Genomic DNA, 42,041 nt, shown 5'->3' with positions numbered 1-42,041 from the left:
AACGCGCCGTGTTCCAGGACGATCGTCGGCCTGGTGTGCCGGTCGGCGGTGTCCGTGTGCTGGGGTGTGCTGCTCGCGTTCACGGCGAACGCGGTACCCGCGATGCCCGCCGTGAGCGTGGCCGCGACCGCCGTCACGAACCGCCGGCCCCGCAGATTCTTGATACCGACCATGAGAAATCACCCTCCGGAAAAATCTTGAACTGTGCTGAACAGCGAACTGTGCTGAATCACGAACCGTGCTGAATCGCGAACTGTGCCGAGGAACCGCACGAGAAGCTCGATGTGTCCACTGTGGGCCACACATGTTGCTCCCGCATCCGTCACATGACGGTCATACCTGGGTACGTACATCTACTTGGCCGCGCCCCGCCGCGCCGGACACCTAAGCCATTCGACGCTCGGGCACACGCCGCCGCCCGCCCGGACGCCCGTCCTCCGCCCCGGCCGGTGGCACAGCGGCCGATTCGTTACCTGGGCCACCGGCACCTTTCGGGCCTCCGCAACGTGTCAACTAGTGATCGTCGATCACGAAAGGACAGATCTTGAGGAGACTCCTTACCGCTCCCACCGCGCGGCGCTCGCTCACGGCGGGTGCCGCGCTGCTCGCCGGTGTGTCGGCCCTGGCCCTGGCCGGGACCCCGTCGGCGAGTGCCGCCGACGCCCGGCACGACGGGCGCCACCGGGTGGATTACGTCGCCCTCGGCGACTCGTACGCCTCCGCACCGCTCGTCCCCACCCAGGTCGACAGCACCTGTCTGCGCTCCGACCAGAACTACGCCTCCCTGGTGGCACGGTCCTCGCGGGCGGCGCTGACGGACGTCACGTGTTCGGGCGCGACCACCGCGAACATGGCGGCCCCGCAGGGCTCGGTTCCGGCCCAGTTCGACGCGCTGAACCGGGGCACCGACCTGGTCACCGTCACCATCGGCGGCAACGACATCGGCTTCTCGACCGTGCTGGGCACGTGCGCGAAGCTGTCGGCCTCCGATCCCGCGGGTGCGCCGTGCCGGTCGTACCTGACCGGCCAGGGCAGTGACCAGGTCTCCGACGCGGTCGCCCGGACCGCGCCGAAGATCGCGGACGTGCTGCGCGGCATCCACCGCCGCGCCCCGCACGCCCGGGTCGTGGTCGTCGGCTACCCCGACCTGTTCCCGGACGACGGTGTCGGCTGCACCAGCGCCAAGGTGCCGCTGGCCGCCGGTGACTTCTCCTATCTGCGGGACAAGGAGAAGGAACTGAACGGGATGCTGGCCCGGCAGGCGCGGCGCGGCGGCGCGGAGTACGTGAACACGTACGCCCCCACCGTCGGCCACGATCTGTGCCAGCCGGTCGAGCGGCGCTGGATCGAGACGTTCGCCCCGGAGACGCCGGCCGCTCCGGTGCATCCGAACGCTTCGGGTGAGCGGGCCATGGCCGGTGCCGTCCAGCGGGTGCTGACGCGCCACTGGTGGCACTGGTGATGACCGGGGGGCTTCCGGGCGACGCGCTGTGCGGGTCGCTGTGAACGGAACACCTTGAAAGCAGGGGGCCCGGCTCACACCGGGCCCCCGTTCCCGTTCACCCGCCCCCACGGCTCAGAGCGAACGGGAGCCTTGCGGGCCGTCTCCCGGTCGGGGAACCGTGGAGACCTTCCGCGCCCTGTCCCCCGCGAGCGGGGGTCAGGAGCCTTCATCTGATGAACGCATGCCGGCCCGCCGAGGGTTCACAGAAATGCCACGGTCTTTTCCGTGTCAGGCGGTGGTGGCGTCGAGGGTGACGGGGATGTTGCCGCGGGTGGCCTTGGAGTAGGGGCAGATCTGGTGGGCGGCTTCGGCAAGTTCCTGTGCGGTGGCCTGGTCGACTCCGCCGAGGACGGGGCTGAGCGTGGCGGAGAGGGAGAACTCGCCGTCGTCGCCGTGGGTGAGGGTGATCTCGGCGGTGATGGCGGTGCTGGTGAGGCGGATGTGGCGGGTGGCGGCGGCGCGGCGCAGGGCGCCGAGGAAGCAGGCGGCCCAGCCGGCGGCGAGGAGCTGTTCGGGGTTGGTGGCGCCGCCCGCGCCGCCGAGTTCCTTGGGGATGGCCAGGGTGTGCTCCAGCAGGCCGTCCTCGGAGCGGGCGGTGCCGCCGTTGCGGCCCTCGCCGGTGACGGCGACACGGGCGGTGTAGGTGACGGCCATGACGGATCTCCCTGTACGTGTTCGTGGATACGTGGGTGTCGGGTGCCTCCTTCCCTGGTGACCCGGACTTCCGTGTCACCTGTTCAGGCGGTGACGTCATCATGGCAGGCATGTGCGCCACCGGTCAAGCCGGTGACGACGCCGGGAGAGCATGGTCCGCGACACGTCAGGAAAGCGAAACGCGGCATGCCCGTGCCGGAAGCACGGGCATGCCGCGTGGGTGACGGCGGGATCACCGGCGTACCGGTGTCCCGGGGGCGATCACTGCCAGCGCACCACGCGGGGGGCCTTGGTGGTGCCCTCTGCGCTGTACTTGCGGCCGGGCGAGGTGGCCTGCCAGCCGCCGCGGGGCGCGCTCACCTTCGCGATGCCGAAGTGCGCCCGGCCGCCGTCGCGGAAGCCGCCGATGGTGTAACCGCCGGTTCCCCAGACGTTGAACGTCTCGCACTTCCCGCGGTGGACAGCCGTGCTGCGCAGACCGTCGGACCAGGTGATGTCGGCGTCGTAGCTGCCCTTGGCGCACAGCTGCACGCGGTGGACGCTGACGGCCGCGGAAGCCGGGGCACCCGCCGCGACGACCGCGGTCCCGGTGGCGAGGACGACGGCGCCCGCCGCCATGAGGGAACGCAGCCGTGGGCTCTGCTTGTCACGCATGAATTCTCCTGCATTCAGGGGGTGGTGGCCTTACACCCCCACAACGGGCGCTGTTGTCACAGGAGTTCACACCTCACAGAGCCAGCACCGTCTTGCCGGTGTTCTCCCCCGCGAACAGCCCACGCAGCGCCTCCGGGAAGCGCTCGACCCCGCCGCTGATCACATGGGTGCGCTCCTTGAGCCGCCCCTCGCGCAGCCAGTCGGCCAGCCGGGCCCTGGCCTCGTCGAAGCGAGGGGCGTAGTCGAAGATGACGAAGCCCGTCATGGAGGCCCGGTTGACGAGCAGTTGCATGTAGTTCGAGGGGCCCTGCACGCCGTCCTCGGAGTTGTACTGGGACACCGCTCCGCTGATGACCACCCGCGCCCCGCGGGCCAGCCTGGTCAGCACGTCGTCGAGCACATCGCCGCCGACGTTGTCGAAGAACACGTCCACCCCCTGCGGCGCGAGCTCCTTCACCTGGGCCCGCACCGACCCGGACTTGTAGTCCACGGCTCCGTCGAAGCCCAGCTCCTCCACCAGGTGGCGGCACTTGTCGGGACCGCCCGCGATGCCGATGACCCGGCACCCCTCGATCTTGGCGATCTGGCCGACCAGCGCGCCCACGGAGCCCGCCGCGGCGGAGACGACCACCGTCTGGCCGGGCCGGGGTCGGCCGATGTCGAGCAGCCCGAAGTACGCCGTGAGTCCGCTGAACCCGAGCACGCCGAGGTGCAGCGGCGCCTCGCCCAGGAACAGGTCGACCGTGCCGACGTCCTTGCCGTCGCTGAGCGCGTACCGCTGGACGCCGAAGGTGCCGCTCACCACCTCGCCGACCGGGTGGTCCGGGTGCCGGGACTCGACGACGTGCCCGATCCCGGCGGCGCGCATCACCTCGCCCAGGGCGACCGGCGGCACATAGGAGCGGCCCGCGTTCATCCAGGAGCGCATGGCGGGGTCGATGGACAGGAAGTCGACCTCGACGAGGAACTCCCCCTCGCCCGGCTGCGGGGCCTCATCCTCCGCGTAGCGGAAGTCGGAGGCGGCGGGCAGGCCGACGGGGCGCGCCGCGAGGCGGTACTGCGGGTTGGTGCGGGACACGTGTGCTTCCTCCGGGGTGCGGTGACTCGGTGGGACGGGACGGGACGGTATTCAGAGCCGGGCGGTGTCGATCGGCAGGCCCAGCAGATGGCGGCCCGTCACCTCGTAGGTGGCGGCGTTCACCTGTATGTGGGCCGTGACGGTGTGCGCGTCACGGAATCTGCGCTGGAGGGGCGAGTCCTCGTGGATGGCCGCGCCGCCGCCCAGCTCGTACATGGCCGCTGTCACCTCGGCCGCCGTGCGGGCAGCGTGGGTGGCGGCAAGGCGCAGGTCGACCCGTAGGTCCATGGTGAGCGGGGCCGCGTCCCGCGCGGCCCGCCAGGCTCGGGCCACGGCGTCGTCGTAGAGCAGGCGCGCGGCGCGCAGGGCGGCCTCGGCCCGTGCCACCGCCGCCTGGGTGGCGGTGCGTTCGGCCAGGGTGCGCTCCGAGCCGGACGGGCGGCGGGCCGACGCCAGCGCCAGCAGGTCGTCCACGGCACCGCGGGCGTTGCCGAGGGCCGCCGCGGCGACCGACAGGGCGAAGAACCCGAGGAGCGGGAAGCGGTAGGGCGCGGTGGCGCCCGCGGGCGGCCCGTCGACGAGCGACGCCAGCCGGTGCGCGGGGACGAACACGTCGTCGGCCACCACGTCATGGCTGCCCGTGCCGCGCAGGCCGCTGGTGCGCCAGGTGTCGAGGATCTCCAGCTCCGCCGTGGGCATGGCCACGACGCGCAGGACGGGCGCGGCGCCCTCGACCTCGCCGGGATCCGCCAGCACACACCCGGCCATCAGCCAGTCGGCATGGGTCACACCGGAGCAGTACGCCCAGCGTCCGGTGACCCGTACCCCGCCGTCCACCGGCAGGGCGCGGGCGGTGGGCGCCCACACACCGGCGGCGACCGAGCGGGGGTCGCCGAAGACCTCGGCGGCGCCCTCGGCGGGCAGATACGCGCTCAGCAGGCTCGTGGACGCCGCGATGGCCACGCACCAGCCGGCGGACGCGTCCGCGCGGGCCACCGTCTCGGCCGCCCGCAGGATCCCGGGCGGCGGGATCTCCGGGCCGCCCAGGGATTCCGGGACGCCGGCGCGGAACAGCCCGCCGGCGGTCAGCGCGTCGGCCAGTTCCCCGGGGAGCGATCTGCGCTCCTCGGTGGCGGGGGCCAGGGCACGGGCGAGGTCCGCGCAGTGCCGCGCCGCCGCGTGGAACTCCGTCCGTCCGGCCCGCTCGTCGTCGGTGGTGGTGTCGCTCAGGTGAGGCATCGTCAGCAGTATCCCGGTGGATCGTGTCGAATGTGAGGTCCGGGGCGGGATCCTGGGAGGATCCCGGGACCGGTCGTCCTCGGTGGGGGCGTCACCATGATCCCCGGGACACGTGTGGGATATGCCGTCAGTGGCGGCGTGTACCGGCCAAAGTCAGCCCGTGGCGGCCGCCTCGGCGGCGCGGACCGTCCGCGCGTAGGTGAGGTAGCGCCGGGCTCCGACCAGCCGCCACAGCACCCGGGCCGGTGCGGGCATCTCGCCGAGGAACCAGGCGCGCTGCCGGGGCGTGGCGTCCTCCAGCACCATCCCGGCGAGGTTCAGCTTGCCGGCGAGTGTCTTCGGGCCGTTCTTCATCGCGTGCTTCTGCGGGACCAGCCACTCGGGCACCGTCAGGTGCTCGTGCATGAGCGGCAGCACCCTGCTCTCCTCCAGGTCGAGGTGCACGGTCAGCGCCTCGTCCAGGCCGCGCAGCGCGTCCGCGATGCGGTCGCGTGCCGTGGCGTCCGCCTGTGCGGTCCAGGCCGGGAGGCCGGACCCGATGGCCGCGACGGCGTCGGCGATCGCCTGATGCTGGGTCTCCATCAGGCCGATCAGGTCCTTCTCCAGCGGGACCCGTTCCATGAGGACCGGCCAGAGAAACATGTCTTCCGCCTCATGGTGCTCGTGGAGCATGGCGAGGACCAGCGCGAGGTGGTCGCCGACCACCCGCGCACGGGCGGTGTCGGCCGGCCGGACGGCCGCGACCAGGAACGGGAGGTTTCGGAACTCACGGCGCAGAGTGCGGTGGATCACCACCATCTGCTCCGTTTCCGGCTTGTCGGTGGGAGCGTCGGGATTGATCGGCATACTTTGAGAGTAACAGGGTTCCTCTGAAACTATGTTTCTCCGGCTCGGCCTGCGATACTGCCGGTCATGGCCAAACGTGTGTATCGATCAGTGGTCCGGGCCGCCTCGGCGCGGGAGACCCGCGCCGAGGTCCTGCGTGCCGCGGAGGAGCTGTTCGCCGGGCAGGGATACACACGCACCACCGTCGCCCAGATCGCCGAGCGCGCGGGTGTCGCCGTGAACACCGTGTACACCAGTGTCGGCGGCAAACCGGCCCTGATCGGAGCCCTGGCGCGGGAGAGCACCGACGACGAGGGGATCACCGAGTCGATGGCCGCCGTGCTCGCCGAGACCGACCCGCGGCGCATCCTGCGTCTGACGGCCGAGGGGACCGGCGAGGTCACCCGGCGCCGCTCGGCCTTCCTGCACGTCATGGTGGACAACGCCGCCTCCGACCCCGCCGTGGCGGCGGCGGCCGAGTACGCGGTCGGCCGGTACCGGCAGCGGCTGGCGGCCGTCTCCGGCCGCCTGGTCACGCTCGGGGCGGTCGGCTCCGACGCGGCGCGGACCGAGCAGATCCTCTGGTTCTACTTCGGCACCGCGAGCTGGTCGACCGCCCGCGAACTGGGCTGGGACTGGGACGAGACGGCGGCCTGGCTCGCCGAGCAGGCCGCCTCGGCGCTGCTCGGCTGAACCGGGCACACCTCCTCTATGGACTTTGAAGTCCAGAAAATTCGGTCTACCGTTCCTGCCATGACCGCGGCGATGGCACACGTGGAAACACGTGTCATGGAGCTCGCCCGATGCATGTGACCCGTGGTCCCGGATCGGCCGGTCTCGGATCGGTCCTTCGCGGCATCGACGGTCACATGACTGAAGGCGGGTCCCGGCAGGCCGCGGACAATCGCTGTGAGACACATCCGGAGCCGCGGGACGGCCCCCGTCCCTGGGAGGGAAACATGAAGGCAGTAGGCGTCATCCGGTTCGGGGGCCCCGAGGTCCTGGACGTCTTCGAGCTGCCCGCACCGCACGCGGGCCCCGGGCAGGTACGAGTGCGGGTGCATGCCGCGACCGTCAACCCGGGCGACCGGTTCCTGCGCGGCGGGTTCGCCGATGTCAGCGCGGTCCGGCCGCCGTACGTGCTCGGTGCCGAGGCCGCCGGGGTGGTGGACGAGATCGGCCCGGGGACGGACACCGGACTGCGCCTCGGCGACCGGGTGATGGCGGTGGTGGTGCCCAACACCGCGACGGGCGGCGCCTACGCCGAGTACGTCGTGCTGCCGGCCCGGCAGGTCGCCCTCGCGCCCGCCGGCACCAGCCATGCCGAGGCGGCGACCCTGCCGATGAACGGGCTCACCGCCCGGCTCGCCCTGGACCTGGCCGACCTCGCGCCGGGCCGGACGGTCGCGGTCACCGGCGGCGCCGGGGCGGTCGGCGGCTACGTGGTCCAGCTGGCCGCGGCCGACGGGCTCACGGTCGTGGCCGTCGCCTCGCCGCACGACGAGGACCTGGTGCGCGAGCTGGGCGCGGATCTGGTGGTGCCCCGGTCGGGCGACATCGGCCGGAACATCCTGCGGGCGGTGCCGAGCGGTGTGGACGGGCTGGTGGACACCGTCGGCGCCGGTGCCTCCGCCTCGCTGGCCGTGCGCGAGGGCGGAACGATGTCCAGCAGTGTGGGGATCGGATCCTCCGAGGAACTGCGGCTGCGCGCCGTCCGCAACCGTACGGCGGTGTTCACCTCGTACCTCGGCGACACGGCACGCCTCGACCGGTTGCGCACCCAGGTCGAGAAGGGCCTGCTCACCCTGCGGGTGGCCCGGACCCTTCCCGCCGAGGACGCCGTCACCGCGCACCGGCTCCTGGAACAGGGCGGGATCCGCGGCCGGCTGGTGCTGGAGTTCTGAGCGCGGGACACGCCCGCCGTCCCTCCTGTGCTGCTCGCACGGGTCTGGACCTCACGCTGTTCATGGCGGACTGGGAACGGCTGCGTGCCCTCCCCGCCGGGCGCCGGGCCGACGCGCTGGAGGACGCGGTGCGGCCCCCGGACCTCCCGGACGACCAGGCGTGGTCGCGGCGCGGAGCCCCTGGCCGGCTGTGGCCTCCGGGGGGTCCGGGAGGAGGACGCCTGGTGCGCCGAGTACGTCTTCGCCCACACCACCGGCTCCTACCGGCCGCACCGTCGCGCGGGCGACGGGTGGGACGACATGCGCATGCGCGCGGACGCGTCCGTGCGCGCGGCGATGGACGCCTTCCTCGACGGCCTGATCTGGTACGCGGATCCGGCGACCGGCCCCGGGGGGGCGGACCTGCGGAGGGCTCTTCCCGCCCGCCGCCGGCCCCCGGCTCCCCCGCGTGCTGCTCGTCTGCCCGCCAAGTGCCGTGCCCGGCAAGGTCCGTGCCGGGGAGCGGGTGGAGCCGCGGCTGGAGGAGCTGCGCGGACCGTTCGCCGCCGAGTGCGCGGGCTGGGCCGGACGTCCGGACACCTTCGGGGAGTTCACCGCGCTCCTGCGTGAAGGGGCCGATGCGGCCGGGGCGGCCGCGCGTCGCGGCTGGGGGCTCGTCGGGCTCTCCTGACGGGCCGACGAGGACGGCCCGACGAGAACGGCCCGACGAGGACGGGCGGTTCAGGTGGAGGGCGGCTGGTAGACGCGTACCGTGGCGGCGATCTTGCGCGCGGTGGCGTCCGGGACCTCGCCGTCGACCCCCTTGGCGGCGAAGAAGGACCAGGACTGCAAGTCGCCCTGGGCGTTCTTGAAGGCGAACGTCCACGCCTTGCCGTTCGTGACGCATTTCCTGCCGGTGCCGACGCCGGTCGACCAGGCGCTGCCGAGGCTGCCCTTGAGGCCGGAGGCCGAGGTGAACGGTTCCACCGGACCCGAGGTGATCTTGGCCTTGTCGGGCTGGGTGTACTGACCGTAGACCCAGGTCCTGGGGTCGTCGTGGGCGATGCCCTCGGTGGTCCTGGCACCGTTGTTGCCCCGGGACCCGGCCCCCGCGAGAGGGGTGTAGCCCACACGGCCGTCGCGGTCCTCGTCCGAGGCGCACCACTGCTCCTTGAGGAACGCGGGGGCGCGCATGCCGATCAGCGGCTTGTCGTCGGGGTCCTTGTTGTCGGCGACGAAGGTGACCCACCCGGTGGACTTGAGCCCCCACTCCGGCGGGACGTCGAACTTGATGCCCGCCTCGGGGTTCACGACGACCTTCCAGCCCTTGACCGTGGCCGTGTCGCTGCCCGCGTCACGGGGGTTGGCCGAATTCTGCTGCGCAGAGGGCGAGATGGTGGGATTCGGCGTGGGACCGGGGCCGGCCTCGTCGTCCTTGCCGCCGAGCACGGCGTAGCCGGTCACCCCCGCGGCGACCACGACGGCCGCCGCCGCGACGACGGCGACGAGTGCCGTACGGTTGCGGCCGCCGCCCGGAGGGCGCGGAGGTCCGGGCGGACCGGAGGGGCCCTGCGGTCCCTGAGGCGGCCCGCCCATCGGCCGCGTCGGGACGTCCCACGGCTGGGGCCCTTGCTGGTACGGGTTCGGCTGCTGGTAGGCGTTCGGTTGGTGGTATCCGGGCTGCTGGTACGGGTTGGGCTGCTGCCCCGGTACCGGTTGCTGTCCCGGTCCCGGCTGCTGCCCCGGTACCGGTTGCTGCGGATGCTGCCCGCCCCCTGGCGGCTGTTCTCCTGGCCACATGGGCGGTAACCCTATGCGAGCGGCGGAGCGGGCCCGCAGGAGGGGCGGTGGCACCGGCCGCCCGCCGCGCCGGGGGTGCGCGGAGGGCGGCCGGGGTCCGGGGGACGCGGTGCGTCAGGTGGCGATGGTGGCCACGTCCTCGAATCCGTAGGTGCGCGCGTATCCGTTCTCGGTGCCGACGAGAAGGTCGACGATCTCGAAGTAGCGGTCCCAGAAGGGGGTTTCGCGCAGGGCGTCGATGAGGAGCTGGTAGGCCCGGTGGTCGTCGGCCTCCCAGACCCAGACGTCGGTGACGCGCGCGGAGTAGAACTCCGTGTCGTAGAAGCGGGACCGTACGCCGCTGGTCTTCGCCTCTATCGCGGGGACGACCTGGGTGGTGAAGGCTTCCAGGCGCTCGCGGGGGGTCAGGGCCAGCCACTCGGGCGTGGTCTTGACGAGCAGGAACGCGGTGACCGGCGGGTCGGTGTTCTCGGTGGTGGTCATGGCGGGACGCCTTTCGGAAGAGGGGCGTTCAGGAAGGAATCGCGGGACGGCTTCAGGAGAGGACGGCCGGCTTGAGCGTCCGGGCGCACCACTCCTCGAAGGTGGTGGGGGTCGCGGTGGCCGGGGTGCGGGTGACACCGGCGTCGAGGCCGTCGTCCTTGGCCCGCTTCATGTCGACGATGCCCTGGACGAACGACGCGTCGAGGCCGTAGCCGACCAGGGTGGCGTGGACCTCGTCGAGGGGCTGGCGCACGTAGCGGACGGGGCGGCCGAACTGCTCGGTCATGATGCGGGCCAGGTCGTCGGGCGACAGGTCGCGCGGGCCGAGGACCGGGACGTCGGCGTTGCCGGTCCAGGAGCGGTGCAGCAGCAGACCGGCGGCGACGGCGGCGATGTCGGCGACGGCCACCATGGGCGCCCTGCGGCCGGGGTCGACGCAGTCGGTGAAGAAGCCCTGGTCGCGGATCGAGCCGGCCTCTTCGAGGAGGTTCTCGAAGAAGGACGGGTTGGCCAGGGCGCGGTAGGCGGCGCCGGTGCCCGCGAGGAGGTCGTCCATGGCGAAGGAGGCCGTGACGAGTCCGGCGCGCCCGGCGACCGGGGTGCCGCGGCCGAGCGCGGAGACGCCGACGACATGGCCGACGCCGTGGACGGCGAGCGCCTTCGCGGCGGGGCGGGTGAAGCCCCGGTAGCCGTCCTCCGGGGGCAGCGAGGAGTCCGGCGGGACGAGCCAGAAGACGGCGTCCGCGCCGTCGAAGGCGCGGTCGACGACCTCGGGGTCGCCGTGCGAGCCGGTGATCACCTCGACGCGCTCGCGGACGTCCTCGGGCAGGCGGGCGGGGTCGCGCACGATCACGCGCAGTTCCTCGCCGAGGGTGGGGGCGGACTCCAGGAGCAGCGGCAGCAGGTGGCGGCCGATGTTCCCGGTGGGGGCAGTGATGACGATCATGCAAACCTCGTGGATCGTGCCGGATTCGGTACGTCCCTCATCCTGCGGAGGCAGCAGGTGTTGCCACAATGGGAACTTCAGCACGGAATCCTTGCCTGAAATGGAATGACACCGGTGAACAGCGCGCACAGCACAGAACCCGTGATCGACGCCCAGCTCGCCGTCGCCCTGGACGCGCTGCTGGCCGAGCAGAGCGTGACCCGGGCCGCCGCCCGTCTGCACACGTCGCCCGCCGCCATGAGCCGCACCCTCGCCCGGCTGCGCCGCGTCCTCCAGGACCCGCTGCTGGTGCGGGCCGGGCAGACGATGGTCCCCACGCCCCGCGCCCAGGCCCTGCGCGACGAGGCCGCCACCGTCGTACGGCGGCTCGGGGCGCTGCTCACCCCAGGCGCCGGTGCCGACCCCGCCACCCTGCACACCACCTTCACCCTCCAGACCGCCGATGTGATCGGCGCGGCGCTGGCTCCCGGGCTGCTGCGGCTGACCCGGCGGGAGGCGCCGGGGATCTCCTTGCGGTTCCGGGCCGAGGAGCTGGAGGCCGGACCGGCGCTCCGCGACGGCCGGATCGACCTGGAGGTCGGGTCCATCGACCACGTCGACCCCGAGACCCAGGTCGAGGAGCTGGTCACCCTGGAGATGGCGGCGGCCGTGCGGCCGGGGCACCCCCTCACCGAGGGGACGCTGACCCCGGCCCGGCTCGCGGCGGCCGAGCATGTGGCGGTCAGCCGCCGGGGCCGGTTCAGCGGCCCCCTCGACACCGCGCTGGCCGAGCAGGGGCTCAGGCGGCGGGTGTCAGTCGTCCTGCCCGGCCATCTCGCCGCGATGACGCTCGCCGCGCGCAGCGACGTCGTCTGTCTCCTTCCGGCCGCGCTCCCCGGCACGGCCCCCTCACCGCTCACCGAGGCCGCCGCCGTGCTCGGTCTGCGGCTCCTCCACATCCCCCTCCCGCTCCCGCCCCTGACCATCGGCATGGCCTGGCACCCCCGCCACGCCGCCGACGGCGCCCACCACTGGCTGCGCGGCGCGGTACGCCGCACGCTCACCGCACCGGAGGAACCGGACCGCGGACCGGACTCTTCGTCACCGTGCTCGCCGGGGTCCTGGAGTTCCAGCGCGACCTGATCTCGGAGAACACCGGAGAAGGCGTCGCCGCCCCCTCGACGCCGCAGGCGCCCGCGACCTGCCCGCCGCCCCCGAGCCGGGACGCGCCGCCGAGCAGCACCATCCCGAGCCGAACACCACGGTCACGAGACCTCGGCGCGGCTGGTCTCACGACCAGGCGATCTCGCCATGGCGGTCGATGAAGCGTCCGCTGCCGGCGCCGGGCCCCTCGGTGGCGAGGGCGACGATCGCGTCCGTGCCCTCGGTGACGGTCTGGGGGCCACTGTGCCCGTTGATGTCGGTCGCGGTGTAGCCGGGGTCGGCGGCGTTGACGCGGATGCCCTGGAGCCCCTTGGCGTACTGCGTGGTCAACATCGTCAGCGCTGCCTTCGAGGAGGTGTACAGCGGTGCGACGACATGCGACTCGGGCCGGGCGGGGTCGTGGGTGAGGGCGAGGGAGCCCATGCCGCTGCTGACGTTGATGATCACGGGGTCGTCCGAGCGGCGCAGCAGCGGCAGGAACGCGGTGGTGGTGCGGACGACGCCGATGACGTTGACGTCGAGGACGGCGTGGGCGTCGGCGGCGGTGAGGCCGCCGGGATCGCCGAGGGGACCCTGGACCCCCGCGTTGTTGATCAGGACGTCGATCCTGCCCTCGTGCTCGGCGACGTCCGCGGCGGCGGCGGCCACGGACGCGTCGTCGGTCACGTCGATGGGGACGAAGCGTGCGCCCAGCGCGGCGGCTGCCTCCTCACCCCGCTCACGGTCGCGGGCTCCCAGGAGAACGGTGTGACCGCACGCGATGAGGCGGCGGGCGGTCTCGCGGCCGATGCCCTTGTTGGCTCCGGTGATGAAAGTGATCGTCATGCCTTCGATGGTCGCCTGGACGAGGGAGCCGGACCAGGGACGCTTCGACGGTGGGAAGACCAGTACCACCCTCGCGTCCCCGCGTGTGATCGGGGACGCGGGAGGATGGCGGGAGGATGGAGAGCATGACGACGACACCCCCCGGAGCTGGACTGGGCGCGATGATCCGCGCGTGGCGGAACCGGCTGCCCCCGTCGGCCGCCGGGCTGCCGGTCGTCCGCAAGCGCCGGGCTGTCGGGCTGCGGCGTGAGGAACTGGCCGACCTGGCCGGAGTGTCGGTCGACTACGTCGTGCGTCTGGAGCAGGGGCGGGCCACGACGCCCTCGGCGTCGGTGGTGGCGTCCCTGGCGCGCGCCCTCCAGCTGTCCACCGCCGAGCGGGACCACCTCTACCGGCTGGCCCGGCTCGTGCCGCCGGCGGACGGCACGATCTGCGACCATCTCCCGCCCGGTATGCAGCGGGTCCTCGTGCGCCTCGGAGACGTACCGGTGGCCGTGTTCGCGGCGGACTGGCAACTGGTGTGGTGGAACCACGGGTGGGCCGCCCTGCTGGGAGACCCCCTGGCCTCGCCGCCGCGGATGCGCAACTTCGCCCGCGCCAGGTTCCCGGTGGACGCCGGTCACACCCCCCTCGTGCTGTGGCCCATCACCGACACGGACCCCGGCACCACCGACGCCGCCCTCGTCTCCGATCTACGCCGCGCCACCGGCCGCTTCCCCCGGGACGGTCGCCTGGCCGCGCTGGTCCGCGACCTGGACGCAGGCAACGAGAGGTTCGCCGAGCTGTGGGCGAAGGGAGAGGTGACCGCGAACCGCGAGGTCCGCAAGACGGTCGACCACCCGTCGGTGGGTCCGGTCACGGTGGACTGCGACGTCCTGAGCGACGGCGACTCCGAGCTCAAGATCGTCGTCATGACCGCCGAGCCCGGCAGCGAGGACGAGACCAAACTCCGGCTCACCGCCATCGCCGGCCCACTGGCCGCCACGCGCGATTGATCCGGCCTACGCGTCGATCGACCGGCTGCGTATGTGTGGCGAGCACGGAACCACCCGATGCCGGGTTCAGCCCGCGGCCGGTCTCAGTACGGCGTCCACCAGGGCGTCCACCAGGTCGCCCGGCACCTCCGCCCCCGTCAGGGCTCGGTAGACGAGCGGGCCGGTCAGGGCGTCGAGCGCGGCCTCGGGGTCGAGCCGGGGCGCGAGGGCGCCGGTGGTGATGCCGCGGGCGAGCATGGCGCGTTCGCGCGCCCGGCGCGGTTCCAGGTAGCGCTCCTGGAAGCCCTTGGCCGTGGCGGGGTCGTGCTGCGCCTGGGCGAGCAGGGCGAGCAGGACCGCGCCCGCGGTGTCATCGGTGAGGAAGTGCGCGTAGCCGCGCAGGTAGTCGCGGACCGTCCCGGCCGTGATCTCCTCCGCCGGGACGGGCAGGCGCTTCTCGCTGTCCTCGATGAGGGTGTCGAGGAGGATGTCCGTCTTCGAGGACCACCAGCGGTAGATCGTCTGCTTGGCGACGCCGGCCCGCCGCGCGATGGCCTCCACGGTGAGCGCGCCGAAGCCGTGCTCGACGAGCAGATCGTCCGCGGCGTGCAGTACGGCGAGGCGCGCGGCCTCGTCGCGCCGGTTGCCGGAGCGCGGCCGACGGGGTGGGGAACTGGCGGCGGACATGCGGCACACATTACCGGCCCTTCGTCCCGGCCCCGCGGAACACGATTGATTAGACGCGACGTCGCGTCTAATCTGAGTCGAGCCCCACCGCCGACCGAGCCCGCCTCGCGTCCCGCCACCAGAAGGAGCACCCATGTCCCCCTCACCTCCCTCACCCCCCTCGTCCGCCGAGTCCGCCGAGTCCGCCGCCCCCCGCCGCCTGGCCCTCGTCATCGGCGCCTCGCGCGGCCTCGGACTCGTCCTCGTCGACGAACTCGCCCGGCGCGGCTGGCAGGTCGTCGCCACCACCCGCGGCGGCGACGGCGAGCTGCGCGGCCGGGCCGCCGCGCACGACGGCCGGCTGGAGATCGAGTCCCTGGAGATGACCAGCCCGGAGCAACTGGCCGCGCTGCGCGAGCGCCTGGCCGGCCGACGGCTCGACCTGCTCTTCGTCAACGCCGCCATCGACCGGGGCGACCTCGCCATCGACGAGGTCCCCACCGAGATGTTCACCGAGGTGATGATCACCAACGCGCTCGGTCCGCTGCGCGCCCTGGAGGCCCTGCGCGGGCTCGTCGCCCCCGGCGGCACCGTCGCCGTGATGTCCTCCGAGCAGGGCAGCGTCTCGCTCAACACCGAGGGCGGTTACGAGCTGTACAAAGCGAGCAAGGCCGCGCTCAACCAGCTGATGCGCAGTCACGCCACCCGGTACGCCGACGACGGCCTGACCAAGCTGCTCATCGATCCCGGCCACAACCGGACGCGCCTCGGCGGCCCCGACGCGCCGCTCGATCCCGGCGAGAGCGTGCCCGCCGTCGTCGACGTCCTGGAGGCCCAGGCCGGCGTCCCCGGCCTGCGGTTCCTGGACCGGCACGGCGAGACCGTCCCCTGGTGAGTCACAACAACTCTTTCAAAAGAGTTGTTGTGAGCCTACGCTCGGCCCCATGACCGATCCCTCGACCACTCCGCCCGCCCAACCATCCGCGCCCGAGATCGAGTTGGACACCGCCGCGCTGCGCGTGCTGGCCCATCCCGTACGCATCGACGTGCTCGGGCTGCTGCGTCGGCGCGGTCCGTCGACCGCCACCAGGCTCGCCGCGGAACTGCGCATCAACCCGGGCGCCGCCAGCTACCATCTGCGGCGCCTGGCGGCCGGCGGCCTGATCGAGGAGGAACCGGGGCGCGGCAAGGGGCGGGAGCGGTGGTGGCGGGCCTGCCACCACCGCTCGGTCCACGATCCGGCGGCGGGCTCCCCCGAACAGCGGGAGGCCGGGCGCGCGTACACCCACGCGGTGGCCCTCGCCGCCGCCGAACGCCTGCGGGCCGCCGCCGCCGAGGTGCCGCTGCTGCCCGAGCCCTGGACCGGGGTCAGTGCCTACGGCGACTTCGTGCTGCGGCTGCGCCCGGCCGAACTCGCGGCGCTGCGCGACGAGTTGTTCGCGGTGATAGCCCGCCACGGACAGCCGCGCACCCCGCTCCCGGCGGCGGCCCAGGCACCGGCAAAGGCGCAGCCACCGACACCCGCCGTCGTGGACCCCGCCCCGGTCATGGTGCAGGTGCAGGCGTTCCCCGTGCCCGGTGCGGTCGCGCTGCGGGACGCCGGCTCATGACGGTCCGGGAGGCGGAGACGGCCGTCGCGCGACCGGCGTACCGGGACGGCAACGTGTTGCGCTGGCTCGCGGCGCACACCGCCTCCGTCACCGGTGACGTCGTCTGCTTCCTCGCCCTGTCGTGGTCGGCCGCCCGTGCCGCGGGCCCGTCCCAGGCGGGCCTGGCCGTCGCGGCGGGCGCGCTGCCCCGCGCGGTGTTCATGCTCGCCGGAGGCGTGGTCGCGGACCGGTTCGGCCCGCGCCGGGTCGCCGCGGTCAGCGACGCGACCCGCTGTCTGGTGATCCTGCTGACGGCCGCCGTGCTGGTGTCGGCGGCGCCGGACATGCGGCTGCTGATACCGCTCGCCCTCCTCTTCGGTGTGGTGGACGCGGTGTTCATGCCGGCGGTGGGCGCGTTCCCGCCCCGGATCACCACCCGGGAGCAGCTCGCGCGGGTCCAGGGCATGCGGGGCCTGTCGCTGCGGCTGAGCAACGCCGCGGGACCCGCCGTGGGCGGCGTCGTGCTGGCGGCCGGCGGGACGGCCGGGGCGTTCACCGCGGCAGGGGCGCTGTTCGCCGTGTCGCTCGCCCTGCTCCTCACCGTCCGTGTCACCCCCGCTCCCGCCCCGGTCCCCGTCCGCGCCCCCGCCCCCGCTTCCCACTCCGGCGCCCCGGCCGTCCCCGTACGCCGTGGCTCCCTGGGGGAGTTGGCCGACGGGCTGCGGTACGTCCGGCGGCACCGGCTCCTCGGACCGCTCACCGCTGTGATCGGGCTGAGCGAGATGTGCTTCAGCGGCCCGGTCGCCCTGGGCCTGGTGCTGCTGGCGGACGAACGGGGCTGGGGCGCGGCGGGCACGGGCTGGCTGGCCAGCGCCTTCAGCGTCGGCGCGGCGGGCGCCGCCCTGTGGATCACCGTGTCCCCCCGGATCCCGTACGCCGGTCCGGGCGTCGCCGCCGCGCTGCTGGTCACCGCGGCGGCCACCGCCGCCCTCGGACACGTGCCGTCCCTGGGTGCCGCCGTCGCCCTCACGGCCCTGGCCGGCCTCGCCAGCGGTACGACGGTGACGCTCACCGGCGCGCTGGTGCAGGCGACGGCCGACCCGCGCTACCTCGGCCGGGTCACCTCCGTCAGCACACTGTGCACCCTGGGTCCGGCGCCCCTTCTCTTCCCCCTGGCGGGCCTGACCGCGCAGCACTGGGGAACCGCCGCCTTCTTCACCGGCTGCGGCACCGTCAGCCTGCTGGCGGCGGTACCGGCGCTCGCGGTTCCGGCGCTGCGCCGGGCCCGGTTGCGGGGTGCGGGCGCCCCGGGCTGACGCCGCACCGCCGGGCCCGGTGCAACACCCCTGTCGTATCGGGCGATTGTGCCCCGGTCCGCCGGGTGAACCCCGCCCCGGTGCCGGGAACATGATCTCCGTTGATAGCGTCACTCCGAAGTGTGCAATGCAACGATGTCATGTTGCGTATCCAGCACTGATCAGGGGTGGAATGTGAGCGCGGACCATCGTAGAGGCCGCAACAAGAAGAGACTTCTCGCCTGCACCGTGGCCTCGGCCATCGCCGTCGTCGCCGCGGCCGGCACGCCGGTCGTGGCGGCGCCCGGACCGGGGGGACCGGACGGCCTCGCGGCCGCCCCTCCCGGTGCCCGGTTGCAGACCGAGTTCGAGAAGGCGGCCGAGGAGTTCGACGTCCCGCTGAGCGTGCTGATGGCGGTCTCGTACCGGCAGACGCTGTGGGAGGACCACGACGGGCTGCCCAGCACCACCGGTGCGTACAACGTCATGGGGCTCACGGACGTGGATCCGGGCAGCCTCGCGGACGGCCCGGACGCGCGCGCCCAGCAGCTCGACCGGATGAACCGCAGCGGCGATCCGGCCGTGGCGAAGCACTTCGACGCCGCCAAGGCCCTCAAGGGTCTGGGCAAGGTGTCCGTCGACACGAGCGACCCGCGGCTGCACACGCTCGACGAGGCCGCCTCCCTCATCGGCGTCGCCCCGGACAAGGTGCGCGCCGACACCCGGCAGAGCATCCGGGCGGGAGCCGCCCTGCTCGCCAAGTACCAGAAGGACGCCGCCGGTTCGCTGCCGAAGGACCCGGGCGCCTGGTACGCGGCCGTGGCCCGCGCCAGTCAGGCCACGCAGACCCAGGGGGCGCAGCTCTTCGCGGACCGCGTCTACGACTCGGTCCGCACCGGCGAGCGGCGGGTCACCGCGGACGGCCAGTCCCTGACGCTGCCCGCCGATCCGGCCGTGCGGCCCGCGCGGCAGTCGGCCCTCAAGCTCGCCGCGCCGACCGTCGCCACGGTCGGCGCCAACGCCACCGCCGACTGCCCGTCGGCCCTGAAGTGCGACTTCAAGCCCGCCGCCTACCAGCAGAACAGCGGTCCGGACGACTGGGGCAACTACAACATCGCCAACCGGCCCACGGTCGGCGGTGAGATCAACTCCATCGTCATCCACGACACCGAGGGCACCTACGACTCGGCGCTCAACGTCTTCCAGAACCCGGCGTCCTACGCCAGCACGAACTACCTGATCCGGGCCTCGGACGGCCAGGTCACGCAGGTCGTCGAGAACAAGAACGAGTCCTGGCACGCCGGGAACAAGAGTGTCAACATGCACTCGATCGGCGTGGAGCACGAGGGCTACGCGGTCAAGAAGGGCAGCTGGTACACCGAGCCCGAGTACGAGTCCTCGGCGACCCTGGTCAAGTACCTGGCCGCCGAGTACGGCATCCCGCTGGACCGTGAGCACATCCTCGGCCACGACGAGATCCCGGGCGTCCTGGACGCCAACGTGAAGTCGCAGCACTGGGACCCGGGTCCGTTCTGGGACTGGAACCACTACATGCAGCTGCTGGGCGCCCCGACCGGCGCGAGCGGCTCCGGCGGCCTGTACCAGCCCGGACAGGTGATCCGGGTGGTGCCGCCGTTCACCACGGCCAACCAGCCGACCGTCACCAACGGCGGTGCCGCGGTCGACAAGCAGCCCGCGAACTTCGCCTACCTGTACACCTCGCCGTCCACCGGCTCGGCGCCGCTGTCGGACCCGTACCTGGGCAGCCAGACCGCCACCGAGGCCCCGAACTGGGCCAACAAGGTGGTGGCCGGCGGCGAGTACGTGGTCGCGGAGGCGCAGCGGGACTGGACGGCCATCTGGTACGGCGGCCAGAAGGCGTGGTTCTACAACCAGGGCGGCCAGTTCGCGACCGCCGTGGGCACACCGGACACCGTCACGCCCAAGGCGGGGGCCGCTTCGATCCCCGTGTACGGGCGGACGTACCCCGAGGACGCCGCGTACAGCGGCACCGGCGTGCCGGTGCAGAACCAGAACGGCGCGTCGCTGACCAAGTACAGCGTCCCGGCCGGGCAGAAGTACGCGCTGGCGGGTGCCGCCATCAAGGGCTCCTACTACAACAGCGGTCTGATCGACGGCTCCGGAACCGGGTCGCGCGTGACGGTCGTGGGCAGCAACACCTTCTACCCGATCCGCTTCAACCACCGGATCGCCTGGGTGCGCGCCGAGGACGTCCAGGTCGTCAAGGGCACCGCTCCCGACGCGGCCACCGACCGGTACAACGTGCTGGGCCGGGACGCCTCGGGTGTGCTGTGGCAGTACCAGGGCAGCGGCAGCGCCTCCGGCCCCTTCCTGCTCCGCTACCGCGTCGGCGGCGGCTGGGACACGTACGACCTGGTGACGCCGCTGACCGCGCTGCGCGCCGACGGCACCGGTGACATGGTCGCCCGCGACAAGAGCGGGGTGCTCTGGTACTACAAGGGCACCGGCAAGCCGTCGGCGCCCTTCGCCGGGCGGACCAAGGTCGGTTCGGGCTGGAACACGTACAACGCCCTGACCGGTGCGCGGGACGTCACCGGTGACGGTGTCCCGGACCTCATCGGCCGGGACGGCTCCGGTGTGCTGTGGCTCTACCGGGGCACCGGCGACGCCACCGCGCCGTTCGCCGCCCGGACCCGTGTCGGGCCCAGCTGGAACACGTACGACAACCTGACGTCCACGGGTGATGTGACCGGCGACGGCAAGGCGGACCTGATCGCCCGGGACACCTCGGGTGTGCTGTGGCTCTACCAGGGCACCGGCGACGCCACCGCGCCCTACGCCACCAAGTCGCGTGTGGGACCCGGCTGGAACACGTACAACGTGCTGGTCGGTCCGAGCGACCTGGACAAGGACGGCAAGCCCGACCTCGTCGCCCGGGACGCCTCGGGCGGGCTCTGGTTCTACAAGGGCACCGGTGACGCCGCCGCGCCGTTCGCCACCAAGTCCAGTGTCGGCGGCGGCTGGAACACCTACGACACCATCATCTGACGCCCGCGGCCGCAGCGGCTGAACCCCGCGACGGCCGAACGGCGGCATGCCAGCCCGTCCGCCCGCGGTGCCGCGACCGTCCCGATCCCGGGACGCGCCGCGGCGCCGCGGGCGGACGCATGCCGTCCGGGGGACGGAACGGGCCTGCCGGAACAGGCGGGCGGCACCACCACCGCGGCCCCAGGAGCTCCCTCCGACCGTCGTCCACACCCCGCACCCCGGCCCCGGCCCCGGGGAACCGCTCGCCGGGTGTCAGGTGGCCACGGCGCGCAGGCGCGCGAGCTTCTCCACGGCGGCGGGGCCGGAGCCGGTGAGCACGGCGGCGACCTCGGGACCGCGCCCGGCGAGGCTGTCCAGCACCTCTGCGGACGGTGTCGTCGGGGGACTCCGCCGAGGAGAACTCCAGCCACTGCGCCGGTGTCCGCGCCGGATGGGAGCGGAACCGTTCGGAGACCAGGAAGTCCGGTCGCGGGCCGTTCCATCCCGCGCACCGGGTGTCCGCGTGCCAGGTGGCGGCGGGAAGGTCCGCCACCCGGGCGAGGAAGCGTTCGCGCTGGGAACGGATCGCCTCGACGGCCTCGGGCGGGTGACGGGGAGTCAGGGAGTCAGCCGGTGCGTTCCGCGGTGAGGAAGCCGGAGGCGGCCGCCGGGCCGGACGGTCTGCCGTATCCGGCGGACACGGCGGCCAGGTCGCTGAGGCCGACCGACCAGCCGTCGCGGGCGAGCCAGCGATCGGTCCCGGGGCCGAGGCCGCCCTTCCACAGGTCGGTCATGGGGGCCAGTGTGTCCTCCCGGGGTGTGGTGGTGACATCCCGGCCCTGTTCCAGGAGGAGCAGGCTGCCGGGGGCGGAGAGGCTGCCCACGGCCGACAGCAGGTCTGCGGCCTCCCGCGCGGTGAGGTAGACGAGCAGTCCCTCGGCCAGCCAGGCGGTGGGCCGTTCCGGGTCGAGACCGGCCCGGACCAGTCCCCCGGCCCAGTCGTCGCGCACCAGGTCCGCCGCGACGGTGGCGCGTTCGCAGCGGGGGACGGCGCCCTGCTCGTCCAGCACCCGCTGCTTGAACGCCAGCACGGGTGCGAGGTCGACCTCGAAGAGGCGGGTGCCCGGCGGCCACGGGAGCCGGTGGGCGCGGGTGTCCAGGCCCGCGCCGAGCACGACGACCTGGGTGCGCCCGGCCCGGCCGCCCGTGGCCTCGACGAGCCGGTCGTCGTAGAAGCGGGTCCGGATCACGCCCTGGAGGACCAGCCTTCGGGCGAAGTCCCCGGCCGGTCCTGACGTCGGCAGCGGCATGCCGGACGCCCGCACGAAGGCCATGGCGTACGGGTCCCGGAAGAGCGGGTCGGGGCGGCTGCTCTCGTAGGCGCGGACCAGGGCGACGGACAGGGCCGTACGGGAGATGGGGCTGAGCGGTTCTGGAGTGGTCATGGCGCCAAAGTAGATCGGCACAGATGCATCTGTAAAGATGTATCAGTGAAGATGCATCACCGGTGATGTATCGATCGTGATGCATCACCGGCGATGGGGATTCGCTATAAGGTGTCGGCATGGATGGCGTCCAACTCCTGAGACTCGGCAAGCGCCTCACCGGCCTCGGGCGGGACGTGGTGGCCGATCCCTCCGGCGGCACCCTCACCCCGGGCGAACTGGCGGTGATCGGGGACGTGTTCAAGCACCCGGGCGCCTCGGTCCAGGACATCCGCGCCCGTACGGGCTTCGCGCAGAGCCATGTCTCCACCTCCGTCCAGCGGCTGCGCGACCGCGGGATCCTGCTGGCCGCGCCGGACCCCGCCGACGGGCGCCGCACCCTGCTCACCCTGGCCGACCAGGTGCGCCGCGTCGTGCACGAGCGGGCCGCCATGCCCGCGGAACAGGTCCTCTCCGCCGCCCTGTCCGACCCCGGGCAGACGGCGCGGGCCGTCGCGCTGATCGAGGAACTCGCCCGGCTGCTGGGCATTCCGCCCACGGAGCCACCGGCCGCCGAGAGGTGAGAACCGGCTGAACTTTGCCGGGGGCCGCCTCCGTTACCAGTGTGCGGGGTCTGTGTCCGGCCGCCCGCGGCCCCACCGGGCCACGGGGGCGCGTACCCCCGCTCCCGGTCCGGCGACCCGCGCGGTGCCGGACCGGCGCATGCCGCAGCGCCCTCCGAAAGGAACTCCATGAAGTCCCCGCACCCGCCGCCGGACCGCGAGGTCCCCCGGGAGGTTCCCGTGGCCGCGCCACCCGGCGAACCGGCACCGGATGCCATGTCGAGCCGGACGGAGGTCCTGCCCATCAGGTCCCGGACGGACCGGCGGACGGGCGCCGACGGCCCGGCCACGGGCGGCGGCCTGCCGAAACGCCGCAAGGGCGCGCAGGCCGACAGGTTCGGGAGCGGACCCGCGGGCGGTGGCAACGAAAGCGGCGACCATCGCAACAACAGCGATAGCAGCGACAACAGCGACAACAGTGCCGACAGCAACAACAGCGTCGACGACTCCGGGCGGGCGAGCGCAGGCCCGGCCCGTGAGCGGGGCACCCTGCCCCGGCTGACGCAGTTCTCGTCCCTGGGCCGGGTGCGCGGCTCCGCCGCCCGGGGCACCGCGGCCTTCGACCGCCTCGGGGCACCCGAACCCGCCGGACACGACTGGGCCGACGGGGGCGGAGCGCCGGGCGGGCGCCGCGGCGGGGCGGACACAGCCGGGCCGTCCGGTCCGGCACCGGGCGGCTTCGGCCCGCGTACGCCGCCGCGCGACAAGCGCCGGGGCCTCCTGATCGCCGCCGCGGCAGTCGCTGTGGCCCTGATCGCGGGCACCGCCGTCACGCTGGCCAGGGGCGGCGGCGACTCCCCCGAGCGCGGCTCGACGGGCGGGGCCTACGGCGCACACCGCCCGGACGTCGAGGATCTGCTGCCGGATCTGCCCGGGAGCTCCTCCCCGTCCGCGTCCTTCGGCGGACCGTCGAAGGGCACGGCGTCCGCCTCCCCCTCGGACGGGAAGCCCCGCCCCACGTCGAGCGGCAGCGCGACGGCGAAGGACGGCGGTTCCGCGCCGGACGCCTCCGGCGCGGCGACCGCTCCCGCCGCCTCCGGTGACACCGGGGCCGGCCCCGACGCCGGAGGATCCGGCCCCGGCCCGGACGCCGGGGCGTCGGCCGTGCGCCTCCGCAGTCACTCGGCGAGCGGCCGCTGCATCAGCGTCGCGGGCGGCCAGGGCAAGGACGGTGCCCCGCTGGACATCCGGGACTGCTCGGACGCGGCCGCGCAGCAGTGGACGTTCGCCCCGGACGGAACCGTACGGTCGATGGGCCTGTGCATGGACGCCGCCGGCGCCCGGACGTCGGACGGCACGACGGTCCAGCTCGCGCACTGCAACGGCAACCCGGCCCAGCGGTTCGCGCTCAACTCGCACCACGACCTGGTCAGCGGTCTGGCCGACAAGTGCGTGGACATCCGGGACAACCGGACCGCCAACGGCAGCAGGCTCCAGCTGTGGACCTGCGCCGGCACACCCAACCAGAAGTGGTCCAGCGCCTGACGCGGTACGCGGCCGGGGGCCGGGCGGTTGCCCGGCCCCCGTTGCCGTTCCGCGCTCCCGCGCGGTGGCTCCAGCGGGACTACTGCCCGGTCTCCCCGGTTCCTTCGGCCTGGGCCGCCTGGGCGAGGCCGCTGGAGGCGCGCAGCGGGACCTCCTTGATGAACAGGGTCACCAGGAACGCGAGCAGGGCGACCGGCGCGATGTACAGGAAGATGTCGCCGATGCCGTGGCCGTAGGCGCTCTCCAGCCAGGTGCGGACCGGGACCGGCAGCATGTGCAGGTCCGGCAGACTGCCGCCGCCGGACGCCTGGGCGGCCGCCGCCCGGTCCTGCGGGCCGAGGGCGCCGATGGTCTCGCGGGCGTAGTGGCCGATCCGGGTCGTCATCACCGAGCCGAGCACGGAGACGCCCACCGCGCCGCCGAGGGAGCGGAAGAAGGTCACCACGGAGGACGCGGCGCCCAGGTCGCCGGGGTCCACCTGGTTCTGGGTGCACAGCACCAGGTTCTGGAGGGTCATGCCGACGCCGAGGCCCATCAGGGCCATGCAGAGGGCGATCTCCCAGTACGGGGTGTCGTGGCGGAGCATGCCCAGCAGGGCGACGCCCGCGGTGAGCAGCACGCCGCCGGACAGCAGCCAGCCCTTCCACTTGCCGGTGGTGGTGATGACGCGTCCGGAGACCGTGGAGGAGATGAACAGGCCGCCGATGAACGGGATCGTCATGACGCCCGAGCGGGTCGGGGAGTCGCCGCGGGCCAGCTGGAAGTACTGGCTGAAGAAGACGGTGCCCGCGAAGAGCGCGATGCCGACCAGCAGCGAGGCGAGCGAGGCCAGGGTGATGGTGCGGTTGCGGAACAGGCGCAGCGGGATGATGGGTTCGGCGGCCCTGGTCTCCACGAACAGGAAGACGAGCGTCAGCAGCGCGGAGGCGCCGACCAGTGTGTACGTCTGCCAGGACAGCCAGGCGTACTTGTCGTCGGCGAAGGTGACCCAGATCAGCAGCACGCAGACGGCGGCGGTGACGAAGAACGCCCCGGCCCAGTCGACCTTGACCCGGCGCTTGACCAGCGGCAGGTTCAGCGTGCGCTGGAGCACGAACAGGGCCACGAGGGCGAACGGGATGCCGATGAAGAGGCACCAGCGCCAGCCGAGCCAGCTGGTGTCGGTGATGACACCGCCGAGCAGCGGGCCGCCGACGGTGGCGACGGCGAAGGTGGCGCCCAGATAGCCGGAGTACCGGCCGCGTTCGCGCGGGGAGATCATCGCGGCGAGCACGACCTGCGAGAGCGCGGAGAGGCCGCCGCCGCCCAGGCCCTGGATGACGCGGGCGGTGATCAGGGTGGCGGGGTCCTGCGCCAGACCGGCCACCAGGGAACCGGCGACGTAGATGACGAGCGCGGCCTGGACGAGGATCTTCTTGCTGAACAGGTCCGCGAGCTTGCCCCACAGCGGGGTCGACGCCGTGACCGCGAGGAGCGAGGCGGTGACCACCCAGGTGTAGGCGCTCTGGCCGCCGCCCAGGTCGCTGATGATCCGCGGCAGGGCGTTGGTGACGACGGTCGAGGAGAGGATGGCGGCGAACAGTCCGAGCAGCAGCCCGGACAGGGCCTCCATGATCTGCCGGTGGGTCATTCCCCCGGCGGCGGGGTCCTCGCCGGGGCCTGGATGCGCCCGTACACCGTCCGGTGTGGTCGTGGTCATGGTCTTCCTTCGTCTGTGCGTCGGTCTGAGGCGTACGGGTGGGAGGGCGAGGGCGTACGGTGCGCCGTCACGGCGGTGAGCACGGCCGGTTCGCATCCGGTGCTGTCGAAGCTGGACCGCAGCCGCGCCATGAGCCCGATGAGCCGGCCGACCTCGTCGTCGGTCCAGTCGTTCAGCCGGTCGGCCAGCAGCCGGGTGGTCCGTTCGGACAGCTCGTCGAGCTGGTCGCGGCCCTCGGGGGTCAGGCGCAGAATGCGCGAGCGGCGGTCCGCCGGGTCCGGGGACCGGTCGATCCAGCCCTGTGCGGCCATGTGCGCGACCTGGCGGCTGATGACGGACATGTCCACCGCCAGCAGCTCGGCGAGCTTGCCCATACGTATGTCGCCGTACCGGCTCAGCAGGGCCAGCACGGCGGCGGACGCGTGGGAGCAGCCGTCCGGCAGGATGCGGCCCAACTCGCGCTTGACCACGCCGAAGGCACTGAACTGGCGTACCAGTTCCTCGTACTGAGCCCGTTCGACCACATCCGCCTCCCATGTCATTGCTTGAAGCAACTATATTTGCTTGGTTGCCACAGACAAATAGATATGTGTGTTTGAGTGGCAAAGGTTTGACAAAGACATGTTTCTCCTCCTTCGCTGCACACATATCTCACCTGCCGACGTACCGGCCCGTCACCGCTGCACGGCGATCCACCCTCCGTCGACGCTGAGGATCTGCCCGGTGACGAAGGAGCTGGCCGGTGAGGCGAAGAAGAGCACCGCCTCGGCGATGTCCTCCGGGCGTCCCATCCGGCCCAGCGCGTACTGCGCGGTCAGCGCCCGCTCCAGATGGGGGTCGGCGAAGACGGCGGCGGACATGTCGGTGTCCGTCACCGCGGGGCGTACGGCGTTGACGCGGACGCCCCGCTCGCCCCACTCGGCGGCCAGGGAGCGGGTGGCCCCGTCGACGGCGCCCTTGGTCGCCGCGTACAGGCTCTGGTTCGGGATGCCGCGCACGCTGCCGACGTCGGAGGAGATGTTGACGATGCTGCCGCCACCGCGGGCGGCCATGTGCGCGGCGGCGAGGCCGCCCAGCAGCAGCGGGGTGCGCGCGTTGAGCCCCCAGAGCTGGTCCGCCTCGGCGGGGGTGAGTTCATGGCTGGCGGTGAAGTTCTCCGCCGCGGCGTTGTTGACGAGGACGTCCACCCGGCCGAAGCGGGCGAGGACCGCCTCCATCACCTGGGCCGGCGCCTCGGGCAGACTCAGGTCCGCCACCACGACCGCACTCTCCGCGGGGAGTTCACGGGCGGTGCGGGCCAGGGTCTCCTCGGTGCGGCCGACCAGGGCGAGCCGGGCGCCGGCACGGGCCAGCAGGACCGCGACGGCGGCGCCGATGCCCCGGCCGCCGCCGGTCACGACCGCCACCTTGCCCTCCAGCGGGCGGGTGGGCAGGCCCTCGGGCTGTTCACTCATGGGGTATGTCGTCCTTCTGTGTCGGCAGTGGGGGGCGCCGGTAGGCGCCGTACCACCAGATCTGTCCCAGTTCGTGCGCGAACGCGGCGTCACCGCTGCCCTCGTCCACGCGGATGTGATGGGCGATCGCCTGCGCGCCGCCCCACACGATGACCCGGCTCGCCGCCCCGGGATCGAGGCCGGGCGTGGTCGCCCGTCCCCGCTGCTGCTCGACGAGCGTGGTGTGCACGGCCTGTTCGAACTCCTCCAGGTCCGCGGTGTAGAAGTCGCCGACGGTCGCGTCGTACGCCGCCAGTTCCCGCAGCGCGGCAAGAACGGCGCCGTGGTCCCGGTGGATGGCGATGACCTGGCGGAAGAAACGTGTGAACCGCTCCGCGCCGTCCTCGCCCGCGGCCGGGTCCCAGTCCCGGGCCAGCCCCAGCAGCCGCTCGCGCAGCCCGTCGGTCAGGGCGATCAGCAGGTGCGACTTGTCGCCGAAGTAGTTGTAGAAGGTGGCGCGTGCGACGCCCGCCTCCGCGATGATCTCCCGGACGCTGATCTCGGTGAAGACCCGTCCGGACCGCAGGAGCCGCTCCAGCGCCTGGGTGAGCTGCTCGGCGGCGGTGGACCGTACGGCGGGCCCGGTCCGGCTCGGCCGGGTGATGGATGCCATGGCCGTGTCTCGTTCCGTCTCTCTTCCGGCGCGTCTCAGCGGGCGGTGGCCTGCTCGCCGATCTCCATGAGCACGCGGGCGAACTCCTCGGGGTGCGAATAGAACGGCGCGTGGTGCCCGGGGACGCGGCGGACGAAGTCGGCGCGGGCCGCCATCCGCTCCGCGACCGTCCCGGTGAGGGACACGTCGTTGTCGGGGACGACGTAGGTGGTGGGCACCGCGTGCCACCCGGCCCGGGTGACCGTCTCGTAGTCGGCGCGCACGGTCTGCGGCACCAGGCGGGCCACCGCCTCCTTGGTCTCCGGGCTGTCCGGGTCGCCGTCGTAGAAGGCGGCGGGCAGGTTGAGGTCCGGGTTCTCCGGGGGCCGCAGGCCCGCCAGGGAGTCGGGCACCGGCACGCCGTGGGTCTGGAACATGCCTTCACCCGCCTCCAGCAGATAGGCCGCCACATACACGGCGTGCACCACGCCGGACGCGTCGGCCAGGGCCTCGGTGAGCGGGACGCCGCCGTAGGAGTGGGCCACCGCGACCACCGGTCCGGGGATCTCGGCGAGGGCGGCGCGGATCACCTCGGCGTCGTCGTACATGCCCGGCAGCGGCTCGGCCGCATCGCTCTCCCGCACCGCGCTGCGCAGGGTCACCGTGCGGCTCTGCCATCCGTGGGCGTCGAGGACCGTGCGGAGCCGGTCGTAGACCCAGGGGCCGTGGTGGCCGCCGGGGACGAGGAGGAAGGTGGGGCGGGACTGCTCGGCTGTCTCCGGCAAGGGAACTCCTGTGATCGGTACACACGCGTGCCGGACACACCTGCCGGCCGCGGGATCGGCGCTCTCGGCGCCCTGTGGACATCCGGCCCGCTCGAAGGGGGCCGTCCGCGCCAGCATACATGTTGTCTGGACACCTTGTTCAGACACACCTGTGCACCCTGACACACATATCCCTATGTGTGTCAGGGTGCACAGAAGAGGGCGGCGGTGCCGGAGCCGTCCGTCAGCCGGTGGTGTGCGGGCCGCCCGCACAGTCCAGGGCGGTGAGGTCCACCGCGTCGGCCATCGCCTGCATGCCCTTGTCGTCGGGGTGCAGATGGTCGCCGCCGTCCAGGGCGGGCAGGATGCGCTCGGGGTCGTAGGGGCTGCGCAGGATCCGGTCGAAGTCGGTGACCGCGTCGAACGCCCCGCCGGTGCGCACGAAGGTGTTGACCTCCTGGCGCACGGACTCGGCGGCGGCGTCCCACTCGCCCCAGCCCTTGAACGGCCCGACGGTGGCGCCGACCACGCACGTGCCGGCGGCGTGCGCCCGCGCGACGATCTCGCGGTACCCGGCGATCAGATCGGCGGCCGTGACCCCGGTGTGCGCCTTGAGGTCGTTGACGCCCTCGAAGAGGAACACGGTGCGCACACCCGGCTGGGACAGCACGTCCCGGTCCAGGCGGTGCAGGGCGCTCTGCCCGGCGCCGTCGGCGAGCACCTTGTTGCCGGAGATCCCCTCGTTCGCCACGCCCTGGACGCCGGTGCCGGCCTGCCGCAGACGGCGTGCCAGGTAGTCGGGCCAGCGCCGGTCGAGGTCGGCGCTGGAGTGCCAGCCGTCGGTGATGGAGTCGCCGAGCGCGACCACGGCCCCGGTGCGCGGGGCGGCGGTGCGCACGGAGACGGCGTCCAGATAGAACCAGGAACCGGTGGTGGCCGTCCAGTGGGCTGCGCCCTCCTCGGCGGTGTGGTCGCCCTGGGTGGTGTAGGAGGTCTGGAGGGCCATGCCGTGGCCGGTCGCCGGGCCTGCGGCGTCCGGGCTGTGCAGGCTGACGACCAGGTCGGTGGCGGCGGGCAGCGGGCCGGGCAGCGGATCGCTGAGCACGGTGTGCCCGGCGGGTACGGTCACGGCGGCGGCGCCGCCGAAGGTCAGCCGCCGGTTGCTGCCGGGGCGCAGCGCGGCGCCCGACTCCCGGATCCCCGCGTAGACGCTGTCGAGGGTCAGCGGGCGGTCGCCGAAGGCGTTGCTCAGCCGGATCCGGGCGGCGCTCCCGGCGACGCTGGTGTGCACGACGAGCCGGTAGGCGCGGTCGGGGACGCCGTCGCCCACCCGGTCGGCGCTCGCCGCCCAGGTGACCACCTGGTGCGGCCGGGCGCTGCCGGAGGCCGCCAGCGCGGGGGCGGGGGCGGCGGTGTGCACGGCGGTGGCGGCCAGGAACACGGCGGCCAGGGCGGCGACACGGGTGGGCCGGTTCCGCGTCTTCCTCATCGGTGGAATCCCTTCAGCGTGACGGACGTCCCCGGTGCGAGGGAGACCGTGCGGGAGGTGTCGCCGTGGGTCACCGTAGTGGTGCGGCCGCCGGTGCTGTGGATCCTGGCCGCCACCGGCGTGCCGTCACGCCAGCTCAGGTCGACGGTGAACCCGCCGCGCACCGGCACACCGGTGACCGAGCCCGACCCGGCCCAGGCGGCGGGCAGCGCGGGCAGCAGCTCGATGTGGCCGGGGCGCGCGTACAGCAGCATCTCGACGACCGCCGCCGGGGTGCCGAAGTTGGCGTCGATCTGGAAGATGCCCCGGCCGGGTCCGGTCTCGTAGATGTCGAAGAGGTTGAAGGCCGTGCCGTTGCCGCCGTCGGTGGAGGGACGCAGGTTGCCGACGACGAGCCGGTACGCCTGCTCGGCGTTCTTCAGGCGGGCCCAGCACAGCGCGCGCCAGGCGTTGGCCCAGCCGTAGCTGTCCATGCCGCGTGCGGTGAGCAGGGCGGTGGCTCCGGCGACGATGTCCTCCGGGGTGGAGGTGTCGGGGCGGATCCGGTCGCCCGGGAACAGGCCGACCAGCGGGGAGAGGTGGCGGTGGGTGGTCTCGCCGAGGTTGTCCGGCGACATCCACTCCTCCAGCCAGCCCGTCCTCGGGCTCACCCGGGGCAGGTACAGCCGCTCGCGCAGCGCGCCGATCCGCTCCGCGTGGGCGGTGTCCTTCTTCAACTCCCGGCAGGATGCCTGGTAGTTGCCGAACAGCGCCCACACCAGTTCCTGGGCGTAGGTGATGCCCTTGGCGTCCAGGGGTCCGTGTTCGGGCGACCAGTCGCTGTCAGCGATCAGCACCTCTCCCGGGGTACCGGGCACGGTGGTGGCGACCAGCCGGGCCTCCCAGAACGCGCAGGCGCCCTTGAGCAGCGGGTGGATCCTCTCCAGGTGGGCACGGGAGAGGGTGTACTCGTAGTGCTCGAAGAGGGTGTTGCACAGCCAGGCGTTGCCCGCCGGATGCCACCACCAGCCGCCTCCGCCATGGGGGTTGGTGGAGATGGCGACGGTCCATCCCGCGGTCCGGCCGCTGCTGTTGCGGTAGCGGTTGCGCGGGTCGCCGAAGAGCCGCCCGGTGGTGTCGGTCCAGGCCGGGAGCTGGGCCAGGCAGTAGTCGGTGAGGGCGTCGAAGCAGGGGGACAGCGCGGTCCGGTCGGCCATCCAGTAGTTCATCTGGACGTTGATGTCGGTGTGGTAGTCGCCCATCCAGTCCGGGTCGTTGCCGTCCAGCCAGAGGCCCTGGAGACCCAGCGGGAGACTGCCGCGCGATCCGGAGATCATCAGATGGCGGCCGAACTGCACGTAGGCGGACTCCAGTTCGGGGTCGGGTACGCCGCTCTCGGCGCGGTACCGGACGCGTTCCCAGGTGTCCAGGGCGCGCTGCTGCGGGGTCGAGGTGCCCAGGTCGAGGGCGAACTCCCCGTACAGGGCGCGGTGGTCGGCGACGTGGGTGCGGCGCAGGGTGCTCGCCGGGTGGCCGGCCGCCGCGCGCACCTTGGTCCGGGCGAGGTGTTCGGGGTCGAGGGCGGGATCGCGGTAGCGGGTGCGGGCGTCGGGGGCGTAGTTCGTGCCGCCGCTGAGCACGACGGTCAGCTCCGGGCAGCCGTCGAAGTCGATCCGGGTGCCCCGCACGCGCACCCGGCCGCCGCCGTCCGCGCGGACGGTGACGGCGGCGCCGTAGCGCAGTCCGTTGGACAGGGCCCCGCCGAAGGAGGGCGCCGGGGCCTCGCCGTGGGTGCCCTCCAGGGTGACGGTGCCGGTGTGGCGTCCGCCGCCGCTCTGGGTGAGGTGCACGACGATGACGTCGTCGGGTCGGCTGGCGAAGATCTCCCGCCGGTGGGTGACGTTCCCGCGGGTGTACGTGGTGGTGAGGACGCCCTGCGCCAGGTCGAGGGTGCGGCGGTAGCCGTGGACGGCGGACAGGTCGTGGCCGGGGAGGTCGACGGTGAGGCGGCCCAGCAGGGTGAGGGAGCCGAAGTCGTCACGGTCGTAGGGGAACTGGCCGTCGGCGTCGAGGGTGTCGTTGAGGCCGCCGGTCCACATCGTGGCGTCGGTGACGAGGAGGAGTTCGCGGCCGGGGTCGTTGCTCGCCAGGGCGCCGAGCCGCCCGTTGCCGACGGGCAGGCCCTGGCTGATCATCGAGTGTTCGTCGGCGGGCGCCTGCCACCACAGGGTGTGGCGCGGGTCGGCGGGTGCGTCCTCGGCGGCGGCCGGGCGCCGCGGGGCGGCCGAGGCGGTGAAGGCGGGCAGCGCGCCGAGGGCGCCGGTGAGGGTCGCGGTGGCGGCCAGGGAGAGGAGTGTTCTTCTGCCGGGCCCGCCCGGTGCGGGTGAACTGCCCTCCGATGAGCGGGCGTTAGTGGCATCGGACGACTCGGTGCGGTCTGCGGTCATGGCGGCTCCTGGGTTCGGGGACGGCCCGGCCGGCACTGGGGACGGGTGCCGGCCGGGCCTTGCGGGGTTCAGGAACGTGCTCGCGGTGCGGTGGGTCTTCTTGAGGGGGTCGGGTGCGGGCCGGGTCAGGACGGGCGCGGTACGTCGACGCGGTCGATGTCGGGCGCGTAGTCGAAACCGCTGTCGAAGGTGAGCGTATTGCCGCCCGCCTTGAGGACGACCGGGACGGTGACCGTGCCGGGGGTGCCCCAGTCGCCGGTGGAGGGGAACCGGTGCCGGACCGCGCCGCCGCCGTTGGCCGAGACCTGGACGGAGCGGGCGTCGCCGCTGACGTAGGCGACCTTCACCTGGTAGGTGCCCGGCCGGTCCACGACGACGTCGTTCACGGTGAGCCTGCCGCCCAGGTAGAGGTTGCCGACCTTCTTGCCGCCGGAGCAGGCGGCGCAGTCGGCGACGGAGGCGCTGCCGGAGAGGGTGTTGGAGCTCGCCTCGGCCTCGTGGGCGGTGGAGGTGACGGCGGTGGTGCCGCGCGGGGTGAGGGTGAACAGGCGGGAGCCGTGCGCGGGCAGGGCCTCGGTGATCTTGTCCCGGTGGGTGCCGAGGTCCTGGTGGTTCCACAGGTCGCGGACGGCGGCCCGGCCGGTGAAACCGAGGGCGGCGAAGTCGGCGGTGACGGCGGCGGGGGCGTCGGCGAGGTTGAACAGGGCGACGGTGTAGGTGCCGTCGGGGTTCTCGGCCGCCCACACCTGCTGCGGGTCCAGGGCGGTCACGGGGTGCGCGGGCGGGCCGCCGCCCTGGTCGACGGCGATGACCTCGCGGTTGGTGAGCAGCGAGAGGCCGTAGGAGTCGAGGCGGGTGAGGTCGTCGCCGGTGTAGAGCGGGGACTTGGCGACGGCCCACAGGGTGGCGTAGGTCTGCCGCTCGGCGTCGGTCAGGCCGTCCATACGGCCGTTGCCGACATCGAGGGAGTCGAGGTCGCTCCAGCCGCCGGGGCCCGCGTGGCGGGTCCAGGCGGGGGCGTCCTCGAAGCGGTCGTCGACGGAGTTCTCCCAGCTGACCAGGGTGTTGCAGTAGCACTCGACGTCGGTGTCGATGCGCCAGCCGTCCGTGTACTTCTTCCAGTCGGCGGCGTGGCCGATGTCCAGGGACCAGGACACCTCCAGATGCACCGGGCGCCCGGTGGCGGCGAGCGCCCGGTGCCAGGCGGCCACGTCGGCAACGTTGTCGTACTGGTCGCCGCCCTTGCCCGAGCCGGGTCCGACGCCGTCCAGCTTGAGGAAGTCGTAGCCCCAGTCGGCGAGCAGCCGGGCCTGGGAGTCGATGTACTTCTGGGCGCAGGGGCGGGAGAGGTCGAGTTTGTAGGCGCTGTCCCAGCCGTTGGTGGTACGCAGGTCGGCGTAGACGATGTCGGCGGTGGTGCAGCCCTCGGCCTGCCAGATGGGTGATGTGCCGCCGTTGTACGCCTCCTTCTCCAGGCCGACGGGCAGATAGATGCCCGCCTTGAGGCCCTTGGCGTGGACGGCGTCGGCGACAGCCTTCATGCCGTGCGGGAAGCGGACCGGGTCGGCCTGCTGGCGTGCGTACCGGTCGAACCCGGGCTTCCAGGCGTTGTCGCGCCACCAGCCCGCGTCGATGTTCACGTATGTGTAGCCGTACTTCTTGAGCTTGGCGGCGAGGGCGTTCGTCTGCTTGAGGACGTTGGCCTCGGTGAGGTAGCTGTAGTCGCCGTCCGGGTTGAGGCCGGGGTACTTCGAGGACTGCATGCTCCAACTGGACCAGCCCATGAAGGGCTTGGCGGCGGGGGCGGGGGCGGGAGCGGGGGCCGTTGCGGCTGCGGTGTGGTGCGCGGGGGCGGACGGTGCGGAGTGCGCGCGGGCCGCCGCCTGGGTGGTCGTCGCGAGGCCCGCGGCGAGGGCCAGGACGACCACGGCTCTCAGGCCGCGCGCGGGCAGGGCGGAGTACGAGGGTGACCGCATGGGTCGTGCCTCCTGGAGTGCGGTGGGGTGGGCCGGGGCGGCTCGGGAGTGTGTCCGGGCGTTCCGGGGGCGGTTCAGCCCTTGCCCGAGCCGATGGTGAGTCCGCTGACGAACTGGCGCTGGAGCGCGAAGTACACCAGCAGCGTGGGGACGGCGGTCATCAGGGCGCCCGCCGCGATCAGGTTGGGGTTGGTGAAGTACTGGCCCTGGAGATTGGCCAGCGCGGAGGTGACGGGGCGCTTGTCGCCGGTCTCGATGAGGGTGAGCGGCCAGAAGAAGTCGTTGTAGATCCAGATGGATTCGAGCGTGGCCAGCGCGGCGAACGCGGGGCGGCACAGCGGCAGGATGATCTGGAGGAACTGCCGCCACACGGGCGCGCCGTCGACGAGGGCGGCCTCGGAGATCTCCTTGGGGATCGTCTTCATGTAATTGCTGAGGACGAAGGTGCAGAAGCCGCACTGGTAGGCGATGTGGATGACGATGAGGCCCCAGGCGGAGTTGTACAGCAGCAGCGAGTCGCTCATCCAGGCGGGCAGCGGGACCTGGAGGTAGAGCCGGTACAGCGGGGTGATGAGCACCTGGGCGGGCAGCAGGTTGCCCGCGGTGAACAGCATGAGCAGGGCCAGGTTGAGCCGGAAGTCGAAGCGGGTGACGAAGAAGGCGACGGCGGCGGAGAAGAGCAGGGTGCCCAGGACGGCGGGGACGGTGATGAGCACGGAGTTGAGGAAGAAGTGCGGCATGCCGGACTGGGTCCAGGCGTCGGTGAAGTTGCCCGGTCCGAAGCTGTGCGGCAGTGAGAAGTAGCCGTGGCGCGCGGTGTCGTCGTAGGAGCGCAGCGAGGTGTAGACAGCCCACAGCAGCGGGACGAGCCACAGCACGGAGACGGTGCCGAGCAGCAGGTGGCGGCCGGTGTGCCGGGGCGGGCGGCGGGCGCCGCGGGCCGGGGCGGGCCGCCGGGCGGCGCGGACGCGGGCGCGGGTGTCCGGGCGGGACGCGGTCGTCGTCATGTGTCCTCCTTGCGGAAGGTCTGCACGAGGAACGCGCCGATCGCGGCCAGGGAGACCAGCAGCAGTACGACGGCGAGCGCGGAGCCGTAGCCGATGTGGCCGGACTCGCCGATGATGTTGTCGGTGATGAGCAGGGACAGCAGTTCCATGCCGGGTTTGCTGCCGGTGCCGCCGCCGAGGACGTAGACGATGTCGAAGGCGCGCAGCGACTCCATGGCGGTGACGACGACGATGATGACGTTGACCGGCTTGAGCGCGGGCAGCACGATGCGGAAGAAGGTCTGCCGGCCGTTCGCCCCGTCGAGGGCGGCGGCCTCCTTGAGGGCCGGGTCGAAGCTCTTCAGACCGGCCAGGTAGAGGATCATGATGTAGCCGGTGTGCCGCCAGCCGGAGGCGACCAGGACGGCCCACAGGTTGAGGGAGGGGTCGCCGAGCCAGTCGATGTGGTGGGCCGGACCGGCCGCGCTCAGCAGGCTGTCGAGCAGTCCGGTGTCCGGGTTGTAGATGATCTCCCAGATGAAGCCGACGACGGCCAGCGAGAGCACCATCGGCAGGAAGACCGCGGTCTGGTAGAAGCGGGTGAACCGGATCTTCTGGTCGAGCTGGTAGGCGAGGAAGACCCCGAAGGGGGTGGGCAGCAGGGCCGTGAAGAGCAGCCAGAGCACGTTGTGCCGGACGGCGGGCCAGAACGGCGGGTAGTTGGTGAGGATCTGGGTGTAGTTGTCGAGGCCGGTCCAGTGGATGCCGGACAGGTCCAGGCCGTCCCAGGTGGTGAAGGACAGGGCGACGGAGGCGAGCGCGGGCAGCCAGACGAGGATCAGCAGGGCGGCCAGCGGCAGGCCGATGACGGCGGCCAGGAAGAGGCGGTCGCCGCGGCCGAGCCGGGAGGCCGAGGCGGTACGGGTCCGGCCGGTGGCCGGGGTCTTCGGCGCGACGGGCGAGCGGGAGGCCCGGGAGGCGAGGGACACGGCGGGAGCCTTTCCGTCCCGGTCAGGCCGCGAAGAAGCGGGAGCGCTGGGACTCGATCCGCTTCAGCGTGCCGGAGCCGTCGTCGGGGTGGCCGAGCCAGGCGGTCAGGCCGGGCAGCAGGACGGTGGAGACGAAGCCGGGGTCGCTGTCGCGGTCGGCGAACTGGCTGATGTGCTTGGCCGAGGCGATCAGTTCGGCGGACTTCTTCTGGAGCGCGTTGTACGCGCTGGTGTCGGCCTTCTCGTGGACGGCGAGGTTGCTCGGGTCGACGCCCATGTAGGTGTGTTCGGCCCGCGCGCCGCCCAGGAACTCCAGGAACTTCCGCGCGCCGTCGGCGTTCTTCGGCTTGCGGCTGAGCATGAAGCCGTCGGTGGGCGCCTCCACGGTGTCCTGGCCGTGGGCCGGGTCGACCTCGGGGAACGGGAAGAAGTCGAGGTCCGAGCGGAGGGACTCGTCGGTGATCTGCTGGCCGACGAAGAGCCCGATGACCGCCATGCCGGACTTCTTGTCGAACAGCGACTGCGCGGCGTCCTGCCAGGACCGGCCACCGCCGCTCGCCTGGTGATACGGCGTCAGTTCGCGCCACAGGTCCAGGACGCGGGCGGCGCGCGGGTCGGTCCAGGACACCTGGCCGCGCAGCAGGGAGGTGTGGAACGCGTAGCCGTTGGCGCGCAGGTTCAGATAGTCGAAGGCCCCGAGGACCGACCAGCTGTCGCCGCCGCCGTAGCCGGCGGCCACGGGCGCCAGGCCGTCCTTCTTCATCCGCTTCGCCAGTGCGATGAACTCGTCCCACTTCTTCGGGACCTGGTAGCCGCGCTCCGCGAAGAGGCTCTTGCGGTAGAACACGGCCCACGGGTAGTTGTACAGCGGCACGAAGTAGTACGTGCCGTCCGCGCCGCGCGCCAGTTGCCGGGTCGCCTCGCTGAAGCCGCCGCCTATCCGCTTCCACACGTCGTCGAGGGGGCTGCACAGGCCCTTTTTGGCGAAGTACTCCATCCGGTATCCGGCGAACCAGGTGAACACGTCGTCCGGGGTGCCCTGGAGATAGCTGGTGATGGACTTCTGGAACGTGTCGTGGTCGACGGTGTTCGTCCTCACCTTGTACCCCGAGTCCGCGGTGAACGCCTTGGTGACGGCGGCGTAGGCGGACTTCGGGGTGGCGTCGGCGCCGTTGGAGCCGAAGGTGACCGTCTTCGGGTCGGCGCCCGCTCCCCCGCCGCAGGCGGTGAGGACGGGGGCGGCCAGGGCGGTGGCGCCCAGACCGAACAGTCCGCCGACGAGGGTGCGCCGACCCGGGCCGGGCGCAGCCAGGGGCGTGCGGCTCTGCTGCGTCATGGTTGCTCCTCATACGTGCGTGTGGGACCGATCGGTCAAGTGTGAGGGGGGAGAGAGCGCGGTGGGTGTTCCGGACGATCAGTAGGTGTGCTGAGGATCAGTAGGTGTGCTGGGGATCAGTGGGTGTGCTGGGCGGTGAAGGACTGGATGGCCGTGGCCGCCGCGCCGCGGGCCCACTCCTCGAAGGGCAGCGGACGGGTCTGTACGTCGCACCGGGCGGCGGAGCCGAAGGCCGCCTCGGTGAACGCCTCGCGGATCTGCTCGGCGAACAGGTCGTAGGCGGCCAGCCCCTCACCGGAGATGATCACCCGCTCGGGGCCGAGCAGATTGGCCACGGTGGCGATGCCCCGGCCGATGGCGGCACCGGCGCGCGCGTAGGCGTCCCGGGCCCCGGCGTCGCCCCGGTGGGCCAGGGCCGCGGCCGCGGCGGCGTCGGCGACCTCCGCTCCGGTGGTCTCCCGGATCCGGCGCACGATGGCGTCGTCCCCGGCGATGGCCTCCACACAGCCGCGGTTGCCGCAGCGGCACAGCGGTCCCGCCGGATCCACGGTGACATGCCCGATCTCACCGGCCACACCGTGCGCCCCGGCGACCACCCGGCCGTGCACGACCAGCCCGCAGCCGATGCCCGCGCCGACCGTCACCACGGCGAAGTCGGAGAGCCCGACACCCGCGCCGAACCACTGCTCGGCGACGGTGAGGGCGCGCACGTCGTTGTCGACGGTCACCGGCAGCCCCGTGGTCATCCCGGCGAGTTCGGCGAGCGGCACCTCCCGCCAGTCCAGGAACGGCGAGTACCGTACGACGCCCTCGGCCCGGTCCACGTCACCGGAGACGGCGATGCCGAGCCCCATGACGCGCACCCCGAACCCGTCGGCCTCGGTGAGGAGTTCACCGACCAGGGCGGCCGCGGCGGCCAGGACCGCCTTGGGTGCCCGGTCGGCAAGGGGCAGACGCCGGGCGAGCAGGACGCGGCAGCACAGGTCGGTCAGCACGCCGATGATCTCGTCGCCGGTGACCTTGACCCCGATGAACAGGGCGCGTCCGCCGTCCACCCGGACCAGGTTCGCGGGCCGGCCCAGCGCGGGGCGGGCCTCCTCGTCCGCGTCCTCCACCAGGTAGCCCGCCTCGATCAGGGGCCGTACCGCCTTGGTGACGGCCGCGGCGGACAGCCCGGCCCGCCGGCCCGCCTCGGCGCGGGTGAGCGGCCCCTGCGACAGCAGCGTGGTGAAGATCTGCGCGGCGGCGGGGGTGCCCGCCGGGAACGTCCCGGCGGGCGGCGCGGCGGCGGTCCGGGGGGCGGGCGAGGAAGGCGGGACGGGCGAGAGGCGTGGAAGCGGCGGGAGGGGCGGGAGCGGCGAGGGCATGGCCGGGAACCTAGGTCTCTTATTTTCCGCTGTCAATGAAAGAAGCAGGAATGCTCCGAAGACCGCCCAGGAGCGGTGATCGTCTTTCAATGGAAGGCGATATCGGGGGTGTTGACATGTGACCGAAGGCCGCGCTTGGCTCTTGCGCACGCGCCGTCCTCTGCCGCCGTCACCCCTTCTCGTGAACGTGAGGCCCGATGCCGATGATCTCCCATGCCCCGGACTCCGGGGTCTGGCTGCTGACCACGCCCCGTACGTCCTACGTCCTGCGTGTCGACGGCACGGGCGCGCCCTGCCATGTCGCCTGGGGGCCGCGGCTGACCCTGCGGGAGGCGGCGGATCTCGCCGTCCCGGCCCCGGCGGCGGCCAGCAGCTTCGAGGGACGGCCACCGGTCGGCGAGGAACTCCCGGTGGACGGCGGCCCCCGGTACGGCCCGCCGTCCCTCCAGGTGCGCTACGCGGACGGCACCCGCGGCTTCGAGTGGGAACCCGTCGGGCACCGCGTCCTCGCACCGGCGCCCGGCCGTGCCGAACTGGTCCTGGAGTTCCGTGACCGCCTCCACCCCCTGCATGTGGCGCTGCACTACACGGTGCGCGACGACACCGACGTCATCGAGCGCCGCGCGGTGCTGCGCAACGCGGGCGAGCGGCCGCTGACCCTGCTGCGGGCCGACTCGGCCGCCTGGTCGCTGCCGCCGCTGCCCGGCTGGCGGCTCAGCCATGTCACCGGCCAGTGGTCGGCGGAGAACCAGCTCGCCCGCGAGCCGCTGCCGCGCGGCGAGACGGTGCTGACCAGCAGGCGCGGCATCACCAGCCATCACGCGGGACCGTGGCTGATGCTGGACGGCGGCGAGGCGTCCGAGGAGCACGGCAGGGTGTGGAGCGCGGCCCTGGCCTGGAGCGGCAGTTGGCGCATCACCGTGCAGCGCACCCCGGACGGTCGCGCCGGGTTCACCGGGGGCGCCGGGCACGAGGGCACCTGTGTGCCGCTGGCGCCGGGCGAGGAGTTCCGCACCCCGGTGTTCGCCGGCCTCTTCACCGAGGGCGGCTTCGGCGCGGCGAGCCGGGCGTGGCACACCTATGTCCGCCGCCATGTGCTGGCGCACGCCGACGAGGTGGCGCCCGTGCTCTACAACTCCTGGGAGGCCACCGGTTTCGACGTCGACGAGGCGGGTCAGAAGGCGCTCGCCGAGCGGGCCGCCGCGCTGGGTGTCGAGCTGTACGTCGTCGACGACGGCTGGTTCGGCGCACGGCGCAGCGACCGGGCGGGCCTGGGCGACTGGACCCCGGCCCCGGACCGCTTCCCCGCCGGACTCGGACCGCTGGCCGACACGGTGCACGGACTCGGCATGCGCTTCGGCCTCTGGGTGGAGCCGGAGATGGTCAACCCGGACAGCGACCTGTACCGCGCCCACCCGGACTGGGTGCTGCACCTGCCCGGCCGCACCCGCACGGAGCTGCGCCACCAGCTGGTGCTGGACTTCGCCCGCGACGAGGTCGCCGAGTGGGCGTACGGCTGGCTGACGCGGCTGGTGGGCGAGTACGGCGTCGACTTCCTCAAGTGGGACATGAACCGCCCCTTCAGCGAGGCCGGCCGGCCGGGGGCCCGAGGCGAGGCGGAGGAGGGACCGGACGGCGGCGACCGGGTGTGGACGGCGTACGTGGAGCGGCTGTACGGCGTCCTCGACCGGCTGCGGGCCGATCACCCGGGGCTGCGGGTGGAGACGTGCAGCGGTGGCGGCGGCCGGGTCGACCTGGGGATTCTCGCCCGTACCGATCAGGCGTGGGTGTCGGACAACACCGACGCGGTGGACCGGCTGGTGATCCAGCACGGCTTCGGCCAGCTCCATCCGGCGCGCGTGCTGTCCGCCTGGGTGACGGATGTGCCGAACCAGCTCACCGCGCGCACGGTGCCGCTGCGCTTCCGCTTCCATGCCGCGATGGCCGGGCTGCTGGGCATCGGCGGCGACCTGGCCCACTGGTCGCAGGCCGAGCTGGCGGAGGGTGCCGAGCTGGTGGCCGCGTACAAGAAGGTGCGGCACCTGGTGCAGCAGGGCGATCTGTACCGGCTGTCCGGTCCGCACGGCGAGGGCGCGACGGTCGTGCAGTACGCGGCCGCGGACGGCGCCGAGACCTTGGTGCTGGCCTGGCGGCGCGGGCCGCGCCACGGGGTGCCGCAGCTTCCGGTGCGGCTGCGCGGGCTCACCGCCGGGGCCCGCTACCGCGACGCCGGCACGGGCGAGGTGCACCATGCCGCGGTGCTCACCGAGTACGGCTTCCGCCCCGGCCTGGCGCCGGGCGACTGGGCGAGCTGCGCGGTGCACCTGGTCCGGGTGGCCTGACGGGCACCCTCCCCATTCGTCACTGGCTTGACAGGTGACGGCACCCATGGAACATTAATCACCAGTTAGAGCGGTGACGGGCGCCGAGGTGCCGGTCTCGGTTCCCGAATCGAATCTCCGTGAAGGGTGATTTCTCATGGTCGGTATCAAGAATCTGCGGGGCCGGCGGTTCGTGACGGCGGTCGCGGCCACGCTCACGGCGGGCATCGCGGGCACCGCGTTCGCCGTGAACGCGAGCAGCACACCCCAGCACACGGACACCGCCGACCGGCACACCAGGCCGACGATCGTCCTGGAACACGGCGCGTTCGCCGACGCCTCCAGCTGGAACGGCGTGATCACACGACTGCGCGCCGACGGCTACCCCGTCGTCGCCGCCGCCAACCCCCTGCGCAGCCCCAGCGGCGACGCCACCGCCCTGCGCAGCCTCCTCGACCACATCAAGGGCCCCAAGATCCTCGTCGGCCACTCCTACGGCGGCTC

At 72.8% G+C, this 42,041-nt stretch carries 37 protein-coding genes; 14 read left to right on the top strand and 23 right to left on the bottom strand.

The window, feature by feature from the left end:
* Positions 1 to 544: 544 nt before the first annotated feature.
* Positions 545 to 1,462, top strand: a complete 918-nt coding sequence (locus tag B086_RS0127050; RefSeq protein WP_018569566.1) for an SGNH/GDSL hydrolase family protein — start codon at positions 545 to 547, stop codon at positions 1,460 to 1,462.
* 270 nt (positions 1,463 to 1,732) lie between these two features.
* Here the strand turns inward: B086_RS0127050 and B086_RS0127045 are convergent, their stop codons facing one another.
* From B086_RS0127045 to B086_RS0127025, 5 genes are all read right to left on the bottom strand, one after another.
* Positions 1,733 to 2,158 (bottom strand): organic hydroperoxide resistance protein, encoded by a 426-nt coding sequence (locus B086_RS0127045; RefSeq protein ID WP_018569565.1) that lies wholly within the window; start codon positions 2,156 to 2,158, stop codon positions 1,733 to 1,735.
* A 261-nt stretch (positions 2,159 to 2,419) separates the two neighbouring features.
* Complete coding sequence (locus B086_RS0127040; RefSeq protein ID WP_018569564.1) at positions 2,420 to 2,812, bottom strand: hypothetical protein; 393 nt, start codon at positions 2,810 to 2,812, stop codon at positions 2,420 to 2,422.
* Between the two features lie 73 nt (positions 2,813 to 2,885).
* On the bottom strand, positions 2,886 to 3,890 hold the full coding sequence (locus tag B086_RS0127035; protein ID WP_018569563.1) for an NADP-dependent oxidoreductase: 1,005 nt from the start codon (positions 3,888 to 3,890) through the stop codon (positions 2,886 to 2,888).
* Positions 3,891 to 3,941: 51 nt separating this feature from the next.
* The gene (locus tag B086_RS0127030) at positions 3,942 to 5,129 is read right to left on the bottom strand and encodes an acyl-CoA dehydrogenase family protein (protein ID WP_018569562.1); all 1,188 of its coding nucleotides are present in this window, start codon (positions 5,127 to 5,129) and stop codon (positions 3,942 to 3,944) included.
* 153 nt (positions 5,130 to 5,282) lie between these two features.
* Entirely contained in the window at positions 5,283 to 5,975 is a 693-nt protein-coding gene (locus B086_RS0127025) for a hemerythrin domain-containing protein (RefSeq protein WP_018569561.1), read from the bottom strand.
* A 66-nt stretch (positions 5,976 to 6,041) separates the two neighbouring features.
* On the opposite strand from B086_RS0127025, the gene B086_RS0127020 reads away from it, so the two are divergent.
* From B086_RS0127020 to B086_RS45680, 3 genes are all read left to right on the top strand, one after another.
* A complete protein-coding gene (locus B086_RS0127020) occupies positions 6,042 to 6,647 on the top strand; it encodes a TetR/AcrR family transcriptional regulator (RefSeq protein WP_037873992.1) in 606 nt (201 codons plus the stop codon).
* Between the two features lie 266 nt (positions 6,648 to 6,913).
* Positions 6,914 to 7,858: an NADP-dependent oxidoreductase gene (locus B086_RS0127015; protein ID WP_018569559.1), complete on the top strand. Its 945-nt coding sequence runs from the start codon at positions 6,914 to 6,916 to the stop codon at positions 7,856 to 7,858.
* A gap of 448 nt (positions 7,859 to 8,306) precedes the next feature.
* Positions 8,307 to 8,528, top strand: coding sequence for a hypothetical protein (locus tag B086_RS45680; RefSeq protein ID WP_234029386.1), 222 nt, complete (start codon positions 8,307 to 8,309; stop codon positions 8,526 to 8,528).
* 50 nt (positions 8,529 to 8,578) lie between these two features.
* Here B086_RS45680 and B086_RS40900 read toward each other — a convergent pair whose 3' ends face one another.
* From B086_RS40900 to B086_RS0126995, 3 genes are all read right to left on the bottom strand, one after another.
* Positions 8,579 to 9,637, bottom strand: a complete 1,059-nt coding sequence (locus B086_RS40900; protein WP_037873990.1) for a hypothetical protein — start codon at positions 9,635 to 9,637, stop codon at positions 8,579 to 8,581.
* A gap of 114 nt (positions 9,638 to 9,751) precedes the next feature.
* Complete coding sequence (locus B086_RS0127000; RefSeq protein ID WP_018569556.1) at positions 9,752 to 10,120, bottom strand: darcynin family protein; 369 nt, start codon at positions 10,118 to 10,120, stop codon at positions 9,752 to 9,754.
* Positions 10,121 to 10,172: 52 nt separating this feature from the next.
* The gene (locus tag B086_RS0126995; protein ID WP_018569555.1) at positions 10,173 to 11,066 is read right to left on the bottom strand and encodes an NAD(P)H-binding protein; all 894 of its coding nucleotides are present in this window, start codon (positions 11,064 to 11,066) and stop codon (positions 10,173 to 10,175) included.
* 105 nt (positions 11,067 to 11,171) lie between these two features.
* Between B086_RS0126995 and B086_RS0126990 the strand changes: the two genes are divergently transcribed.
* The gene (locus B086_RS0126990; protein ID WP_018569554.1) at positions 11,172 to 12,188 is read left to right on the top strand and encodes a LysR substrate-binding domain-containing protein; all 1,017 of its coding nucleotides are present in this window, start codon (positions 11,172 to 11,174) and stop codon (positions 12,186 to 12,188) included.
* A 147-nt stretch (positions 12,189 to 12,335) separates the two neighbouring features.
* On the opposite strand, the gene B086_RS0126985 is transcribed toward B086_RS0126990, so the two are convergent.
* Complete coding sequence (locus tag B086_RS0126985; RefSeq protein ID WP_026252811.1) at positions 12,336 to 13,034, bottom strand: SDR family NAD(P)-dependent oxidoreductase; 699 nt, start codon at positions 13,032 to 13,034, stop codon at positions 12,336 to 12,338.
* 116 nt (positions 13,035 to 13,150) lie between these two features.
* Between B086_RS0126985 and B086_RS0126980 the strand changes: the two genes are divergently transcribed.
* Complete coding sequence (locus B086_RS0126980) at positions 13,151 to 14,029, top strand: helix-turn-helix domain-containing protein (protein ID WP_026252810.1); 879 nt, start codon at positions 13,151 to 13,153, stop codon at positions 14,027 to 14,029.
* Between the two features lie 66 nt (positions 14,030 to 14,095).
* Here the strand turns inward: B086_RS0126980 and B086_RS0126975 are convergent, their stop codons facing one another.
* Positions 14,096 to 14,695: a TetR/AcrR family transcriptional regulator gene (locus tag B086_RS0126975; RefSeq protein WP_018569551.1), complete on the bottom strand. Its 600-nt coding sequence runs from the start codon at positions 14,693 to 14,695 to the stop codon at positions 14,096 to 14,098.
* Positions 14,696 to 14,828: 133 nt separating this feature from the next.
* Between B086_RS0126975 and B086_RS0126970 the strand changes: the two genes are divergently transcribed.
* The 4 genes from B086_RS0126970 (at position 14,829) to B086_RS0126955 (ending at position 20,588) form a co-directional block, all read left to right on the top strand.
* Positions 14,829 to 15,569 (top strand): SDR family NAD(P)-dependent oxidoreductase, encoded by a 741-nt coding sequence (locus B086_RS0126970; protein WP_018569550.1) that lies wholly within the window; start codon positions 14,829 to 14,831, stop codon positions 15,567 to 15,569.
* A gap of 49 nt (positions 15,570 to 15,618) precedes the next feature.
* On the top strand, positions 15,619 to 16,284 hold the full coding sequence (locus B086_RS0126965) for an ArsR/SmtB family transcription factor (protein WP_018569549.1): 666 nt from the start codon (positions 15,619 to 15,621) through the stop codon (positions 16,282 to 16,284).
* Complete coding sequence (locus B086_RS0126960; protein ID WP_018569548.1) at positions 16,281 to 17,579, top strand: MFS transporter; 1,299 nt, start codon at positions 16,281 to 16,283, stop codon at positions 17,577 to 17,579. The genes B086_RS0126965 and B086_RS0126960 overlap by 4 nt, the downstream gene beginning before the upstream one ends.
* Positions 17,580 to 17,753: 174 nt before the next feature.
* The gene (locus B086_RS0126955; protein WP_026252807.1) at positions 17,754 to 20,588 is read left to right on the top strand and encodes an N-acetylmuramoyl-L-alanine amidase; all 2,835 of its coding nucleotides are present in this window, start codon (positions 17,754 to 17,756) and stop codon (positions 20,586 to 20,588) included.
* Positions 20,589 to 21,193: 605 nt separating this feature from the next.
* On the opposite strand, the gene B086_RS0126945 is transcribed toward B086_RS0126955, so the two are convergent.
* Positions 21,194 to 22,012, bottom strand: a complete 819-nt coding sequence (locus B086_RS0126945; protein WP_018569545.1) for an SAM-dependent methyltransferase — start codon at positions 22,010 to 22,012, stop codon at positions 21,194 to 21,196.
* A gap of 119 nt (positions 22,013 to 22,131) precedes the next feature.
* On the opposite strand from B086_RS0126945, the gene B086_RS0126940 reads away from it, so the two are divergent.
* Both B086_RS0126940 and B086_RS45110 read left to right on the top strand, forming a co-directional pair.
* Positions 22,132 to 22,575 (top strand): MarR family winged helix-turn-helix transcriptional regulator, encoded by a 444-nt coding sequence (locus B086_RS0126940; RefSeq protein WP_018569544.1) that lies wholly within the window; start codon positions 22,132 to 22,134, stop codon positions 22,573 to 22,575.
* Positions 22,576 to 22,743: 168 nt separating this feature from the next.
* A complete protein-coding gene (locus B086_RS45110; protein WP_234029385.1) occupies positions 22,744 to 24,099 on the top strand; it encodes an RICIN domain-containing protein in 1,356 nt (451 codons plus the stop codon).
* A gap of 79 nt (positions 24,100 to 24,178) precedes the next feature.
* On the opposite strand, the gene B086_RS0126930 is transcribed toward B086_RS45110, so the two are convergent.
* From B086_RS0126930 to B086_RS0126875, 12 genes are all read right to left on the bottom strand, one after another.
* A complete protein-coding gene (locus B086_RS0126930; RefSeq protein ID WP_018569543.1) occupies positions 24,179 to 25,798 on the bottom strand; it encodes an MDR family MFS transporter in 1,620 nt (539 codons plus the stop codon).
* Positions 25,795 to 26,322 (bottom strand): MarR family winged helix-turn-helix transcriptional regulator, encoded by a 528-nt coding sequence (locus B086_RS0126925; RefSeq protein WP_018569542.1) that lies wholly within the window; start codon positions 26,320 to 26,322, stop codon positions 25,795 to 25,797. Before B086_RS0126925 ends, B086_RS0126930 begins: the two co-directional genes overlap by 4 nt.
* Positions 26,323 to 26,472: 150 nt before the next feature.
* Positions 26,473 to 27,252, bottom strand: a complete 780-nt coding sequence (locus B086_RS0126920; RefSeq protein ID WP_018569541.1) for an SDR family NAD(P)-dependent oxidoreductase — start codon at positions 27,250 to 27,252, stop codon at positions 26,473 to 26,475.
* Positions 27,245 to 27,904, bottom strand: a complete 660-nt coding sequence (locus B086_RS0126915) for a TetR/AcrR family transcriptional regulator (RefSeq protein WP_018569540.1) — start codon at positions 27,902 to 27,904, stop codon at positions 27,245 to 27,247. Before B086_RS0126915 ends, B086_RS0126920 begins: the two co-directional genes overlap by 8 nt.
* Positions 27,905 to 27,939: 35 nt before the next feature.
* On the bottom strand, positions 27,940 to 28,668 hold the full coding sequence (locus B086_RS0126910; RefSeq protein WP_018569539.1) for an alpha/beta hydrolase: 729 nt from the start codon (positions 28,666 to 28,668) through the stop codon (positions 27,940 to 27,942).
* 223 nt (positions 28,669 to 28,891) lie between these two features.
* The gene (locus tag B086_RS0126905) at positions 28,892 to 30,136 is read right to left on the bottom strand and encodes an SGNH/GDSL hydrolase family protein (protein WP_018569538.1); all 1,245 of its coding nucleotides are present in this window, start codon (positions 30,134 to 30,136) and stop codon (positions 28,892 to 28,894) included.
* A complete protein-coding gene (locus tag B086_RS0126900; RefSeq protein ID WP_018569537.1) occupies positions 30,133 to 32,562 on the bottom strand; it encodes a glycosyl hydrolase family 95 catalytic domain-containing protein in 2,430 nt (809 codons plus the stop codon). The genes B086_RS0126905 and B086_RS0126900 overlap by 4 nt, the downstream gene beginning before the upstream one ends.
* Before the next feature lie 125 nt (positions 32,563 to 32,687).
* Positions 32,688 to 34,538, bottom strand: coding sequence for an alpha-galactosidase D (locus tag B086_RS0126895; protein WP_018569536.1), 1,851 nt, complete (start codon positions 34,536 to 34,538; stop codon positions 32,688 to 32,690).
* 74 nt (positions 34,539 to 34,612) lie between these two features.
* The gene (locus B086_RS0126890) at positions 34,613 to 35,545 is read right to left on the bottom strand and encodes a carbohydrate ABC transporter permease (protein WP_018569535.1); all 933 of its coding nucleotides are present in this window, start codon (positions 35,543 to 35,545) and stop codon (positions 34,613 to 34,615) included.
* Positions 35,542 to 36,513, bottom strand: a complete 972-nt coding sequence (locus tag B086_RS0126885; RefSeq protein ID WP_018569534.1) for a carbohydrate ABC transporter permease — start codon at positions 36,511 to 36,513, stop codon at positions 35,542 to 35,544. Before B086_RS0126885 ends, B086_RS0126890 begins: the two co-directional genes overlap by 4 nt.
* 22 nt (positions 36,514 to 36,535) lie before the next feature.
* Positions 36,536 to 37,849: an ABC transporter substrate-binding protein gene (locus B086_RS0126880; protein ID WP_018569533.1), complete on the bottom strand. Its 1,314-nt coding sequence runs from the start codon at positions 37,847 to 37,849 to the stop codon at positions 36,536 to 36,538.
* A 116-nt stretch (positions 37,850 to 37,965) separates the two neighbouring features.
* Positions 37,966 to 39,216, bottom strand: a complete 1,251-nt coding sequence (locus B086_RS0126875) for an ROK family protein (protein ID WP_018569532.1) — start codon at positions 39,214 to 39,216, stop codon at positions 37,966 to 37,968.
* A gap of 197 nt (positions 39,217 to 39,413) precedes the next feature.
* Here B086_RS0126875 and B086_RS0126870 point away from each other — a divergent pair, with 197 nt between their 5' ends.
* Entirely contained in the window at positions 39,414 to 41,558 is a 2,145-nt protein-coding gene (locus tag B086_RS0126870; protein ID WP_018569531.1) for an alpha-galactosidase, read from the top strand.
* Positions 41,559 to 41,694: 136 nt separating this feature from the next.
* Positions 41,695 to 42,041: esterase/lipase family protein (locus tag B086_RS0126865; protein WP_018569530.1), on the top strand; the 347-nt coding region annotated here is incomplete at its 3' end.

Source organism: Streptomyces sp. PsTaAH-124 (genome assembly GCF_000373685.1).
Classification (GTDB): Bacteria; Actinomycetota; Actinomycetes; order Streptomycetales; family Streptomycetaceae; genus Streptomyces; species Streptomyces andamanensis.
Note: the sequence above shows the minus strand (reverse complement) of the source record. Positions and strands in the feature narration are given on the sequence as shown.

What these genes read in the sequence shown, in the direction of transcription:
- B086_RS0127045 (WP_018569565.1), bottom strand. Translation starts at nt 2,158, where the DNA reads ATGGCCGTCACCTACACCGCCCGTGTCGCCGTCACCGGCGAGGGCCGC.
- B086_RS0127040 (WP_018569564.1), bottom strand. Translation starts at nt 2,812, where the DNA reads ATGCGTGACAAGCAGAGCCCACGGCTGCGTTCCCTCATGGCGGCGGGC.
- B086_RS0127030 (WP_018569562.1), bottom strand. Translation starts at nt 5,129, where the DNA reads ATGCCTCACCTGAGCGACACCACCACCGACGACGAGCGGGCCGGACGG.
- B086_RS0127025 (WP_018569561.1), bottom strand. Translation starts at nt 5,975, where the DNA reads ATGCCGATCAATCCCGACGCTCCCACCGACAAGCCGGAAACGGAGCAG.
- B086_RS0127020 (WP_037873992.1), top strand. Translation starts at nt 6,042, where the DNA reads ATGGCCAAACGTGTGTATCGATCAGTGGTCCGGGCCGCCTCGGCGCGG.
- B086_RS0127015 (WP_018569559.1), top strand. Translation starts at nt 6,914, where the DNA reads ATGAAGGCAGTAGGCGTCATCCGGTTCGGGGGCCCCGAGGTCCTGGAC.
- B086_RS40900 (WP_037873990.1), bottom strand. Translation starts at nt 9,637, where the DNA reads ATGTGGCCAGGAGAACAGCCGCCAGGGGGCGGGCAGCATCCGCAGCAA.
- B086_RS0127000 (WP_018569556.1), bottom strand. Translation starts at nt 10,120, where the DNA reads ATGACCACCACCGAGAACACCGACCCGCCGGTCACCGCGTTCCTGCTC.
- B086_RS0126995 (WP_018569555.1), bottom strand. Translation starts at nt 11,066, where the DNA reads ATGATCGTCATCACTGCCCCCACCGGGAACATCGGCCGCCACCTGCTG.
- B086_RS0126990 (WP_018569554.1), top strand. Translation starts at nt 11,172, where the DNA reads ATGACACCGGTGAACAGCGCGCACAGCACAGAACCCGTGATCGACGCC.
- B086_RS0126985 (WP_026252811.1), bottom strand. Translation starts at nt 13,034, where the DNA reads ATGACGATCACTTTCATCACCGGAGCCAACAAGGGCATCGGCCGCGAG.
- B086_RS0126980 (WP_026252810.1), top strand. Translation starts at nt 13,151, where the DNA reads ATGGAGAGCATGACGACGACACCCCCCGGAGCTGGACTGGGCGCGATG.
- B086_RS0126975 (WP_018569551.1), bottom strand. Translation starts at nt 14,695, where the DNA reads ATGTCCGCCGCCAGTTCCCCACCCCGTCGGCCGCGCTCCGGCAACCGG.
- B086_RS0126970 (WP_018569550.1), top strand. Translation starts at nt 14,829, where the DNA reads ATGTCCCCCTCACCTCCCTCACCCCCCTCGTCCGCCGAGTCCGCCGAG.
- B086_RS0126965 (WP_018569549.1), top strand. Translation starts at nt 15,619, where the DNA reads ATGACCGATCCCTCGACCACTCCGCCCGCCCAACCATCCGCGCCCGAG.
- B086_RS0126960 (WP_018569548.1), top strand. Translation starts at nt 16,281, where the DNA reads ATGACGGTCCGGGAGGCGGAGACGGCCGTCGCGCGACCGGCGTACCGG.
- B086_RS0126945 (WP_018569545.1), bottom strand. Translation starts at nt 22,012, where the DNA reads ATGACCACTCCAGAACCGCTCAGCCCCATCTCCCGTACGGCCCTGTCC.
- B086_RS0126940 (WP_018569544.1), top strand. Translation starts at nt 22,132, where the DNA reads ATGGATGGCGTCCAACTCCTGAGACTCGGCAAGCGCCTCACCGGCCTC.
- B086_RS45110 (WP_234029385.1), top strand. Translation starts at nt 22,744, where the DNA reads ATGAAGTCCCCGCACCCGCCGCCGGACCGCGAGGTCCCCCGGGAGGTT.
- B086_RS0126930 (WP_018569543.1), bottom strand. Translation starts at nt 25,798, where the DNA reads ATGACCACGACCACACCGGACGGTGTACGGGCGCATCCAGGCCCCGGC.
- B086_RS0126920 (WP_018569541.1), bottom strand. Translation starts at nt 27,252, where the DNA reads ATGAGTGAACAGCCCGAGGGCCTGCCCACCCGCCCGCTGGAGGGCAAG.
- B086_RS0126915 (WP_018569540.1), bottom strand. Translation starts at nt 27,904, where the DNA reads ATGGCATCCATCACCCGGCCGAGCCGGACCGGGCCCGCCGTACGGTCC.
- B086_RS0126905 (WP_018569538.1), bottom strand. Translation starts at nt 30,136, where the DNA reads ATGAGGAAGACGCGGAACCGGCCCACCCGTGTCGCCGCCCTGGCCGCC.
- B086_RS0126900 (WP_018569537.1), bottom strand. Translation starts at nt 32,562, where the DNA reads ATGACCGCAGACCGCACCGAGTCGTCCGATGCCACTAACGCCCGCTCA.
- B086_RS0126895 (WP_018569536.1), bottom strand. Translation starts at nt 34,538, where the DNA reads ATGCGGTCACCCTCGTACTCCGCCCTGCCCGCGCGCGGCCTGAGAGCC.
- B086_RS0126890 (WP_018569535.1), bottom strand. Translation starts at nt 35,545, where the DNA reads ATGACGACGACCGCGTCCCGCCCGGACACCCGCGCCCGCGTCCGCGCC.
- B086_RS0126880 (WP_018569533.1), bottom strand. Translation starts at nt 37,849, where the DNA reads ATGACGCAGCAGAGCCGCACGCCCCTGGCTGCGCCCGGCCCGGGTCGG.
- B086_RS0126875 (WP_018569532.1), bottom strand. Translation starts at nt 39,216, where the DNA reads ATGCCCTCGCCGCTCCCGCCCCTCCCGCCGCTTCCACGCCTCTCGCCC.
- B086_RS0126870 (WP_018569531.1), top strand. Translation starts at nt 39,414, where the DNA reads ATGCCGATGATCTCCCATGCCCCGGACTCCGGGGTCTGGCTGCTGACC.